Source organism: Streptomyces sp. NPDC088400, from assembly GCF_044753355.1.
Classification (GTDB): domain Bacteria; phylum Actinomycetota; class Actinomycetes; order Streptomycetales; family Streptomycetaceae; genus Streptomyces.
Window position 1 is genome coordinate 1 of record NZ_JBIVMZ010000010.1, and the last position, 57,671, is coordinate 57,671.

At 70.7% G+C, this 57,671-nt stretch carries 49 protein-coding genes and 1 pseudogene (1 of these 50 running past the window's edge); 37 read left to right on the forward strand and 13 right to left on the reverse strand.

Translation table 11 applies throughout. The annotated features are described in order from the left end of the window. On the forward strand, window positions 1–1,824 hold a 1,824-nt coding region (gene dnaE, locus ACIQD6_RS24150), incomplete at its 5' end, for a DNA polymerase III subunit alpha (protein ID WP_401885601.1). Window positions 1,825–1,919: 95 nt separating this feature from the next. Here the strand turns inward: dnaE and ACIQD6_RS24155 are convergent. After that, window positions 1,920–2,105, reverse strand: a complete 186-nt coding sequence (locus ACIQD6_RS24155) for a hypothetical protein (RefSeq protein ID WP_401885604.1) — start codon at window positions 2,103–2,105, stop codon at window positions 1,920–1,922. A gap of 241 nt (window positions 2,106–2,346) precedes the next feature. Here ACIQD6_RS24155 and ACIQD6_RS24160 point away from each other — a divergent pair, with 241 nt between their 5' ends. From ACIQD6_RS24160 to ACIQD6_RS24175, 4 genes are all read left to right on the forward strand, one after another. Beyond that, on the forward strand, window positions 2,347–3,714 hold the full coding sequence (locus tag ACIQD6_RS24160; protein WP_401885606.1) for an NYN domain-containing protein: 1,368 nt from the start codon (window positions 2,347–2,349) through the stop codon (window positions 3,712–3,714). A gap of 470 nt (window positions 3,715–4,184) precedes the next feature. After that, the gene (locus tag ACIQD6_RS24165) at window positions 4,185–5,156 is read left to right on the forward strand and encodes an ABC transporter ATP-binding protein (RefSeq protein WP_401886163.1); all 972 of its coding nucleotides are present in this window, start codon (window positions 4,185–4,187) and stop codon (window positions 5,154–5,156) included. Window positions 5,157–5,322: 166 nt separating this feature from the next. Next, complete coding sequence (locus ACIQD6_RS24170) at window positions 5,323–6,159, forward strand: ABC transporter permease (RefSeq protein WP_401885609.1); 837 nt, start codon at window positions 5,323–5,325, stop codon at window positions 6,157–6,159. Between the two features lie 34 nt (window positions 6,160–6,193). After that, window positions 6,194–6,862 carry a DUF2567 domain-containing protein gene (locus tag ACIQD6_RS24175; RefSeq protein WP_401885610.1) on the forward strand — a complete coding sequence of 223 codons (669 nt, stop codon included), beginning with the start codon at window positions 6,194–6,196 and terminating at the stop codon, window positions 6,860–6,862. A 15-nt stretch (window positions 6,863–6,877) separates the two neighbouring features. Here ACIQD6_RS24175 and ybaK read toward each other — a convergent pair whose 3' ends face one another. From ybaK to ACIQD6_RS24195, 4 genes are all read right to left on the reverse strand, one after another. After that, entirely contained in the window at window positions 6,878–7,378 is a 501-nt protein-coding gene (gene ybaK / locus ACIQD6_RS24180) for a Cys-tRNA(Pro) deacylase (protein WP_401885612.1), read from the reverse strand. 29 nt (window positions 7,379–7,407) lie between these two features. Next, entirely contained in the window at window positions 7,408–8,148 is a 741-nt protein-coding gene (locus tag ACIQD6_RS24185) for an LON peptidase substrate-binding domain-containing protein (protein ID WP_401885615.1), read from the reverse strand. A 5-nt stretch (window positions 8,149–8,153) separates the two neighbouring features. Next, entirely contained in the window at window positions 8,154–9,182 is a 1,029-nt protein-coding gene (locus ACIQD6_RS24190; RefSeq protein ID WP_401885617.1) for a hypothetical protein, read from the reverse strand. Between the two features lie 386 nt (window positions 9,183–9,568). Beyond that, entirely contained in the window at window positions 9,569–11,113 is a 1,545-nt protein-coding gene (locus ACIQD6_RS24195) for an oxidoreductase (protein WP_401886165.1), read from the reverse strand. Window positions 11,114–11,382: 269 nt separating this feature from the next. On the opposite strand from ACIQD6_RS24195, the gene hisD reads away from it, so the two are divergent. From hisD to ACIQD6_RS24245, 10 genes are all read left to right on the forward strand, one after another. Further along, window positions 11,383–12,705 carry a histidinol dehydrogenase gene (gene hisD / locus ACIQD6_RS24200; RefSeq protein ID WP_401885620.1) on the forward strand — a complete coding sequence of 441 codons (1,323 nt, stop codon included), beginning with the start codon at window positions 11,383–11,385 and terminating at the stop codon, window positions 12,703–12,705. 35 nt (window positions 12,706–12,740) lie between these two features. Continuing rightward, window positions 12,741–13,850 (forward strand): histidinol-phosphate transaminase, encoded by a 1,110-nt coding sequence (locus ACIQD6_RS24205; protein WP_401886168.1) that lies wholly within the window; start codon window positions 12,741–12,743, stop codon window positions 13,848–13,850. Continuing rightward, on the forward strand, window positions 13,847–14,440 hold the full coding sequence (gene hisB, locus ACIQD6_RS24210) for an imidazoleglycerol-phosphate dehydratase HisB (RefSeq protein ID WP_401885623.1): 594 nt from the start codon (window positions 13,847–13,849) through the stop codon (window positions 14,438–14,440). The genes ACIQD6_RS24205 and hisB overlap by 4 nt, the downstream gene beginning before the upstream one ends. Continuing rightward, complete coding sequence (locus tag ACIQD6_RS24215; protein WP_401885626.1) at window positions 14,437–14,604, forward strand: hypothetical protein; 168 nt, start codon at window positions 14,437–14,439, stop codon at window positions 14,602–14,604. The genes hisB and ACIQD6_RS24215 overlap by 4 nt, the downstream gene beginning before the upstream one ends. After that, a complete protein-coding gene (gene hisH / locus ACIQD6_RS24220; RefSeq protein ID WP_401885627.1) occupies window positions 14,601–15,245 on the forward strand; it encodes an imidazole glycerol phosphate synthase subunit HisH in 645 nt (214 codons plus the stop codon). Before ACIQD6_RS24215 ends, hisH begins: the two co-directional genes overlap by 4 nt. Next, window positions 15,245–16,006: a bifunctional 1-(5-phosphoribosyl)-5-((5-phosphoribosylamino)methylideneamino)imidazole-4-carboxamide isomerase/phosphoribosylanthranilate isomerase PriA gene (priA, locus tag ACIQD6_RS24225; RefSeq protein ID WP_401885629.1), complete on the forward strand. Its 762-nt coding sequence runs from the start codon at window positions 15,245–15,247 to the stop codon at window positions 16,004–16,006. The genes hisH and priA overlap by 1 nt, the downstream gene beginning before the upstream one ends. After that, window positions 16,003–16,452, forward strand: coding sequence for a RidA family protein (locus ACIQD6_RS24230; RefSeq protein WP_401885632.1), 450 nt, complete (start codon window positions 16,003–16,005; stop codon window positions 16,450–16,452). The genes priA and ACIQD6_RS24230 overlap by 4 nt, the downstream gene beginning before the upstream one ends. After that, the gene (hisF, locus tag ACIQD6_RS24235) at window positions 16,449–17,216 is read left to right on the forward strand and encodes an imidazole glycerol phosphate synthase subunit HisF (protein ID WP_401885634.1); all 768 of its coding nucleotides are present in this window, start codon (window positions 16,449–16,451) and stop codon (window positions 17,214–17,216) included. Before ACIQD6_RS24230 ends, hisF begins: the two co-directional genes overlap by 4 nt. Before the next feature lie 357 nt (window positions 17,217–17,573). Continuing rightward, window positions 17,574–18,551 carry an alpha/beta hydrolase gene (locus ACIQD6_RS24240; protein ID WP_401885636.1) on the forward strand — a complete coding sequence of 326 codons (978 nt, stop codon included), beginning with the start codon at window positions 17,574–17,576 and terminating at the stop codon, window positions 18,549–18,551. A gap of 221 nt (window positions 18,552–18,772) precedes the next feature. After that, window positions 18,773–21,643, forward strand: coding sequence for a LuxR C-terminal-related transcriptional regulator (locus ACIQD6_RS24245; RefSeq protein ID WP_401885637.1), 2,871 nt, complete (start codon window positions 18,773–18,775; stop codon window positions 21,641–21,643). A gap of 54 nt (window positions 21,644–21,697) precedes the next feature. Here ACIQD6_RS24245 and ACIQD6_RS24250 read toward each other — a convergent pair whose 3' ends face one another. Further along, window positions 21,698–22,333 carry a TIGR03085 family metal-binding protein gene (locus tag ACIQD6_RS24250; protein ID WP_401885638.1) on the reverse strand — a complete coding sequence of 212 codons (636 nt, stop codon included), beginning with the start codon at window positions 22,331–22,333 and terminating at the stop codon, window positions 21,698–21,700. Between the two features lie 84 nt (window positions 22,334–22,417). On the opposite strand from ACIQD6_RS24250, the gene hisI reads away from it, so the two are divergent. The 11 genes and pseudogenes from hisI to lgt form a co-directional block, all read left to right on the forward strand. Then, window positions 22,418–22,783, forward strand: a complete 366-nt coding sequence (gene hisI / locus ACIQD6_RS24255; RefSeq protein ID WP_401885640.1) for a phosphoribosyl-AMP cyclohydrolase — start codon at window positions 22,418–22,420, stop codon at window positions 22,781–22,783. Between the two features lie 75 nt (window positions 22,784–22,858). Beyond that, on the forward strand, window positions 22,859–24,346 hold the full coding sequence (locus ACIQD6_RS24260) for an anthranilate synthase component I (protein ID WP_401885643.1): 1,488 nt from the start codon (window positions 22,859–22,861) through the stop codon (window positions 24,344–24,346). Between the two features lie 117 nt (window positions 24,347–24,463). Beyond that, window positions 24,464–25,156, forward strand: coding sequence for a TIGR02234 family membrane protein (locus ACIQD6_RS24265; RefSeq protein WP_401885644.1), 693 nt, complete (start codon window positions 24,464–24,466; stop codon window positions 25,154–25,156). A gap of 173 nt (window positions 25,157–25,329) precedes the next feature. Continuing rightward, window positions 25,330–25,641: an HGxxPAAW family protein gene (locus ACIQD6_RS24270; protein ID WP_401885647.1), complete on the forward strand. Its 312-nt coding sequence runs from the start codon at window positions 25,330–25,332 to the stop codon at window positions 25,639–25,641. Between the two features lie 131 nt (window positions 25,642–25,772). Continuing rightward, window positions 25,773–26,294, forward strand: coding sequence for a DUF2752 domain-containing protein (locus ACIQD6_RS24275; protein ID WP_401886169.1), 522 nt, complete (start codon window positions 25,773–25,775; stop codon window positions 26,292–26,294). 181 nt (window positions 26,295–26,475) lie between these two features. Continuing rightward, entirely contained in the window at window positions 26,476–27,285 is an 810-nt protein-coding gene (trpC, locus tag ACIQD6_RS24280; RefSeq protein WP_401885650.1) for an indole-3-glycerol phosphate synthase TrpC, read from the forward strand. An 8-nt stretch (window positions 27,286–27,293) separates the two neighbouring features. Beyond that, window positions 27,294–27,497 (forward strand): tryptophan biosynthesis modulator TrpM, encoded by a 204-nt coding sequence (gene trpM, locus ACIQD6_RS24285; protein ID WP_401885653.1) that lies wholly within the window; start codon window positions 27,294–27,296, stop codon window positions 27,495–27,497. 471 nt (window positions 27,498–27,968) lie between these two features. Then, complete coding sequence (gene trpB / locus ACIQD6_RS24290; protein WP_401885654.1) at window positions 27,969–29,204, forward strand: tryptophan synthase subunit beta; 1,236 nt, start codon at window positions 27,969–27,971, stop codon at window positions 29,202–29,204. After that, window positions 29,201–30,013 (forward strand): tryptophan synthase subunit alpha, encoded by an 813-nt coding sequence (trpA, locus tag ACIQD6_RS24295; RefSeq protein WP_401885656.1) that lies wholly within the window; start codon window positions 29,201–29,203, stop codon window positions 30,011–30,013. The genes trpB and trpA overlap by 4 nt, the downstream gene beginning before the upstream one ends. A 111-nt stretch (window positions 30,014–30,124) precedes the next feature. Further along, window positions 30,125–31,006, forward strand: coding sequence for a DsbA family protein (locus ACIQD6_RS24300; RefSeq protein ID WP_401885659.1), 882 nt, complete (start codon window positions 30,125–30,127; stop codon window positions 31,004–31,006). A 69-nt stretch (window positions 31,007–31,075) separates the two neighbouring features. Continuing rightward, window positions 31,076–31,886, forward strand: a pseudogene (gene lgt / locus ACIQD6_RS24305) (prolipoprotein diacylglyceryl transferase); the annotation flags it as partial. 378 nt (window positions 31,887–32,264) lie between these two features. On the opposite strand, the gene ACIQD6_RS24310 reads toward lgt, so the two are convergent. The 7 genes from ACIQD6_RS24310 to ACIQD6_RS24340 all read right to left on the reverse strand — a co-directional run bounded on the left by ACIQD6_RS24310 (window position 32,265) and on the right by ACIQD6_RS24340 (window position 40,609). Beyond that, window positions 32,265–33,059 (reverse strand): HpcH/HpaI aldolase/citrate lyase family protein, encoded by a 795-nt coding sequence (locus tag ACIQD6_RS24310; protein WP_401885661.1) that lies wholly within the window; start codon window positions 33,057–33,059, stop codon window positions 32,265–32,267. Further along, the gene (locus ACIQD6_RS24315) at window positions 33,056–34,282 is read right to left on the reverse strand and encodes a CaiB/BaiF CoA transferase family protein (protein WP_401885663.1); all 1,227 of its coding nucleotides are present in this window, start codon (window positions 34,280–34,282) and stop codon (window positions 33,056–33,058) included. Before ACIQD6_RS24315 ends, ACIQD6_RS24310 begins: the two co-directional genes overlap by 4 nt. Continuing rightward, window positions 34,279–35,163, reverse strand: a complete 885-nt coding sequence (gene rbsK, locus ACIQD6_RS24320; protein ID WP_401885664.1) for a ribokinase — start codon at window positions 35,161–35,163, stop codon at window positions 34,279–34,281. Before rbsK ends, ACIQD6_RS24315 begins: the two co-directional genes overlap by 4 nt. Continuing rightward, on the reverse strand, window positions 35,160–36,620 hold the full coding sequence (locus tag ACIQD6_RS24325) for an ADP-ribosylglycohydrolase family protein (protein ID WP_401885665.1): 1,461 nt from the start codon (window positions 36,618–36,620) through the stop codon (window positions 35,160–35,162). Before ACIQD6_RS24325 ends, rbsK begins: the two co-directional genes overlap by 4 nt. Next, a complete protein-coding gene (locus ACIQD6_RS24330; RefSeq protein WP_401886172.1) occupies window positions 36,617–37,876 on the reverse strand; it encodes an ADP-ribosylglycohydrolase family protein in 1,260 nt (419 codons plus the stop codon). Before ACIQD6_RS24330 ends, ACIQD6_RS24325 begins: the two co-directional genes overlap by 4 nt. Then, the gene (locus ACIQD6_RS24335) at window positions 37,788–39,392 is read right to left on the reverse strand and encodes an ADP-ribosylglycohydrolase family protein (protein ID WP_401886175.1); all 1,605 of its coding nucleotides are present in this window, start codon (window positions 39,390–39,392) and stop codon (window positions 37,788–37,790) included. The genes ACIQD6_RS24330 and ACIQD6_RS24335 overlap by 89 nt, the downstream gene beginning before the upstream one ends. A 191-nt stretch (window positions 39,393–39,583) precedes the next feature. Next, complete coding sequence (locus ACIQD6_RS24340) at window positions 39,584–40,609, reverse strand: ADP-ribosylglycohydrolase family protein (RefSeq protein WP_401885667.1); 1,026 nt, start codon at window positions 40,607–40,609, stop codon at window positions 39,584–39,586. A 320-nt stretch (window positions 40,610–40,929) separates the two neighbouring features. Here ACIQD6_RS24340 and ACIQD6_RS24345 point away from each other — a divergent pair, with 320 nt between their 5' ends. The 11 genes from ACIQD6_RS24345 to pabB all read left to right on the forward strand — a co-directional run. Then, complete coding sequence (locus ACIQD6_RS24345) at window positions 40,930–41,658, forward strand: VIT1/CCC1 transporter family protein (protein ID WP_401885669.1); 729 nt, start codon at window positions 40,930–40,932, stop codon at window positions 41,656–41,658. Window positions 41,659–42,147: 489 nt separating this feature from the next. Continuing rightward, entirely contained in the window at window positions 42,148–46,746 is a 4,599-nt protein-coding gene (gltB, locus tag ACIQD6_RS24350; RefSeq protein WP_401885672.1) for a glutamate synthase large subunit, read from the forward strand. Continuing rightward, on the forward strand, window positions 46,739–48,199 hold the full coding sequence (locus ACIQD6_RS24355; RefSeq protein ID WP_401885673.1) for a glutamate synthase subunit beta: 1,461 nt from the start codon (window positions 46,739–46,741) through the stop codon (window positions 48,197–48,199). Before gltB ends, ACIQD6_RS24355 begins: the two co-directional genes overlap by 8 nt. 277 nt (window positions 48,200–48,476) lie before the next feature. After that, on the forward strand, window positions 48,477–49,235 hold the full coding sequence (locus tag ACIQD6_RS24360) for a vWA domain-containing protein (protein ID WP_401885676.1): 759 nt from the start codon (window positions 48,477–48,479) through the stop codon (window positions 49,233–49,235). An 865-nt stretch (window positions 49,236–50,100) separates the two neighbouring features. Then, window positions 50,101–51,201: a polyprenyl synthetase family protein gene (locus ACIQD6_RS24365; protein WP_401885678.1), complete on the forward strand. Its 1,101-nt coding sequence runs from the start codon at window positions 50,101–50,103 to the stop codon at window positions 51,199–51,201. Window positions 51,202–51,247: 46 nt separating this feature from the next. After that, window positions 51,248–52,126, forward strand: a complete 879-nt coding sequence (locus tag ACIQD6_RS24370) for an SAM-dependent methyltransferase (protein WP_401885680.1) — start codon at window positions 51,248–51,250, stop codon at window positions 52,124–52,126. Window positions 52,127–52,487: 361 nt separating this feature from the next. Beyond that, the gene (locus ACIQD6_RS24375) at window positions 52,488–53,657 is read left to right on the forward strand and encodes a cytochrome P450 (RefSeq protein WP_401885682.1); all 1,170 of its coding nucleotides are present in this window, start codon (window positions 52,488–52,490) and stop codon (window positions 53,655–53,657) included. A 98-nt stretch (window positions 53,658–53,755) separates the two neighbouring features. Then, window positions 53,756–54,583 (forward strand): 4-hydroxybenzoate octaprenyltransferase, encoded by an 828-nt coding sequence (locus tag ACIQD6_RS24380; RefSeq protein ID WP_401885684.1) that lies wholly within the window; start codon window positions 53,756–53,758, stop codon window positions 54,581–54,583. Between the two features lie 73 nt (window positions 54,584–54,656). Continuing rightward, complete coding sequence (locus ACIQD6_RS24385) at window positions 54,657–55,499, forward strand: arylamine N-acetyltransferase (RefSeq protein ID WP_401885685.1); 843 nt, start codon at window positions 54,657–54,659, stop codon at window positions 55,497–55,499. Window positions 55,500–55,553: 54 nt separating this feature from the next. Beyond that, window positions 55,554–56,561 (forward strand): diiron oxygenase, encoded by a 1,008-nt coding sequence (locus tag ACIQD6_RS24390; protein ID WP_401885688.1) that lies wholly within the window; start codon window positions 55,554–55,556, stop codon window positions 56,559–56,561. A 120-nt stretch (window positions 56,562–56,681) separates the two neighbouring features. Further along, window positions 56,682–57,671, forward strand: partial view of an aminodeoxychorismate synthase component I gene (gene pabB / locus ACIQD6_RS24395; protein ID WP_401885690.1) — the start only. The gene runs 1,152 nt beyond the window's last position; 990 of the gene's 2,142 nt are visible here — the first part of the coding sequence; the start codon lies at window positions 56,682–56,684; the stop codon falls past the right edge of the window.

A 57,671-nucleotide genomic window follows, 5' to 3' on the forward strand; every position in this document is an offset into this window, starting at 1 on the left:
TGTGAGTCGCTCGGCCTGCTGAAGATGGACTTCCTGGGCCTGCGGAACCTGACCATCATGGACGACGCCGTCAAGATGGTGAAGGCCAACAAGGGCAAAGACCTCGACCTGCTGACCATCCCGCTGGACGACCCCAAGACGTACGAACTGCTCTGCCGGGGCGACACGCTCGGCGTCTTCCAGTTCGACGGCGGGCCCATGCGGTCGCTGCTGCGGCTGATGAAGCCCGACAACTTCGAGGACATTTCCGCCGTCTCGGCCCTGTACCGGCCGGGCCCGATGGGCATGAACTCGCATACGAACTACGCGCTGCGCAAGAACGGCCAGCAGGAGATCACGCCGATCCACCCGGAGCTGGAGGAGCCCCTCAAGGAGGTCCTCGGCCTCACCCACGGCCTGATCGTGTACCAGGAGCAGGTGCAGAAGGCCGCCCAGATCATCGCCGGGTACTCCCTGGGCGAGGCCGACATCCTGCGCCGCGTGATGGGCAAGAAGAAGGCCGACGAGCTGGAGAAGAACTTCGTCCTCTTCCACGCCGGCGCCAAGAAGAACGACTACTCCGACGAGGCGATCAAGGCCCTGTGGGACGTGCTGGTCCCCTTCGCCGGATACGCGTTCAACAAGGCGCACTCCTCCGCGTACGGACTGGTCACCTACTGGACCGCGTACCTGAAGGCGAACTACCCCGCCGAGTACATGGCGGCGCTGCTCACCTCGGTGAAGGACGACAAGGACAAGTCGGCGGTCTATCTGAACGAGTGCCGACGGATGGCGATCAAGGTGCTGCCGCCGAGTGTGAACGAGTCGCAGCCGAACTTCGCGGCGCAGGGTGACGATGTGATCCTGTTCGGTCTGACGGCGGTGCGCAACGTCGGGCAGAACGTGGTGGATTCGATCATCCGGTGCCGTAAGGCGAAGGGGAAGTACGCCACGTTCCCGGACTTCCTCGACAAGGTCGAGGCGGTCGTCTGCAACAAGCGGACGGTCGAGTCGCTGATCAAGGCCGGTGCCTTCGACGAGATGGGCCACACCCGCAAGGGGCTGGTCGCCCACCACGAGCCGATGATCGACAACGTGGTGCAGGTCAAGCGCAAGGAGGCCGAGGGGCAGTTCGACCTCTTCGGCGGCGGTGACGACGAGACCAGCGAGCCCGGCTTCGGGCTCGACATCGAATTCTCCGACATCGAGTGGGACAAGTCGTATCTGCTCGCGCAGGAGCGCGAGATGCTCGGCCTGTACGTGTCCGACCACCCCCTCTTCGGTATCGAGCACGTCCTCTCCGACAAGTCGGACGCCGCGATCTCACAGCTCACCGGCGGCGAGCACGGAGACGGCGCGGTCGTGACCATCGGCGGCATCATCTCCGGCCTCCAGCGCAAGATGACCAAGCAGGGCAACGCCTGGGCGATCGCGACGGTCGAGGACCTGGCCGGTTCGATCGAGTGCATGTTCTTCCCCGCCACCTACCAGCTGGTCTCGACCCAGCTGGTCGAGGACACCGTGGTCTTCGTCAAGGGCCGCCTCGACAAGCGCGAGGACATCCCCCGGCTGGTCGCCATGGAACTCGCCGTCCCGGACCTGTCGTCCGCCGGGACGAACGCGCCCGTCACCATCACCATCCCCACGGTGAAGGTCACCCCGCCGATGATCAGCAGGCTCGGCGAGATCCTCAGCCACCACCGGGGCAACTCGGAGGTCCGGATCAAGCTCCAGGGCGCCAGGAAGACCACGGTGCTCCGGCTCGACCGGCACCGGGTCCAGCCCGACCCGGCGCTCTTCGGGGACCTGAAGGTCCTGCTCGGGCCGGCCTGCCTGGCCGGCTGAGTCCTGGGCGTCGTATCGCCTGCATGTGTCTGAGGGGCACGCCCGGTTACGGGCGTGCCCCTCATTCGTGTGTGCAGATTCGTGTGTGCGGGCCGTCAGTTGTGGCCGAAGCGCTTCTGGCGGCCCTTCTGGGCTACGTCCGACGGCGTTATGTGCGACAGCTTCTCCTCTGTCGAAGCGTCCTGGGACGAGGACGAGGACTTCGACTGCTCGGACTCGTGCTCCGCGGCCGGCCGGTTGTGCTGCTTACCACCACGATCTCGGTTCTTGTTCTTAGCCATGGTGTGCCTCCTGCGGGAATGTGGGGGCCAGGGCCGCGTTCAGCCTCACATAGGCTAGGAAAAGGCGCATTTTGGATCATTGCCGTGTGTAGTGGGCCCTTGTCAACGGGTCACCCCGAGATACGCCACGCCGATGATCGAGTTCCGGACGTTAAGCCTCTCGCTGTCGGGCAGACTCGAAGGAAACCCGCAGTAACTCCCGATCTCCCCTGTCCCGCTACCCCGAGGTTCCCGAAAGAGGGTGGAACACGTGGACCGCTGCGTCGTCCTGGTGGACGCCGGTTACCTGCTGGGCGCCGCCGCGAGTCTCCTCGCCGGAGAACCGGCCCGTTCCCGCATCACCGTCGACCACGCCGCCCTCATTCAGGGCCTGCGCGAAGGGGCCGAGGCCGATACGGAACAGCCGCTGCTCCGTATCTACTGGTTCGACGGAGCCCCCGACCGGGTCCCGCAGCCCGAGCACAGACGCCTGCGGGTGATGCCCCGTGTGACCGTCCGGCTCGGCGCCCTCACCCGCAGCGACGGGCGCTGGGCGCAGAAAGGCGTTGACGCGGCGATGCACGCAGAGCTGACCGAACTGGCCAGAAATCGCGCCTGCTCGGATGTGGTGCTGGTGACCGGCGACGGCGATCTGCTGCCCGGCCTGATGTCCGCCAAGGAACACGGCGTCGCCGTACACCTCTGGGCCGTCCAGGCCGCGGACGGCGACTACAACCAGTCCGAGGACCTGGTCGCCGAGGCCGACGAACGGCGCGTGCTCGACCGGACCTGGATCACCAAGGCCGTACGCCCGAAGGACCTTGGCGGCGTCTGCGCGCCCTCACCCGCGCCGCGCCCCGAGATCGCGGCGATCCTCTCCGCGCCACTGCCCGAATCGGCGCTCGCCGCGTCGGCGGAGCGGGCGGCCGAGGCGGAGGCGGCGGCGGGTGGTGCGGGTACGGCGGCCGGGGCGGGTGCGGGCGCGGGTGCGGCCGGCGGGGTCGGCGCGGTGGGCCCGGTGGGCCCGGTTGGTGTCGCGCACGGGCGGAACGGGGTGGCGGTACCGTCCACCGAGCACGGCTCCGATCCCCACGCCGGTTCCCCAGGCGCCAGGAGCGTCCCCACCCCCAAGGACCTGGCGAGCCTGCGCGGTCCGGGTGCCACCGCCCCGTCGGCCGCCCCGCCGCAGGGCCCGCATCCGGCGGGCGCGACGCTCCGCTGGTCCTCCGACAAGGGATGGGTCGAGCGGCCCGGCGCCGGTACGGCGGGCGAGCCCCCGGAGACGGCGTCCCTGCCGACGCTGGCCCAGCTCACCAGCGCCGAGCAGCGGTGGGCGGACCGCGAGGAGGACATCACGACGGTGGGGGGCGACCCCTTCGAGGTGGGGCAGGTCTTCGCCCGGCGCTGGATGGAACGGCTGCCGGAGGCGAACCATGTGCAGAAGCTGTCCGTGATGTATCCGCGGGTGCCGCACCGGATCGACGGTGAACTGCTGCGGTACGCGGCGCGGTTCGGGCTGCTGGCGCACAAGGACGACCAGATCGACGAGCACGACCGGTATGCGATTCGGGCCGGGTTCTGGCGGGAGATCGATGTTCGGGCGGCGGCGGATCAGGCGCCGTCGGTGTAGGTGGGGTGCGGTGTCGCCGTCCGGCGGGGGATGCGGGTGCGGGGCGGGTTTGTGGTGGGTGCGGGGGCCGGGGCCTCCGGAGGCGCATGTCCGGACTGCATGATTTACGCCGCGTGCGGGTTTCGTGGTCGGGTGCGGGCCGGTGTGCGGCACAAATCACGCTCTACGTCCGGACACGTCACCTCCTGCGCCCCCGTCCCCCTCCCGCCGGTCCTCGTCTGCGGGCCGCGGTCGGTTTCTGCCTGCGTCTCTGGTGTTGGGGTGCCTGGACGTTGGGGTGGTGTCGTCGCCGGCGAGTGAGCCGAAGGGGCGCGCCGCTGTCGTGAGGGAGAGCGCGCGCAGGTTTGTGAGGTACGAGCGAACCGAGCACGGTCGACCGTCGACAGGGGCTGAAAGCGCCCCGGAGGCGAACCGAGCCCCCAAAAAACAGGCCGCTCCGGCACAACGTATGGTCATTGTTCGTGAGTACGGTGTGCGTGGTGCGCGATTTGGTCAAGACGTACCCCGCCGCGCGCGGTAGGCGTGGGGTTCCCGCGACGCCCGCGGTGCGTGCCACCGATGGGATTTCTCTTGAGGTCCGGCGTGGTGAGATCTTCGGTCTGCTCGGGCCCAACGGGGCGGGCAAGTCCACGCTCGTACGGCAGCTGACCGGGTTGATGCGGCCTGATTCCGGCAGTGTTGAGGTTCTCGGGCACGATCTGGTGCGCCATCCCGAGCGGGCTTCCCGGCTTGTCGGTTACCTCGGTCAGGAATCGTCCGCGCTGGACGAGTTGACCGTGTCGCTCGCCGCGGAGACCACCGGCCGGTTGCGGGGGCTCGCGTTGCGGGAGGCGCGGGTGGAGCGGGATGTGGTGCTGGGGGAGCTGGGGCTCACCGAGATCGCCGGGCGTCCGCTCAAGAAGTTGTCCGGTGGGCAGCGGCGGCTGGCCTGTGTCGCCGCCGCGCTGGTCGGGGAGCGGTCCGTACTGATTCTCGACGAGCCGACCACCGGTATGGATCCCGTCGCGCGGCGTGCGGTGTGGGCCGCGGTGGACCGGCGGCGGGCCGAGCACGGGGCGACCGTGCTGCTCGTCACCCACAACGTCATCGAGGCGGAGACGGTGCTCGACCGGGTCGCCGTGCTGGAGCGTGGCAAGGTCATCGCCTGTGACACCCCGGCGGGTCTGAAGGAACAGGTCGCGGGAGAGGTCAGGGTCGAGCTCGTGTGGCGTGAGCGTGCGCCGCTCGATGTTCCCGAGGTCGCGGCTCTGCGCGGTTCCGCCGAGGAGTCGGGGCGCCGCTGGGTGCTGCGGCTCGCTCCGGACGAGGCGCGTGCGGCGGTCGCCGCGGTGACCGGAGGCGCGGCGTTCGCGGCGCTGGACGATTTCACGCTGGCGACGCCGAGCCTGGAGGACGTGTATCTGGCGCTCGGCGGGCGGGCGAAGGGGCTGGTGAAGGCATGAGGGCCGGTACGGTCACGTGCGGGCGGACGCGTGCGGTGTCGCCTTCTCGTCACGGGCTCCTGGATGCCGTGACAGGGTGGGGCCCCGCGGCGGTCGGTTTTTCCCGCCGTGACGCGGACCGTATCCGTCTGTCCGTACCGCACGTACCGAACAGGAGCAGCGTCAGGTGAGCATCGTGCCTGCGGAGGCCGTGTCCGGGAAAATCCGGCCGGCAGCAGACATCCCCGCCCAGGCGGGGCGCGGCAGGCCCGCGCCTCTCGCGCCCCGGGCGCGGTTGTTTCCCTCGCTCGCCGCCGTCTACCGCGCGCAGCTGTCGCGGGCCCGGGTCGCCCGGATTCCGCTGCTCTTCGTGGCGACGTTCCAGTCCGTCGGGATCATGATCCTGATGCGGGGCGTGGTGGACGGGGGCGACGAGGCGCGGGCGGTGGTCGCCGGGTCGACCGTGCTCGTCGTCGCGTTCGTGGCGCTCAATCTCCTCGCCCAGTACTTCGGCCAGATGCGGGCGAGCGGCGGCCTGGACCACTACGCGACGCTGCCCGTGCCGCCCGCCGCCGTGGTGCTCGGCGCGGCCGGGGCGTACGCCTCCTTCACGGTGCCCGGCACCGCGGTCACGGCTGTGACCGGCAGCATCCTCTTCCAGCTGCCCCTGACCCATCTCTGGGTGCTGGTGGCGGTCATTCCGCTGTCGGGTGCGGCCCTCGCCGGTCTCGGCGCGGCGCTCGGGCTGCTCGCGCCCCGCCAGGAACTGGCGACCCTGCTGGGCCAGCTGGGAATGACCGCGGCGCTGCTGCTGGGTGTACTGCCAGCGGACAGGCTGCCGGGGCCGATCACGTACGCACGGGATCTGCTGCCGTCCACGTACGGTGTCGAGGCGCTCGCCCGTACGTTCGACGCGCATCCCGACTGGACGGCCGTCGCCCTCGACCTCGCGGTCTGCGCGGCCGTCGGCGTCTTCTCGCTGGCCGTCGCGACCTGGGCGTACCGGCGGGCCGCGGTCCGATGAGGCATGCGGGGGCCGGGCCTGGCACGATGGCGGAGTGACCGCACCTCTGACACCGCCTCACCAGCCGCCGCACGACGACCCGTGGCAGAAGCCGCCGGGCGGAGCCTCGCCCTGTCCGGGGGCTGAGGAGGCGCAGGACGGGCCCGATATGAAGACCGAGGTGCGGCAGGCCGCCGTGGTACTGGTCGCGGTCGCGGTGCCGGGCCTGCTGCTCGGGCTGCTGTGGCTGTGGCTGGCGCCGCGTGTCCCCCTGATTTCCGACAGTACGGCGGTCTACCTCAAGGACACGGAGGGCGAGGAGGCGATCGCCTCCGACGGTACGTTCATCCTGCTGGCGCTCGCCTTCGGCGTGATCAGTGGCGCGCTGGTCTTCCTGGCCCGCAGGCACGGCGGCATCCCGCTGGTGGCGGGCCTGGCGATGGGCGGGCTGCTGGGCTCGGTGCTCGCCTGGAGGTTCGGCGTGTACCTCGGCCCCACGTCGGACGTGGTGGCGCACGCGAAGGCGGCCGGCAAGGGGGTCACCTTCGACGCGCCGCTCGAACTGAACGCGAAGGGCGGACTGCTGGCGTGGCCCGTCGCGGCGATGGTGGTCCACCTCGCCCTGACGGCGCTGTTCGGTCCGCGTGATCCGGAACCGGAGGAGGACTGGGGACCGGTGCCGCCGTCGGCGCACGACGGTCCGGCGCAGGACGGCCCGTCGTAGTCGTTCCGGGACGCCCTAAACGCGGCCGATGGGTGCCAGTACCGCCGTGGTGAGCGCTGTCAGGTCCGTCGGGGACAGCTCGACCTCCAGGCCCCGGCGGCCCGCCGAGACGCAGATCGTCGCGTGCCCGTCCGCCGAGCTGTCCAGGACCGTACGCAGCCGCTTGCGCTGGCCGAGCGGGGAGATCCCGCCGCGTACATAGCCCGTCGTCCGCTCAGCGGCCGCCGGGTCCGCCATCACCGCCCGTTTGCCGCCTACTGCCGCCGCGAGGGCCTTGAGATCCAGCGAACCGGCCACCGGGACGACGGCCACGGTCAGTTCGCCGTCGACCTCCGCGACCAGCGTCTTGAAGACCCGGTCGGGAGAGACGCCCAGTGCCTCGGCCGCCTCCTCTCCGTAGGAGGGCGAGGCCGGGTCGTGCTCGTACGCGTGCAGGGTGTACGCCGTGCCCGCCGCCGTCAGCGCGACCGTCGCCGGGGTGCCTCCGGACTGCTGTTTCTTGGACTTCTTCGCCAACGCGGTTCTTTTCTTGGTGAGTTGGGGCGTCAGTTGGGGCTTGTCGGCGCCTTGGTCAGATCCGTGGCGGGCAGCGACGGGAGATGGCGGATCACCGCCGTCTCGGACCGCAGCAGCTTCAGCTCCTCGCGCAGCCGCGCCGCGACGTCCGGGGCCTCCAGCAGCCGCTGCTTCGACGGGTTGTCCAGTACGGCGGCGGCGGCGACCAGATACGACACCACCGAGGGCTCGTCCGGCAGTTCGTCGCTCGCGGACAGCGAGCGCTCGCGTGCCCCGGCCAGTCGCTTCTGGTAGCTGCGGAACGCCCGCAGTACGCCCTCGGCGAGCGCGCCCGAGCCTTCCCCGGTCTCCTCCGGCAGCTCTTCCACCTCCGCCGTCAGATACGGGCCGCTCGCGTCGACCGACAGCAGCCGGACACGGGTCGTGCCGGTGGCCATCACCTCGAAGCTGCCGTCCGGGCGTTCGTGGATCGTCGCCGCGTCCGCGACACAGCCCACCGAGTTGAAGGCGGTCAGGGGTTCGGGGCCGAAGCCGGCGGTGGGCCCCGGCTCGGGCGCGGCCGTACCGTCCGGCATTCCGGGTGCGCTCGGCGCGACTTCGTGTCCGTCGCGGATGGCGACCACGGCGAAGCGGCGCGGCTCGGACTCGTCGGTCTTGAGCAACTCACGCATCATCGCGCGATAGCGCTCCTCGAAGACGTTCAGGGGCAGGACGAGGCCCGGGAACAGAACCGCGTTCAGCGGGAAGAGAGGGAGGCGTGCGGTGGTCACAACGGTCAAGCGTAATGGCCATGGGCCCCTCTCCGGGCGGCCCGGTTGCTTAAAGGCATTGTCGAGGCCACCTGGATCTTGACGCCATCCCGTGTTTCCAGGAACCGGCCGAGCGGATCGTCGGTGAAACAAGTCCACGGGAAGGAGGTCGCGTACGGCCCGATCAGCCGGAACTGCTCCAGCGCCGCGTCCCAGCGGCCCCGCTCCACCAGGACGTACGTCAGCAGATTGCGGATCTCGGCCGGCCAGGGATCGCCCGCCTCGTACCCGGCGGACACCTCGATCGCGAGATCCGCCGCCGCGTCGATCCGGTCGGCCTGTGCGGAGGTGGGCTCACCGCTCAGCAGCTGGGTGAAGGCCGCCCGCACCGGCAATGCCCGGACGAGCGAACCCGGCAGCGTGTCGTGCGCCGCCTGTTCGGCGAAGTCGAAGCACTCGCGGTGCGAGCCGTACCACTCGGCCGACAGGTACTGGAGCGCCGAGACATGGCAGCCGTAGTGGTGCGGGGAGCGGCGCACGGCCTGCTCCCACAGCGACTCGAAGGCGGTGTGCGGGACATGCGTACCGCGCGCGTGGTCGAGCGCGACGCGCCACGGCACCGGATCGCGCGGGTCGCCGTCGGCCGCCGCGTCGATCAGCGGACCGGTCTCGCGGAGCCGCTCGGCCCGCGCCGGCGACTCCCAGGCCCTGCGGACAGCCAGCTCGGCCCGGACGAGAAGCGCGTCGGGATCGCGGGGCGCGGCGCGCAGCCAGGCCGCCAGCCACGCGTCACGGCCGTGGGCGAAGGCCGCCAGCCGGGCCACATAGCGGTCGCGGTTCTCCCACTCGGCGGACTCCCGTGTGATCGCGAGCAGCTTCGCCGCGGGCTCGTACTCGCCGACAGCGGCGGCCACCAGGGCGGGGGCGAGCCGCTCGTCGGGGGCGTCGAGCAGCACCGCGTCGTCCGGGGGCAGCCCGACGGCCAGCTGCGGGGTGTGCCGGATCATGCGCGCGGTGCTGATCAGGGCGCGGAGCAAGGACATCGTGCGGACCATTGAAAACCGCAGGTGACGGAGGCGCCAGGGGGCGGCTGTCAAGCTTTGGTATCGGAACGAAGGTTGTCTCCGGCCAGGTCAAGAAACGGCAAAGAAGTATGGCCGACGTGGCCCGCAGGCGGGGAGCCGGCGGGAGGGGGTCGGGGTCGCAGGAGGTGACGTGTCCGGACGTAGAGCGTGATGTGTGCCGCTTGCGAACCCGCACCCGAAAAGCACACCCGCACGCGGCGTACGGGGGTCCGGGGGTGTCCCCCGGAAAAGCACAGCATGCAGTCCGGACATGCGCCTCCGGAGACCCCGTCCCCCGCACCCACCACAAACCCGCCCCGCACCCGCATCCCCCGCCGGACGGCGCACCGCACCCGCACCCCGCCGGACGGCGACCGTCAGCTGCGCCGCAAGAGGCGGCTCGCGCCCGCCGCCACCGTTGTCGCCAGGATCCAGCCCAGCAGTACCAGCGCCGCCCCCAGCCACTGCCACCCGCCCTGGAGCCGCCAGTACCCGTCCTGGCCCAGGTTGATCACCGGTACCAGCAGGTCCAGGGCGTAGAGCGCCGGGTTCCACTCCGGGTGTTCGGCGGCTTTCATGGCCGGTGGGGCGTGGCGGGTGAAGGCGATCGTGCCGGCTCCCCAGAGGATCGCCATCCACAGCGCCGCACGGCCGGGGCGGTAGCCGTACGCGACCGTCCAGTCCTGGAGGTAGCCCCAGAGCTTCGCGGCCAGGGGCATGGTCGCGCGGCGGCGTCGCTGCTTGGCCAGCAGGACCTCGCGCGCGTCCGCGTCCTCGCCGCTGTTGCGCAGCACCTGGGCGAGGCGTTCGTACGGCTCGGGGGAGTACTCCGGGGTCGCCGCCTCCACCCATTCCAGCCGCCTGAGCAGCGGGAAGTGGCCGAACGGGACGAGGTTCTCGTACACGAAGCCACCCATGGCGAGGCCGCCGGGCCCCGGCCAGCTGGTCGACATGTCGACCAGGGTGATGATCTTCGCGCCGCTCAGGACGACCCGGCCCTCCTCGACGCGTTCGCACTTGAACCGCAGCTCGGGGGTGGCGATCCGGCGCAGGGACAGCTCTTCCTCGGGGGACAGGAAGAAACGTGCCTGCTCCAGGTCGATCGCGTCACCGAACCGGCCGTCGTCCAGCCGTACCCCGCCGCGGCACTCGAATCGCTGTAATCGCGTGCCGCGGACCGGTGTGGTGACCCGCCCGGTGCCGTGCGGGGGAGTGGCCCCGGCGGTGTCGGTCTCGTCGCTCACCCAGGCGCTCGCCAGGTAGAGCGAGCGCTCCACGGTCAGCTGCGGGGCGTTGAGCGCGCGGCGTTCCCGCGCGCCACGCAGCCGGCTGCCGCGCATGCTCAGGGACACTCCGACCTTGGCGCCGCGCAGGCTGACCTCGCCGTGGGTCTCGATCTGGTCGGCCTGGAGGTCCTGGGCGACACACATGCCGTCGGCGGTGATCGCCCGGCCGAGCCGGTCGGGGCGTACATCGATCTGGCTGATCAGCAGATCGGTGCCGATCTGTGCGTCGGTGAGCCGGATGCCCCGCTCGACCCGGCAGCGTGGGAGGTGCAGATCGCCCTCGGTCTGCAGCCTGGCGGCCTCCAGCCGCGGTATCGCGCAGCCGGCCATGCGCAGGGTGGTGAAGCGTGACTCGGGCAGCACCACCTCGTTCTCGAAGCGGCAGTGGTTCAGCTCGACGTACGGGGCGACCGTGCCGCCCGCGAGGTTGAGCGTGCCGGTGATCTGCACTCCGCGGAGCTTGAGCGCCGCGACGCGGCCCGGCAGGGCGGCCGGTCCGCTGAGCAGGAGCAGGGCGATCACCCGGGCGCGGACGCTGCGTTCCGTGCCCCAGGGGTGTGGCGAGAAAGGATCGTCGAGCAGTGGGTCCGAAGTGCTCAGGTCGTATGTGCTGCCGTTGCGGAACGATTGCCACATGCCGAGTTCCGCCGCGCTGAGCCAGTCGGGAGATTCGTCGTTCTGCGGCTCGGTCACTGCCGCGCCTCCGCTTCCCCGTGTGCGTACAGATGGTCCGAACAACTGATGACAGGTAGTGGTCTGTGCACGTGATGACAGTTGGTTGTCACAAGCGTTGTTCCCGCTGGGTGACGTACTGAACGCTAGTCGTGAAGCCCAGGTTCCGGAACATGTATCAGCCAGTGATACACGGGACCGGGCGTCTGATCCGGTCTGCGAGAATTGACCCCGTGATCTCACGAATCGATCTGCGCGGCGACACCCTCCCCGAGGGTGCGGCCCTGCGTGACCTGCTGCCCCGAGCCGAGTTCGATGTGGAAGCCGCCCTGGAGAAGGTGCGGCCCATCTGCGAGGACGTGCGTCATCGGGGCACCGCGGCGCTGATCGAGTACGCGGAGCGGTTCGACGGGGTGAAGCTGGAGCGGGTACGGGTGCCCGTGGCCGCCCTCGCCGAGGCGCTGGAGGGGCTCGACCCCGCTGTACGGGCCGCCCTGGAGGAGTCGATCCGGCGGGCCAGGCTGGTGCACCGCGCTCAGCGGCGCACCTCGCACACCACCCAGGTCGTGCCCGGTGGCTCGGTCACCGAGAAGTGGGTGCCGGTCGAGCGCGTGGGGCTCTACGCGCCGGGCGGCCGGTCCGTCTACCCGTCGTCCGTGATCATGAATGTGGTGCCGGCCCAGGAGGCGGGCGTCGAGTCGATCGCCCTGGCCTCTCCGGCGCAGCGTGAGTTCGACGGGCTGCCGCACCCGACGATCCTGGCCGCGTGCGCGCTGCTCGGGATCGACGAGGTGTACGCGGCGGGTGGCGCCACGGCCGTCGCGATGTTCGCGTACGGGACCGACGAGTGCGCGCCCGTGAACATGGTCACCGGTCCCGGCAACGTCTGGGTCGCCGCAGCCAAGCGTTACTTCACCGGCCGGATCGGTATCGACGCCGAGGCCGGACCCACCGAGATCGCGGTCCTCGCGGACTCGACCGCCGACCCCGTGCATGTCGCCGCCGACCTGATCAGCCAGGCCGAGCACGACCCGCTCGCCGCGGCCGTCCTGGTCACCGACTCGGCCGAGCTGGCCGACTCGGTGGAGAAGGAGCTGGCACCCCAGGTCGCCGCGACCAAGCACATCGAGGACCGGGTCCGCCCGGCGCTGGCCGGCCGGCAGTCCGCCGTCGTGCTGGTCGACTCCGTCGAGGACGGCCTGCGGGTCGTCGACGCGTACGGCGCCGAGCACCTGGAGATCCAGACCGCCGACGCCGCCGCGCTGGCCGCGCGGGTCCGCAATGCGGGCGCGATCTTCGTCGGCCCGTACGCGCCCGTCTCGCTCGGCGACTACTGCGCGGGCTCCAACCACGTGCTGCCGACCGGCGGCTGCGCCTGCCACTCCTCGGGGCTGTCCGTCCAGTCCTTCCTGCGCGGCATCCACATCGTGGACTACACGAAGGACGCGCTGGCCGAGGTCACCCATCACGTGGTGACGCTGGCCGAGGCGGAGGATCTGCCCGCGCACGGCGCGGCGCTCAAGGCGCGGTTCGAGTGGAAGGTGCCCGGCAAGTGAGTCCGACCGAAGGCGTCACGTCCTCATCCTTCGGGATCGATTTCGGGATCGACGACCTGCCCGTACGGGACGAGCTGCGCGGCAAGTCCCCGTACGGCGCCCCCCAGCTGGACGTCCCCGTGCAGCTCAACACCAACGAGAACCCCTACCCGCTGCCCGAGCCGCTGGTCGAGCGGATCGCCGAGCGCGTCCGCGACGCCGCCCGGAGCCTCAACCGGTACCCGGACCGGGACGCGGTCGAGCTGCGCACCGAGCTGGCCGCGTACCTGTCCCGTACCGGGGAACACCCGCTGACCGCGGCGAACGTCTGGGCCGCCAACGGCTCCAACGAGGTTATCCAGCAGTTGCTCCAGACCTTCGGCGGCCCCGGCCGTACGGCGATCGGTTTCGAGCCCTCGTACTCGATGCACGGCCTCATCGCGCGCGGCACCGGCACCGGCTGGCTCTCCGGGCCGCGCAACGAGGACTTCACCATCGATGTGGACGCCGCGCGGAAGGCCGTCGCCGAGCACCGGCCCGATGTCGTCTTCATCACCTCGCCCAACAACCCGACGGGCACGGCGGTCGAAGCCGACACGGTCCTCGCGCTGTACGAGGCCGCCCAGGCGGCCAAGCCGTCCCTGGTCGTGGTGGACGAGGCGTACGTCGAATTCAGCCACCGCCCCTCCCTGCTGCCGCTCCTCGAAGGCCGGCCGCACCTTGTCGTGTCCCGCACGATGTCCAAGGCCTTCGGCGCCGCCGGACTGCGCCTCGGCTACCTCGCCGCGCACCCCGCCGTGGTCGACGCCGTCCAGCTGGTGCGCCTGCCGTACCACCTGTCGGCCGTCACCCAGGCCACCGCGCTGGCCGCGCTGGAACACACCGATACGCTGTTGGGGTACGTCGAGACGCTCAAGGCCGAGCGGGACCGCCTGGTCGGTGCGTTGCGCGAGATCGGTTACGAGGTCACCGACTCGGACGCGAACTTCGTACAGTTCGGCCGCTTCGAGGATTCCCACGCGGCCTGGCAGCGGATCCTCGACCGGGGTGTCCTCATCCGCGACAACGGCGTGCCGGGCTGGCTGCGGGTCACCGCCGGCACCCCGCCCGAGAACGACGCGTTCCTCGACGCGGTACGTGATCTCAAGAAGGAGCAGAGCGCATGAGCCGCATCGGCCGCGTGGAACGCAGTACGAAGGAGACCTCCGTCGTCGTCGAGATCGATCTCGACGGCAGCGGCAAGGTCGATGTGTCGACCGGGGTCGGTTTCTACGACCACATGCTCGACCAGCTGGGCCGGCACGGCCTGTTCGACCTCACGGTGAAGACCGAGGGCGATCTGCACATCGACTCGCACCACACCATCGAGGACACCGCCCTCGCCCTCGGCGCCGCGTTCAGGCAGGCGCTCGGCGACAAGGTCGGCATCTACCGCTTCGGCAACTGCACGGTGCCGCTCGACGAGTCGCTGGCACAGGTGACGGTGGACCTCTCCGGGCGTCCGTACCTGATCCACACCGAGCCCGAGAAGATGGCGCCGATGATCGGCGAGTACGACACGACGATGACCCGGCACATCCTGGAGTCCTTCGTCGCCCAGGCCCAGATCGCGCTGCACGTCCACGTCCCGTACGGGCGCAACGCGCACCACATCGTGGAGTGCCAGTTCAAGGCCCTCGCCCGCGCTCTGCGGTACGCGTCGGAGCGTGACCCGCGCGCGGCCGGAATCCTTCCTTCGACCAAGGGCGCTCTGTGACCGGTCTGTCCACCATTTTGATCGTTGTCGGTCTGTTTCTGGCCGGAGGCGTGTACTCCTTCTCCAAGCAGAAGCTGCCCACGGGCGTGATCGTGCTGCTGGGCCTGTGCTCCGTGCTGTGTCTGGTCGCCGGCGGCCTGCGTATCCAAGGGATCTGGGAATGAGCAAGAGCACCAAGAGCGTCGTGGTGTTCGACTACGGATTCGGCAATGTCCGGTCCGCCGAACGCGCCCTCGCCCGCGCCGGCGCGGAGGTCGAGATCACCCGCGACTTCGACCGCGCCATGAACGCCGACGGGCTCCTCGTGCCCGGCGTCGGCGCCTTCTCCGCCTGCATGAAGGGGCTCACCGCCGCCCGCGGTGACTGGATCGTCGGCCGCAGGCTCGCCGGCGGACGCCCCGTCATGGGGATCTGCGTCGGGATGCAGATCCTCTTCGAGCGCGGCATCGAGCACGGCGTGGAGACCGACGGCCTCGACGAGTGGCCCGGCACGGTCGGCCCGCTCCAGGCCCCGATCGTCCCGCACATGGGGTGGAACACGGTCGAGGCGCCGTCGGACAGCCGGCTGTTCGCCGGGCTCGGCCCCGAGGAGCGCTTCTACTTCGTGCACTCGTACGCCGTGCACGACTGGAGCCTGGAAGTCACCAACGCCAAGATCCGTGCCCCCAGGGTCACCTGGTCCACCCACGGCGAGCCGTTCGTCTCGGCCGTGGAGAACGGGGCACTGTGGGCCACCCAGTTCCACCCCGAGAAGTCCGGCGACGCCGGCGCCCAGCTGCTGACCAACTGGATCGGAACCCTCTGATGTCTCCTCAGTCTCCTGAGTCCACCGCGTCTCTTGAGCCGAAGCTCGAACTCCTTCCGGCCGTCGATGTCCGCGACGGCCAGGCCGTCCGGCTCGTCCATGGCGAGTCCGGTTCGGAGACCTCGTACGGCTCCCCCCTGGAAGCCGCGCTCTCCTGGCAGCGCTCCGGCGCCGAGTGGCTGCACCTGGTCGACCTCGACGCGGCGTTCGGCACCGGCGACAACCGAGCGCTGATCGCCGAGGTCGCCGCCGCCATGGACATCAAGGTCGAGCTGTCCGGCGGCATTCGCGACGACGCCTCGCTCGCCGCCGCCCTCGCCACCGGCTGCACCCGGGTCAACCTCGGCACCGCCGCGCTGGAGACCCCCGAGTGGGTCGCCAAGATCATCGCCGAGCACGGCGACCGGATCGCGGTCGGCCTCGACGTACGCGGCACGACCCTCCGGGGCCGCGGCTGGACCCGCGACGGCGGCGACCTGTACGAGACCCTGGCCCGCCTCGACACCGAGGGCTGCGCGCGCTACGTCGTCACCGACATCGCCAAGGACGGCACCCTCCAGGGGCCCAACCTGGAACTGCTGAAGAACGTCTGCGCCGCCACCGACAAGCCGGTCGTCGCCTCCGGCGGTGTCTCCTCGCTGGACGACCTGCGCGCGATCGCCACGCTGGTGCCCGCGGGAGTCGAGGGCGCGATCGTCGGCAAGGCGCTCTACGCCAAGGCGTTCACCCTGGAAGAGGCGCTCGCGGCGGTGAACGGATGAGCGACGGCACGGGCACGGACGGCGTTCAGGCCGGCACCGGCGTCGTACCGGCCGGGACGGTACGGAAGCTCTCGTCCGGCGGCCCGTGGGAGGAGGCCATCGGCTACTCCCGCGCGGTGGAGCTTCCGAACGGCCTTGTCCTGGTGGCGGGCTGCACATCGGTCGTCGACGGCAGGATCTCCTCCGGCGGCCCGTACGAGCAGGCCAGGACCGCCTTCGGAGTCGCCGTCAAGGCGCTGGAGGAACTGGGCCTCGGAGCCGAACACGTGGTGCGCACGCGCATGTACATCACCCATGTGAGGGATGCCGAGGACGTGGGCCGCGCCCACAAGGAACTGTTCGACGCCGTACGACCGGTCTCCTCGATGATCGTCGTCTCCGGCTTCATCGACCCGAGCCTGGTCGTCGAGGTCGAGGTCGAGGCCTACCGCGGAGGTGCCGGATGACGCTCGCGGTACGGGTGATCCCCTGCCTGGACGTCGACAACGGCCGGGTCGTCAAGGGCGTCAACTTCCAGAACCTGCGGGACGCCGGCGACCCGGTCGAGATGGCCCGCCTGTACGACGCGGAGGGCGCCGACGAGCTGACGTTCCTCGACATCACCGCGTCGTCCGGCGACCGCGAGACGACGTACGACGTGGTGCGCCGCACCGCCGAGCAGGTCTTCATCCCGCTCACGGTCGGCGGGGGCGTCCGTACCCCCGAGGACGTCGACAAACTGCTGCGGGCCGGCGCCGACAAGGTCGGGGTCAACACGGCGGCCATCGCGCGGCCCGACCTCATCCGGGAGATCGCCGAGCGCTTCGGGCGCCAGGTGCTGGTCCTGTCGGTGGACGCGCGGCGGACCACGTCCGCGTCCGGGGCGGTGTCGTTCGAGGTCACCACGCACGGCGGACGCAAGGGCACGGGCATCGACGCCGTCGAATGGGCCCACCGGGCCACCGAGTTGGGCGCCGGGGAGATCCTGCTGAACTCGATGGACGCCGACGGTACGAAGGACGGCTACGACACGGAGATGATCGCGGCCGTCCGCAAGCATGTCTCCGTGCCCGTCATCGCGTCCGGGGGCGCGGGCCGGCTGGCGGACTTCCCGCCGGCCATCGCGGCGGGCGCCGACGCCGTACTGGCCGCTTCCGTCTTCCACTTCGGTGATCTGCGGATCTCGGAGGTCAAGGGCACGCTGCGGGAGGCGGGGCATCCGGTGCGCTGACGCCGGGGTGGTGAGGTCCCGTGGGCTGAAGCGGGGTTGGGCTGAGTCCGGTGCGCCGACGCCGGGTGGGTCGGGCCCGGTGTGCAGGCGCCGGGCATCGAGCAGCAGCGCATCGAGCTGCAGTGCGTCGAGCTGCGGTGCGTCGAGTAGCAGTGTTGATTTCGGTCATCAGCCCTGACTATGGGCCGCGTTGACGTCCACTCGTGACGAGGTCGGTTCATCAAGACCGGTGAACTTGCCGATGCTTCCGTGCGAGTTGCACCGCGACAGTGGCGACCGCCAGTGAAATGGCGGTCCCACTCCGGTGCACCCCCCACGGCCTCCGGTGTGGCTCCGCCACGACCGAGAGGACCCCCCATGGTGCGACCGCACTCTCAGGCGCGAGTTCCCCGCCGTACCGCCGACCGCTCGCGTCGCGCCCGGAGCCTGTGGGCGGCCTCGGTCACGACCGTCGGTCTGTTCGCCGCGCTGATCCCCGGTGTTTCGGGCGCCCAGGCAACGACCGCGACGGCCGCCGCCACCGAGACCACGACCGCCACGGTCGCCGCCAATCCGTACGAGCGTGGTCCCGCGCCGACTGTGGCCGGCATCGAGGCCGTCAGCGGCCACTACGCCGTCTCGAAGATCACCGTCTCCTCGGCGAGCGTCACCGGCTTCGGCGGTGGCACGGTCTACTACCCGACCTCCACCGCGGACGGCACCTTCGGGGCCGTGGCGATCTCTCCCGGCTTCACCGCCACCCAGTCCAGCGTCGCCTGGCTCGGACCGAGGCTGGCCTCCCAGGGCTTTGTCGTCTTCACCATCGACACGAACACCACTCTCGACGCGCCCGACAGCCGGGGCCGTCAACTCCTCGCCGCCCTGGACTATCTGACGCAGCGTTCGACGGTCAGCGGCCGGATCGACAGCGCGCGCCTCGGCGTCATGGGGCACTCGATGGGCGGTGGCGGCTCGCTGGAGGCGGCCAAGAGCCGTACGTCACTGAAGGCGGCCATCCCGCTGACCGGCTGGAACCTGGACAGCACCTGGCCCGAGGTCCGTACACCGACCCTGGTGGTCGGGGCGGACGGCGATTCCGTCGCCCCCGTCGCCTCGTTCTCCGAGCCGTTCTACCAGTCGCTGCCCAGCACGCTCGACAAGGCGTATCTGGAGCTCAACAACGCCAGCCACTCCACGCCGACCTCGCCGAACACCACCGTCGCGAAGTACAGCGTGTCCTGGCTGAAGCGGTTCATCGACAGCGACACCCGCTACGAACAGTTCCTCTGCCCGGTCCCCGCGCCGAGCGCGACGATCGAGGAATACCGCGGCAACTGCCCGCACACTGCCTCCTGACTCAACTAGCCTGTCTGGTAAGCGAGTTGCCGGTGGTGCAATGCGGTCGCCGCCGGCAACTCCGCTGTGTCCCGGTGCCGTACACAACCGGGCCGGGCGGCTGTCGGCCCACCTCTGCCACACCTCTGCCCACACCCCTGCCCCCGCCCTTGCCGCGTCGGCCGATCCGGTGTTGGACGCGAGTCTTCCAGGGTTGTTTACGCAGCAGTAACGTGACGGGCGTGACCCCATCGACGACCGTGCACCGCCCCCAACGGCTGTACGGACGAAGCGGTGAACTCGCCGTCCTGGACGCCATGGTGAACCGACTGGCCGCCGGGACCGGCGGCACGCTCGTACTGACCGCGCCGCCGGGACTCGGCCGAAGCGCGCTGGTACGCCACACTCTCGACCGTCACGGCGGCGGACCGGTCCTGCACACCACGGCGGCCCCGGCCGAACGGCTGCTGCCGTACAGCGGGGTGCACGCGCTGCTCTGCTCGGCGCGGTTCCCGCTGCCCGTACCGCCCGCCGACGTCCTGCGCTCGGGGATCGCGCCCGTCGTCCTGTTCGACCTGCTGGCCGGTCTCGGCGCCCGTCGCCCGCTGCTGGTCTGTGTCGACGACGCCCACGCCTGGGACCCCGACTCGCGTACCGCACTGGCCTTCGCGGTACGCCGGCTCGCCGCCGGAGCCCGCGTCGCCGTCCTGCTCACCGTCGCGGACCACCGGGACGGCGCGGAGGCCTTCGCCGGACTCCCCGCGCTACGGCTCGCACCGCTCGACGCCGCCGCTTCGGCCGGGCTGCTCGACCGATTGACGGGCAGCCTGATCGACGCTGCCGTACGGGAGGAGCTACGGCACGAGGGCGTCGGCAACCCCCGGCTGCTCACGGCGCTCGTCGCACGCCTCACAGACAGCCAATTGACGGGGCGTCACCCACTGCCACGGCCGCCGACCGGTGGCGAGGACCTGCTCGACGCCTACGCCGCCCCACTCGCGGCGCTGTCCGACGACACCCGCACACTGCTGCTCCTCGCCGCCGCGGCCGAGGAGCACGAGCCCGAAGGGGCGGGCGCCGACGCGGTCCTGCTGCTGCGCGCGGGCCGGGCGGCCGGAATCGACCTCGGCCCGCTCGCTCCGGCCGAGGCGGCCGGGGTGGTGCGCAGCGGGGCCGGCCGCGTCCACTTCACGCATCCGCTCGTACGCCGGGCGGTGCTGCGACGGTCACCTCCGGCGCGCCGGCGCGCGGTGCACCGACTGCTGGCCGCCGCGCTCGACGCACCGCACGAGAGCCTGCCCCGGCTGATCCAGCGGGCCTGCGCGGCGGACGGCTGCGATCCGGCGCTGGCCGGGGAACTGGCGGCCGCCGCCGTCCCGCCGCGCCCCCACGCCGACCGCGCCGCCGCCCTGACCCGGGCCGCCGGACTCTCCGCGGACGAATCCCTGCGCGCAGCCCGTTTCGCCGCCGCCGCCGAACTCGCCTGGCTCGCCGGGGAACCGGGCCGGGCGCGCGTCCTGCTGGCCCGGGTACGCGCCGTACCCGCGCCCGGCCGGGCCCATTACGTACGGGGCCTGCTCGCCCTGCGCGACGGGCCGGTCGCGGACGCGCGGGAGGCCCTGCTCACGGCTGCGTCGCTGCTCGCCCCGTACGACGAGAGCCGTACGGTGAGCGCCCTGCTGGGCGCGGCGGAGGCGGCCTGGGCCATGGGCGACGCGCCGGCCTGTCTCGACGCGATGCGGCGGATCCCGGTGAGCCGGAGCGATCCGGCGCTGGAGCGGTACCGGGCGGGCATCTGCGCCGTACTCGACGGCCGTCCGGAGACGGGCCGGGCGCTGCTGCGGGGCTGCGCGGAGCACGCGGGAGCTGATACCGGCTCCGGTTCTCCCGGATTCGGTTCCGCCGGGGAGGCGCTCCGTAGCGCCGGGATCAGCGCCCGTACCGGCACTCGCCCCGGCCCCGGTGATCCGGCCCGGCTCCTGCGGGCCGGGATCGCCGCGCTCGTCCTCGGCGAGGTGGACACCGCGTGCCGGGCGGGCGCCAGGGCGCTGGCCGCCGTCCGCGCACGCGGCCCGGACGCGCTGCTGCCCCAGGCCCTGGAACACCTCGCGTACGGCGAACTCCGTGCCGGCCGGCACGCGAGCGCCCGCGCCCACGCCCGCGAGGGGCTGGCCGCCGCCGGCCGCCTGGGCCAGCGCAACGCCGCCGCCCATCTGCACGCGATCCTCGCCCTCGCCGCGTCCGTCGAGGGCGACGCCCGGACCTGCGCCGAACACGCCGACGCGGCTCTGGCGGACGCGGGGCCGCACGGACTCACCCAGGCGGCCACGCTCGCCGGGTGGGCGGTCGGCCGTGCCGAACTGGCCGACGGCCGATCCGCCCAGGCCGCCGCGCGGCTCGCCCCGCTGGTCCGCCCCGGGCCCCGGCGCGGCCACTTCGCCGCCCTCATGCCGGCCGTCCCGTGCTTCGTGGAGGCGGCGGTGCTGGCGGGCCGGGGCGCCGAGGCGTACGCGGTGGTCGAGGAGTTCGCGGCCTGGACCGCACGGACCGCCGACCCTCAGACACCCGCCCAACTGGCCCGCTGCCGAGCCCTGTTGGCCCCACCCGCCGAGGTGGCGGCCCGTTACGAGGAGGCGCTCGCCCATCACGAGCGCGCGGGCGGCGACTTCGAGCGGGCCCGTACCCAACTGCTGTACGGGCACTGGCTCCGAAGGCGGCGCAGAACCCGCGAGGCGCGCGGCCCGTTGCGGGACGCCCTGGTCGGCTTCGAACGCTCCGGCGCCCGCCTCTGGTCCGGGCGGGTACGGGGCGAACTGCGCGCCGCGGGCGAGGCGGTGCCCGGAGAGCGCGGGGCGGCCTCGCCAGGACCGCTGGTCCTGCTCACCCCCCAGCAGCAGCGCATCGCCCGGTGCGTGGCGGAGGGCGCGACCAACCGGGAGGTGGCGCTACGGCTCTCGCTGAGCACCCGCACCGTCGATCACCATCTGCGGAACGTCTTCGCGACGCTGGGGGTGCGCTCACGCACGGAGCTGGCGCGGCTGCTGGACCCGCGGTTGCTGGACCGGGAGGACAGGGGCGCGGGGGACCGTTACGGCCTGAGCCGCGACCTCTGACCTGCGACGACCACCGGCCGACGATTGCCGGCCAGTGGTCGCGGGGGCAGCCGTCTACGCGAGGCCCAGCTTCGTCTCCCGCACCCGCTCGATCGCCTCCTTGTCCCCCTCCAGCTGTACATCCGCCACGCTCTGCCGTCCGAACGCGAAGAGAATCAGCTCACCAGGCTCCCCGGTGACCGTCACCACCGGCGTACCGCGGTGGGCCACCGCCGTCTGGCCGTCCGGGCGGCGCAGCACCAGGCCCACCGGCGACTTCCGCCCCATCATCCGGCCGCCCTTCTCCAGCCGTGCCCACAGCGTGTCCGAGAAGACACGGTCCAGCTCCCGGGGCGTCCAGTCCGGCTGGGCCCGCCGGACGTCCTCGGTGTGGACGTAGAACTCGACGGTGTTCGCCACCTCGTCGAGCTGCTTGATGCCGTACGGGGACATCCGGGGCGGTCCCGTACGGATCAGCTGGATCAGCTCCTCGTACGGCTTCGCGAGGTACTCGGCGGTCACCCGCTCCAGCCGGTTCCTGAGCGCGGCCAGCAGCATGCCGCCGGCCGCGTCCGGGCGGCGCTCGCGCACCACCACATGGGCCGCGAGGTCGCGGGTCAGCCAGCCTTCGCAGAGCGTCGGCGCATCGGGGCCCGTCGCCTCCAACAGGTCGGCGAGCAGAAGTCGTTCACGCTTGGCATGGGTCGACATGTGCGCAAGCGTACGGCGGCCCGGCCCCGTCCGCCCAGTGGACATCCCACACGGGCCGCCGCGCGGACGCGGCACAATGGCCGTATGAGCAGCACGACCGCGGGCACCGGCGGACTCGATCCCGCCATCGCCGACCGCCTCAAGCGCAGCGCCGACGGGCTCGTCCCGGCGATCGCCCAGCAGTACGACACCGGTGAGGTGCTGATGCTCGGCTGGATGGATGACGAGGCCCTGCACCGCACCCTGACCACCGGCCGCGGCACCTACTGGTCCCGCAGCCGCCAGGAGTACTGGGTCAAGGGCGACACCTCGGGCCATGTCCAGCACGTCAAGTCCGTGGCCCTGGACTGCGACGGCGACACCGTCCTCGTCCAGGTCGACCAGGTCGGCGCCGCCTGCCACACCGGCGCGCGCACCTGCTTCGAGGCCGACGTACTACCGCTCGGGTGAGCGGGCCGCACAAGCCCGACGACGAGTGATGAGCAACGAGTGACGAGTGCCGAGCAACGAGTAGGGTCAGCGCCCATGGATCTCGAGACCTTCCGCAAGCTGGCGGTGGACCGCCGTGTCATCCCCGTCAGCAGGCGGCTCCTCGCGGACGGCGACACCCCGGTCGGCCTGTACCGCAAGCTCGCCGCCGAGCGCCCCGGCACGTTCCTCCTGGAGTCCGCGGAGAACGGGCGCTCCTGGTCCCGCTACTCCTTCATCGGCGTACGGTCGGCCGCCACGCTCACCGAACGCGACGGCCGCACCCACTGGCTCGGCACCCCGCCCGTCGGCGTCCCCGTCGACGGCGACCCGCTGGCCGCCCTGCGCGCCACCGTCGAGACCCTGCACACCCCCCGCGACCTGTCCTCCGGCATGCCGCCCTTCACCGGCGGCATGGTCGGCTACCTCGGATACGACATCGTCCGGCGGCTGGAGAAGATCGGTGACCACGCGCGGGACGATCTGCGCATCCCCGAGCTGACCATGCTGCTCACCTCGGACCTCGCCGTACTCGACCACTGGGACGGCACGGTCCTGCTGATCGCCAACGCGATCAACCACAACGACCTCGACACCGGGGTGGACGACGCGTACGCGGACGCCGTCGCCCGCCTCGACGCCATGGCCGCCGACCTCGCCGAGCCGGTCCACACCGCGCCCACCTCGCTGCCCGCCTCCGAGGTGCCGGAGTACACGGAGCGCTGGGGCGGCGCCGCCTACCAGGACGTCGTCGAGGACATCAAGGAGCGGATCAGGGCGGGCGAGGCCTTCCAGGTCGTGCCCTCGCAGCGCTTCGAGACCCCCGTCACCGCGAGCGCGCTGGACGTCTACCGGGTGCTGCGGGCCACCAACCCGAGCCCGTACATGTACCTCTTCCGCTTCGACGGTTTCGATGTCGTCGGCTCCAGCCCGGAGGCGCTGGTCAAGGTCGAGGACGGGCACGCGATGGTGCACCCCATCGCCGGTACCCGGCCGCGCGGCGCGACCCCGCAGGAGGACCAGGCCCTCGCCGACGAGCTCCTCGCCGACCCCAAGGAGCGCGCCGAGCATCTGATGCTGGTCGACCTCGGCCGCAACGACCTGGGGCGGGTCTGCGAGCCCGGCAGCGTCGAGGTCGTGGACTTCATGTCCGTCGAGCGGTACTCGCACGTCATGCACATCGTGTCCACGGTCACCGGACAGGTCGGCGAGGGCCGCAGCGCCTTCGACGTGCTGACCGCCTGCTTCCCGGCGGGCACCCTCTCCGGGGCGCCGAAGCCGCGCGCCATGCAGATCATCGACGAGCTGGAGCCCACCCGGCGCGGGCTGTACGGCGGCTGCGTCGGCTACCTCGACTTCGCGGGGGACTCCGACACCGCCATCGCCATCCGCACGGCGCTGCTGCGCGACGGTACGGCGTACGTCCAGGCGGGAGCGGGCGTCGTCGCCGACTCCGACCCGGTCTCCGAGGACACCGAGTGCCGCAACAAGGCGGCCGCGGTGCTCCGCGCCGTACACACGGCGAACCGGCTGAACGGCGGCTGATCTCCCGTTCGCAGGGCTGATCCACGGTTTCCGGGCTGCCGCCGCGAACACCCTGCCGAAGAGACGGCCCGGATCCCGGACCCCCGGGCCCCGGGTCGCGCGGGGCGGTGAGGGATAGTGGGGTGCGTGAGTGCCGTACCCGTATCCCAGCCCCGTACCGCCACCCCGGCGACCGACGCCCCGAGCAGCCGCCGCAGCCTCGCTGTGGCGCTGTTGCTCGGCGCCGTCGGCGCGGCGGTCGTGCTGATCGCCTCCGGCCAGGTCTGGGCCGAGGGCAGCGCGGCCGTCGGGGGCGGTTCCGTACCGCTCGACGCCGACGGCCGTGATGTCACCGGCGTTCCCGCCGCCCTCGCCGTGGTCGGCCTCGCGGCGCTCGTCGCCGTCTTCGCCGTCCGCAGGGCGGGGCGGCTGCTCGTCTCCGTACTGCTCACGCTCAGCGGCGCGGGCGCGACCGCCGCCGCGTTCCTCGGGGCGTCGGACAGCACGGCCCTGGACGAGAAGGCCGCCAAGACCACCGGCGACACCGCCGCCACCATCGACGCGCTGAGCCACACCGGGTGGCCGTACGTGACCGCCGCCGGCAGCGTGCTGATCCTGCTCGCCGGGCTGCTCGCGCTCCGGTACGGGAGGCAGTGGCCCGCGATGTCCGGCCGGTACGAGCGCGACGGCGCCGCCGCGTCCGGTGACTCCGGGGAGCACGGCGGGGTACGGGCGCGCGCCGCCCGCCGGGCACCCGTCGTGGACCCGGACCGTCCCGAGGACGTGTGGAAGGCGCTGGACCGGGGCGAGGACCCGACGCGCGACGGCTGACCGGAGGGGCGGGGCGCGTGGAGTGACCGCCGGGTGACCGAGGGCCGCACGGACCCGGCGGCTACCCCGACCCCCCGGATCTGTGCCGTACGCCCATGCGGGACAATGTCGGTTGAGCGTCCGACTCACACAGCGCTCGAATCACGCAGCGCTACAGCAACGAGGAGCAACTCATGGCGGGCAGCAGCCACGGACACACCCCGGCGGCCTGGACCGGTGTCACCATCTCCTTCATCGGCTTCTGCATCTCGGGAGTCTGCATGGTGGCGGCGAACTCGCTCGGGTTCTGGGGCGGCCTGGTCATCGCCGTGCTCGGCGGTGTCGTCGGCATGGTGATGAAGGCCGCCGGTCTCGGCATGCCCAAGGAGTCCGAGGAGATCGCGCGCGCCAGGGCCGAGATCGGGAGGGCCAAGTCCCAGGGTGAGTCCGGGACCGCGGAGGTCCACGCGCAGTCCAAGGCCCAGACGCAGACCCAGGCCGTCTGAGACTCCGGGACCGTCCGACCGGGCCGGCCGCCCCGCACGGGCACCAGCAGCCGGCCGAGGGCAGTCCGGCGAGAGCTCCGGACCGGGCTGCGTCGTCCGGCAGGAGCAGTGACAATCACCGGGTGGACGCCATGACAATCCCCGCCGCGCCCGATCCGGGTGCGGGTCCGACGAGTTCCGCGGACTCCATGCGCCCGGTCGGTCCGGTGGGCCCCGCCGGTCCCGTCGGCCCCGGGCGGCCCGTCCCGCCACCGGCCTCGCTCGCCCGCCGGCTCCTCCCGCCGCTCGCCACCCTCGCCGGGGTCGCCGCCGCCTTCACGTACGTGGGGCTGGTCGACCCGAACGAAACCGGCCACTACCCCGTCTGCCCGCTGTACGGCCTCACCGGCCTCTACTGCCCAGCCTGCGGCGGTCTGCGCAGCGCCCACGCCGTCGCGCACGGCGACCTGGCCGGAGCCCTCGGGGCCAACGCGCCGGCCGTCGTCGGATACGCGGTCTTCGCCGTGCTGTGGACGGTCTGGATCGTGCGGGCCGGGAAGGGGCTCCCCGTACGGATCGGCCTCAGGCCCGTCTGGTGGTGGGCGCTCGGCGGAGTGATCCTGGCTTTCACGGTGATCAGAAATCTGCCCTTCGGCTCGTCGCTCGCACCGTGAAGCACCTGGTGGTGGCATGCTCGCTCAACCGGATGCAGGTCCTTCGGCCACTTCCGGATAGCATCGATATGGCTGATCCTGGTCCAACGGCCGACGTGATCACCATCCGTACGTGATACGGCCCGCGTCCGACAGGACCGGGGCCGCATCGACATCACCGTCCCGGAAGGGGGCCCCTCGCGTGAGTGTGCTCGACGAGATCATCGAAGGCGTCCGCGCCGACCTCGCAGAGCGGCAGGCGCGTGTCGGCCTCGACGAGCTCAAGCAGCGCGCGGGCAGGGCACCCCAGGCCAAGGACGGTGTCGCCGCGCTGGGCGCCGAGGGCGTCCAGGTGATCTGCGAGGTCAAGCGCTCCAGCCCGTCGAAGGGCGCGCTCGCCGCGATCGCCGATCCGGCCGGGCTCGCCGCCGACTACGAGGCGGGCGGCGCCGCCGCCATCTCCGTACTGACGGAGGAGCGGCGGTTCGGCGGTTCGCTCGCCGACCTGGAGGCCGTACGGGCCAAGGTCGACATCCCGGTCCTGCGCAAGGACTTCATCGTCACCTCGTACCAGCTGTGGGAGGCGCGCGCCTACGGCGCCGACCTGGTGCTGCTGATCGTCGCCGCGCTGGAGCAGCCGGCGCTGGTCTCGCTGATCGAGCGGGCCGAGTCGATCGGGCTCACCCCGATCGTCGAGGTGCACGACGAGGACGAAGTCGAGCGGGCCGTCGACGCCGGAGCGAAGATCATCGGTGTGAACGCGCGCGACCTGAAGACCCTGAAGGTCGACCGGGCCACGTTCGAGCGCGTGGCGCCCGAGATCCCGGCCGGCATCGTGAAGATCGCCGAGTCCGGGGTGCGCGGGCCGCACGACCTGATCGCCTATGCCAACGCCGGGGCCGACGCGGTGCTCGTCGGCGAGTCGCTGGTCACCGGGCGCGACCCGAAGTCCGCGGTGGCCGACCTCGTCGCGGCGGGCGCCCACCCGGCGCTGCGCCACGGGCGGGACTGACCCCCACCATGTCCACAGCCGTCGTTCTCCGTGTGCCGGGCGCCCGGCACTGCCCGGGCGGGGTGCCGGCGCGCGTGCCGCACGCTCCGCTGGCGCGGGGGTGCCGGCCGCGTGGCTGCCGGGCACCGGCCCGGCGGGTGCACGGGCGGCGGGTGCGGTACGTGATCGGGGACGAGCCCGGTCAGGTCAACGGAATGCGATGGCGCGCGTAACCGCGTCGTAGGTGTTTTTTCGCGGTGCCCGCGCGGTGCCGTTCCCGGACAGACACACGGGGGCGGTTCCGGTGCGTGGCGCCCCGCGAGGACACGCCCGCGTGACCCGGTTCCCGGACCGCTCAGCGGTGATCGGTACGCGGCCTCTCCGCGTGGTCACCGTCCTTCGGCGCTCCCTGTCCGGAGACTGGTCACCTTAGGAGCGCACTGAAGACCTATGCCGGGCTCCCGGCGCCCCGCACGCCCATCTGCCGCGTTGGCCGAATCCCCGGACAGGACACCACTGTCCGGGCATCCGTCCGCCTCGCAGCTGGACGCACGGGACGCCGCTCGCTGATCCGGCCAAGACCTTCAGCACACTCCAGGCCCGCCCTCCCGCGTCCGTGGCACGGCCGCAGGGCGTCGCCGGCGGCGCAACAGCCCGTTCCTGTCCGTTGGTTTCCCTTGGTTTTCTTGAGGAGTCGTTCTTCGATGTCCGAGTTTTTCATTCCTGACCCCGAGGGTCTCGTCCCCGGCGCCACGGGGTACTTCGGCGCCTACGGCGGCAAGTTCATCCCCGAGGCGCTCGTCGCCGCGGTCGACGAGGTCGCCGTCGAGTACGAGAAGGCCAAGTCCGATCCGGAGTTCTCCGCCGAGCTGGACGACCTCCTGGTCAACTACACCGGCCGGCCCAGCTCGCTGACCGAGGTCCCGCGGTTCGCCGAACACGCCGGTGGCGCCCGGGTGTTCCTCAAGAGGGAAGACCTGAACCACACCGGATCGCACAAGATCAACAATGTGCTGGGTCAGGCGCTGCTGACGAAGCGGATGGGCAAGACCCGCGTCATCGCCGAGACCGGCGCCGGCCAGCACGGGGTCGCCACCGCCACGGCGTGCGCGCTGTTCGGGCTCGAATGCACCATCTACATGGGCGAGATCGACACCGAGCGCCAGGCCCTCAACGTGGCCCGGATGCGCATGCTCGGCGCCGAGGTCATCGCCGTGAAGTCCGGCAGCCGGACGCTGAAGGACGCCATCAACGAGGCGTTCCGCGACTGGGTCGCCAATGTGGACCGTACGCACTACCTGTTCGGGACCGTCGCAGGACCGCACCCCTTCCCGGCGATGGTGCGGGACTTCCACCGGGTCATCGGCGTCGAGGCCAGGCGGCAGATCCTGGAGCGCGCCGGGCGGCTGCCCGACGCGGCCGTCGCGTGTGTCGGGGGCGGGTCCAACGCGATCGGGCTCTTCCACGCGTTCATCCCCGACGAGGGCGTACGGCTGGTGGGCTGCGAGCCCGCCGGACACGGGATCGAGAGCGGTGAGCACGCGGCCACCCTGACCGCCGGCGAGCCCGGGATCCTGCACGGATCGCGGTCCTACGTGCTCCAGGACGAGGAAGGCCAGATCACCGAGCCGTACTCGATCTCGGCGGGCCTGGACTACCCGGGCATCGGCCCCGAGCACGCGTACCTCAAGGACAGCGGGCGCGGCGAGTACCGGGCGGTCACCGACGACGCCGCGATGCAGGCGCTGCTGCTGCTCTCCCGTACCGAGGGCATCATCCCGGCCATCGAGAGCGCGCACGCGCTGGCCGGGACGCTGGAGCTGGGGCAGGAGCTCGGTGAGGACGGGCTGATCGTCGTCAATCTCTCCGGGCGCGGCGACAAGGACATGGACACGGCCGCCCGCTACTTCGGGCTGTACGACGGCGAGGGCACGAAGTGAGCGGGAACATTCAGCTGCTGAGCGACACCCTGGCCGCCGCGAAGGCGGAGAACCGGGCCGCGCTGATCGCCTATCTGCCGGCCGGATTTCCCACCGTGGACGGGGGGATCGAGGCCGTGAAGGCCGTCTTCGACGGTGGCGCGGACATCGTCGAGGTCGGGCTGCCGCACAGCGACCCGGTGCTCGACGGGCCCGTCATCCAGAGCGCCGACGACATCGCGCTGCGGGGCGGGGTGAAGATCGCCGACGTGATGCGTACGGTCCGCGAGGCGCACGAGGCAACCGGCAAGCCCGTCCTGGTGATGACGTACTGGAACCCGATCGACCGGTACGGCATCGAGCGCTTCACCACCGAACTGGCGGAGGCGGGCGGCGCCGGGTGCATCCTGCCCGACCTGCCCGTCGAGGAGTCCGTGGAGTGGCGCGAGCACGCCGAGAAGAACGGTCTGGCGACGGTCTTCGTGGTGGCTCCGAGCAGCAGGGACGAACGGCTGGCGAAGATCACGGCGGCGGGCAGCGGCTTCGTCTACGCGGCCTCGCTGATGGGCGTCACGGGTACCCGTACGTCGGTGGGCCTGGAAGCCCAGGAACTGGTGCGCCGCACGCGCGCCACCACCGAGCTGCCGGTCTGCGTCGGGCTCGGCGTGTCCAACGCCGAGCAGGCGGCCGAGGTCGCCGGATTCTCCGACGGCGTGATCGTCGGCTCGGCCTTCGTGAAGCGGATGCTGGAGGCGCCCGACGCCGCGGCGGGAGTCGCCGCCGTGCGCGCGCTGGCGGGTGAGCTGGCCGAAGGCGTTCGCAAGCGCTGACGGGTGAGCCGGCCGGGCGCGTTCGCAAGCGCTGACGGGTCGGCTCACACGTATGGGTGGACCTGGGACCGGGGAGGTGCGTACGCGCCTCCCCGGTTCGTTGCTGTGGGCGTGAGCGAGAAGAACCGTGAGGTAAACAGGAGCGCGAGAGAGCGGCTCCAGCAGGAACGTGAAGCGGACAAGGTCCGCGACAAGCGCAGGCGCACCCTGGTCGTGTCGGCCGCGGTGGCCGGTGTCCTCGGCCTGGTCGGCGTCGTCGGCCTGGTCGCGGCGAACGTCGGCAAGGACAAGGGCGGCGCCGCGGGCGCGGCGGGGCCGGCGAGCGCGCCGTCGGGGGGGAGCGGCAAGGACGGCCTGGCGATCACCGTGGGAGCGAAGGACGCGCCGTCCACGCTCGCGGTGTGGGAGGACTTCCGCTGCCCGGCCTGCGCCCAGTTCGAGAACGCCTACCGGAGCACGATCCACCAGCTGGAGAAGGCAGGGGCGCTCAAGGTCGAGTACCACCTCGCCACGCTCATCGACGGCAACATGGGCGGCAGCGGCTCCCTGCGCGCCGCCAATGCGGCGGCCTGCGCCCAGGACGCCGGAAAGTTCGCCCCGTACCACGACGTGCTGTACGCGAACCAGCCGGCGGAGACCGATGACGCCTTCGCCAAGAACAGCCATCTCCTGATGCTGGCGGGCAAGGTCGACGGGCTGGAGTCGGCGCCCGGTTTCCGTGGCTGTGTGGACGACGGCACGCACGACGACTGGGTGAACAGGTCCGCCGAGGCCTTCCGGACGGGCGGATTCTCCGGGACGCCGACCGTGCGGCTCAACGGCGAGGCGGTCTTCCCGAAGAAGGGCAGCGAGAACATCACGCCCGGCAACCTGAAAAAGTGGGTAGCCGAGGCCAACAAGAGCGGGAAGACGGCGACGGCCACGCCCTCGGACGGCTCCGTTCCGGCCTCGGAGCCCGCTCCGGGGACGCCCGGGGGGACGCCTCCGGCCTGATCCCGACAGGGAGAAGTTGCCGGGTGGGTTGCGGTGGGTCCCGCCCGGCAATGTAGCGTCGGTGCTGCCATGGACCTTGCCTACATTCCCAGCCCGGCTACCGGAGTGCTCCATCTTGGACCGCTCCCGCTGCGCGGCTACGCGTTCTGCATCATCATCGGTGTCTTCGTCGCTGTCTGGTTCGGCGGCAAGCGCTGGGTCGCCCGGGGCGGCAATGTCGGCACAGTGGCCGACATCGCGGTCTGGGCCGTGCCCTTCGGCCTTGTCGGCGGGCGTCTCTACCATGTGATCACCGACTACCAGCTGTACTTCAGCGAGGGTGAGAACTGGGTCGACGCCTTCAAGATCTGGCAGGGCGGCCTCGGTATCTGGGGCGCGATCGCGCTGGGCGCGGTCGGCGCCTGGATCGGCTGCCGCCGCCGCGGAATCCCGCTCCCGGCGTACGCGGACGCCATCGCACCCGGGATCGCTCTCGCCCAGGCCATCGGCCGCTGGGGCAACTGGTTCAACCAGGAGCTGTACGGCAGGCCGACGGACCTGCCCTGGGCGCTGAAGATCAGCGCGGGGCCGAACCGGGAGGCCGGTCTCTACCACCCGACGTTCCTGTACGAGTCGCTGTGGTGCGTGGGCGTCGCGCTGCTGGTCGTCTGGGCCGACCGCCGCTTCAAGCTGGGACACGGCCGTGTGTTCGCGCTCTATGTCGCGGCGTACTGCGTGGGCCGGGCCTGGATCGAGTACATGCGGGTCGACGAGGCGCACCACATCCTGGGCCTGCGGCTGAACGTCTGGACGGCGGCGCTGGTCTTCCTGCTGGCGGTCACGTACCTCATCATCTCGGCGCGGGTACGCCCCGGGCGCGAGGAGATCGTGGAGCCGGAGCTGGGGTCGGACGCGGCCGACACGTCCAAGGGCACGTCCAAGGACACCTCCAAGGACGAGGACACCGACACCGCTGCGGACAAGGGCACGGCTGAGGCCGCGAAGCCGGACGCGGAAACAAAGCCGGATTCGGGGTCGGAGTCCGGATCGGACTCGGCGGAGAAGCCGAAGGACGCGGACAAGACCGCCAAGCCCGGCCCGGCCGATGGCGTTGCGGCGGGCGCCGAGGCGACCGAGAAGAGCTGACGGGTACGGAGCGTGACGGGTGCGGAGCGCGTACCCACCGCCTCAACGATCGCCGGACGGGCCGAGGGCCTGTCCGGCGATCGGCATATGAGGAGCGGTCGGAAGCGGGACGAACTCGGTGTCCCGCCCCGGCCTACCCCCGGGCGGCCAGTGTGAGCGTGCGCCGTGCCGCCGCGACGATCGCCGCGTCCACGAACCGGCCGTCCGCCAGTGCCAGTGCCCCCTCGTCCCCGTTGGCCGCCTCGATGACCTCCTCGGCCTCCTCGACCTCCCGCGGAGTGGGCCGGTACGCCCGCTCGATGACCGGGAGCTGCCGCGGGTGGATCGCCGCCCGGCCCAGCAGGCCCAGCGCGCGGCCGTGGACACAGGACGCGGCCAGCCCGTCCAGGTCCCGGATGTCGGGGAACACCGACTGCGCCGGTGGCGCCAGGCCCGCCGCGCGGGCCGCGACCACGACCCGGCTGCGCGCCCAGTCGAGGCCGGAGTCGTGCCGTACGCCCAGGTCGGCGCGGAGATCCGCCTCGCCCAGGGCGATGCCACGGACCGCGTGGTGGGCGGTGGCGATGGTGTGGGCGTGTTCCACGGCGAGGGCCGATTCGAGCAGGGCGTACAGCGCGATGTCGGGGGCGCGCACCGCGACGCGGTGGATGTCGGACGCGTGGGTGACCTTCGCCAGCCGGAGTCCGGACAGCCCCGGCAGGGCGGCCAGCGCGGCGACGTCCCGCTCGTCCGCGACCCGTACATGGACCGGGACCGGATGCGGCGCGGCCAGGAACTCGGTGGTGGCGGCGCGCGCGTACTCCTTGCGGTCCGGCGCCACCGCGTCCTCCAGGTCCACGATCACCACATCCGCGCCGCACGACAGCGCCTTCGTCATGACCTCCGGGCGGTCGCCGGGGACGTACAGCCAGGTCAGAGGCGTGTTCACAGGGCGCCGTCCTCGCGGAGCGCGGAGATCTCGGACGTGCAGAGACCCAGCTCGGCCAGGACCGTACCGGTGTCCGCGCCGTGGGGACGGCCCGCCCAGCGGATGGCGCCCGGGGTCTCCGAGAGACGGAAGAGGACGTTCTGCATTCTGAGCGGGCCCAGCTCGGGGTCGGGGACCTCGGTGACGGTGTCCAGCGCCCGGAACTGCGGGTCCGCCATCACGTCACGGATGTCGTAGACCGGCGCGATCGCCGCCTCGGCCTTCTCGAACGCGGCCATGGCCTCGTCGCGGGTGTGGCGGGCCATCCAGTCCCCGACCGCCTCGTCCAGGACGTCCGCGTGCTCCGCGCGGCCGCTGCCGGTGGCGAACCACGGTTCGCCGGTCAGTTCGGGGCGGCCCACCAGCAGCATCACGCGCTCGGCGATCGACTGGGCGGAGGTGGAGACCGCCAGCCAGGAGCCGTCGGCGGTGCGGTACGTGTTGCGGGGCGCGTTGTTGCGGGAGCGGTTGCCCGTACGGGGCTGGACGTAGCCGAGCTGGTCGTACCAGAGCGGCTGCGGGCCGAGGACGGTCAGGATCGGCTCGATGATCGCCAGGTCGACCACCTGGCCCCGCCCCGTCGCGGCCCGCCCGTGCAGGGCGGTCATCACCGCGTACGCCGTGGCCAGCGCGGCGATCGAGTCGGCCAGGCCGAAGGGCGGCAGCGTGGGCGGCCCGTCGGGTTCGCCCGTGACGGCCGCGAAACCGCTCATCGCCTCGGCGAGCGTGCCGAATCCCGGACGGTGGGCGTACGGTCCGAACTGGCCGAAGCCGGTGACCCGGGCCAGGACGAGCCGGGGGTTGGCGGCGGAGAGCTCGTCCCAGCCGAGGCCCCAGCGCTCCAGGGTGCCGGGCCGGAAGTTCTCGATGATCACATCGGTTTCGGCGGCGAGCCGCAGAAGCAGGTCCCGGCCGCCCGGTGCGGACAGATCGAGGGTGATGGTGCGCTTGTTGCGGCCGAGCAGCTTCCACCACAGGCCCACCCCGTCCTTGGACGGGCCGTGTCCGCGCGACGGGTCGGGGCGGGTGGGGTGCTCGACCTTGATCACATCGGCGCCGAAGTCCCCGAGCAGGGTGGCGGCCAGCGGGCCCGCGAAGAGCGTCGCCAGGTCGAGGACGCGCAGGCCGGACAGGGGCGGGGCCGAGTGGGGGGAATCGGTGTGGGTGGGAGCCTGCGCGGTCATGTGGCCTCGATCTCGCTGCGGTACGGCATGGAGGTGGACGCCCCGTGGCGCTGGACGCAGAGCGCGGCTGCCGCCGAGGCCCAGCGCATGGCCTCGGGCATCGGGCGGCCCTCGCCGAGCGCGACGACGAGAGCGCCCACGAAGGTGTCGCCCGCGCCGGTGGTGTCCACGGCGGTGACCTGTGGCGCGGGCACGGTGACGGGATCCGCGTCCCGGGCCGCGTACAGACTGCCCTTGGCGCCGAGGGTGATCACGACCTCGGGGACCTGCCGCAGCAGGGCCTGAGCCGCCGCGTGCGGGTCGGCGACTCCGCTGATGACGGCCGCCTCGTGCTCGTTGGGGACCAGCAGATCGATGGTGGCGAGCAGCCCGGGAGGCAGCGGCTGGGCGGGTGCCGGGGTGAGGACGGTCCGTACGGAATGGCGGTGGGCCGCAGCCGCCCCGGACAGGACGGCGCTCAGGGGGAGTTCGAGCTGGAGGAGCAGGGTTCCGGCGGTGGCGATGAGGGTCTCGTCGCCGGGTCCGAGTTCGGTGACGGTGCCGTTCGCGCCGGGGATCACGACGATCGCGTTGCCGCCCTCGTCGTCGACGACGACATGGGCGGTGCCCGAGGGCCCCTCGACGGTACGCAGGAGATCGGTGTCGACCCCGGACGCTTCGAGCGTGTGCCGGAGCCGTTCGCCGAACTCGTCGGCGCCGACCGCGCCGATCATCGCCACCTCACCGCCCGCGTGGGCGGCGGCGACGGCCTGGTTGGCGCCCTTGCCGCCGGGGACCGTACGGAACTCACGCCCCATGACGGTCTCCCCGAGTCCGGGGGCGCGCGCGGCATACGTGACCAGGTCCATGTTGGTGCTGCCGAGCACCACGATGCCGGTCATGGGAGGGGCGTCTCCCTGGAGGTGAGTGTCCGGGCCATGGCCGGGGCCGACGGCGGGGGCAGGGTGGCGATCCGGGTCAGCTCGGCGAGCACGTCGAAGCCGACGCCGTCGAAACCGCCCACGGACGTGGCGAGCCGGTTCTTCAGCGGGGACGTCCAGTGCTCGGACAGCCGGGCCGGATGGCCGGCCAGCAGCCCGGCCACCGAACCGGCCGTCGCGCCGTTCGAGTCGGTGTCCCAACCGCCCGACACAGCACGGCAGATGGAGCCGTCGAAGTCACCGTAGGCATGTGTGAGGGCGGCGGCGACCAGCGCCGCGTTGGGCACGGCGTGCACCCAGTGGTAGTGGCCGAGAGCGGAGTGGAGCACGTCCACCACCGACTCGAAGTCCTCGTGAGCGCGGGCGGACTCGATGCCGAGACGCACGGCCTCGGCGAGCCGGGACCGTGGCGGTACGACGGCGAGGCCGGCCCGCAGGCAGGCGTGTACGTCCGTGTACTCCGTGTGCTCCGCGTTCCGGCCCGCCGCCGCGATGGTGGCCGCGACGAACATCGCGCCGTACACCCCGTTGGCGGTGTGGGTGAGTGTCGCGTCCCGGTGCGCCTGCGCGGCGGCGGCGCCGGGGTCGCCGGGATGCGTCCACCCGTGTACGTCCGCCCGGATCATCGCCCCGATCCACTCGCGGAACGGGTTACGGAACCGGGCGGTGTCCGGCGGCTCGATCCCGCAGAGCAGGTTGCGGTACGCGACGCGCTCCGCCGTGAACGTACGGCCGGCGGGCAGTTCGTCCAGCCAGAGCCGGGCCACCTGGGCGGTGGTGAAGTCCCGGCCGTGGCGCTGGAGAAGGAGCAGATTGAGTAGGGGGTAGTTGAGGTCGTCGTCCTCGGGCATCCCGTCGATGTTCTCGGCGAGCGAGGTCGGGGCGGAACGCCGGTTCCACGGATACGCGGCGGCCAGTTCGGCGGGCAGTCCCTCGGCGGTGAACCAGGTGTGCAGCGGCCAGTTGCCGGTGGCGCGGGCGAGGGCCCGGATGCCCTGGAGGGGAATCCTCTCGACGGGTTTGCCGAGCAGACAGCCGGCGGCCCGGCCCAGCCACGCGGCGTGCAGCTGGGGGAGGGTGAGGACGGCCGGTGTGTCACGGGCGCGTGCCGGTGTGTCGGTCGGGCCGTCCGGCCAGGCCGGGCACGCGGCCTTGATGGCGGGCAGATCCGTCGGCTCCCACTGCGTCAACACCGACGGAATCACGGCCAGTTCGGTCAGCAGTTCCTCCGCCCGGTCGCGCAGTCGCGCGGGTGCCGGGCCCGGGGAGACGCCCGAGCGGGCCGGGGCCGGATGACCGCCCGCCGCGTACCAGCGGTGGGCGATCCGCGTCGCGTCGCGGCCGTCCTCCGCGGCCTGGCGCAGCTCATGGCCGATCAGGTCCTCGGGCTGTACCCAGGTGACACGGAGGCCGGTCATCGCGCGTCCGTGAGGTGACGAGCAGTCATGTGAGCAGACATCAGATGAGGTTCCGTCAGGTAGGTGAAGGCCGTTTCGTGGGCGCGGCGCCGTTCCGTGTCGCGGGTGAACACCTCGTACGCGACCTGCGTCAACTCCCGTGCGGGGGCGTGCAGATCGAGGCGACTCGCCTCGGCCACGCGGTCCGACCACTCCACGGGCACCGCGCTCTCGCCGCCCAGCGCCCCCGCGAGCGCGCCGCTCATCGTGGCGATCGAGTCGCAGTCCCGGCCGTAGTTGACCGAACCGAGCACCGTACGGCGGTAGTCACCCCCTCCGATCAGCAACATGCCCAGTGCGATGGGGAGTTCCTCGATCGCGTGCAGCCGGGAGGGGCGGCGGGCGCCCAGCGACGGGGACCGATAGGTCGGGCCGACCGTGTCGAAGGGCGCGATCGCGTCGCGCAGGCCACGCTGCGCGGACTCCGGCTCGCGGTGCCGGGCCGCGACGTCGCACACCGCCTCGATCGCGGCGCGCGTGCCGTCCTTCGCGAGGGCGAGACACGTTTCGACGACCGAGGCGGGCGTGGCGTCCGGGGTGCAGGCGGCCGCGACCGCCGCCGCGAACACTCCGGCCGCCTCCCGCCCGTACGAGGACTGGTGCGCGCCCGCCACATCGATCGCCTCGGCGTACGCGGCGGCCGGATGCGCCGCGTTGACCAGGCCGACCGGTGCCATGTACATCGCCGCACCGCAGTTGACGATGTTTCCGGTGCCCGCCTCGCGCGGGTCGACGTGTCCGTAGTGCAGCCGGGCGACCATCCACTTCTCGGCGAGGAAGATCCGCTGGAGGGGCAGCGCCTCGGCCTCCAGCTCAGGGATCCAGCGCGGCGTGGAGATCAGGTCGGGGACGAGATGATCCGCGACCGCGTAGGCGTCGAGGTGGTCGCGGACGGTTCCGTACACCCTGATCAGCGCATGCGTCATCAAGGTGTCGTCGGTGACGTGCCCGTCGCCCTTGTGGTACGGGGCGAGGGGGCGGGCGGTACGCCAGTCCTCGTTCCACGGCCCGACGACGCCGGACACCCGGCCGCCGTGCCGTTCCACGATCTGCTCGGCGGAGTACCCCTCGACCGGACCGCCGAGCGCGTCACCGACGGCCGCGCCGATCAGGCAGCCGGCGATCCGGTCAGCGAGTGTGAGCGCCGTCGTGGGAGCGGCCGAGGTCCGGGGACCGGCGGACGTGGGGGGCGGGTCCGAGGCCGGTGTCGGACCGATGGCCGGACCGGTCGAGGCCGGTGGCTGAGCCGGTGTCGGTGGCGTGCCGAGTGTCGTCATGTCGGAATTGTCCACCCGGAGCGGTCAGTTCCGTGGCTGTCAGCAGCCCGGCGAGTTCCACCAGATCCGTCCCGGCGAGCCGGGGGAGCGCACAGCCCGCCAGGGTGCGGCAGGCGTCCCGCCAGGCGGTGGGCACGGCGTCGCCACCGCCGAGCGCGCCGGTCAGCGCGCCGGCCAGGGCGGGCGCGGAGTCGGCGACCCGGGAGAGGCACGCGGCGGCGGGCACCGCCCCGGTGACGCTGCCCCGGGCCGCGAGGGCCAGGGCGAGGGCGACCGGGACGGTCTCGGCGGCGGCGATGCCGTAGCTGTAGACGTGGTCGACGATCTGATGCTCCAGCAGCGGTACGAGGGCGAACGCGCCGGCCGGTTCGTCGGTGAAGTCCCTGGCCAGCTTGAGGGCATGGCGGGCGTTGCGGCCGATCTCCGTGGCCGCGGGGAGCTGGGCGAGAGCGGCGTCCACGGCGGCCTCGGTGTCCGCGCCGCCGAGCGCGGTGGCGACGGCGGCGGCCATGGCGCGGGCGCCGTGCACCCCGTCGCCGTCCTGGGTGTACCGGGCGTCGAACTCGGCGAGTTCGGCGGCGGCCGACGGGTCGCCCGGGTGGACGACGGCGAGGACGACGGCCCGTACGCACCCCGCGTCGTCGAAGTAGTGCGGGTTGTCATGGCCGGTGGCGGGCGGGCGCAGCCCGGTGGCGAGATTGCCGAGCCCCGCGCGTACGGAGATCCGGGCCCGCAGGGGCAGGACGGCCGACTCGACCTCCGGTGCGCGTGCGGCGGCCGCGGCGATCTCGTCGGCGAGCGCGTTCCAGGCGAGGTCGACGGCCGCGCGCAGCCGGCGGTCGGCGGTGAGCCCGTGGAAGGGCTCGCCTGCGGCCGCGAGTACGGACTCGGCGGTGAAGGCGGCCCACTCGGCGTCGTCGGAGGGGCCGAGCTTGAGCGGCTCGGGCGGCTGGTTGAGCGCGATGGGGACAGGGAGGGTGGTGGTCGCGTTCTGTTCGGCGAAGGTGTCCAGCTCCCGGGTGAGCCGCCGGGTCCACTCGGGCATCCGCGCCGCCCGGTGCCGCGCGGCGGGCCACCCTGCGGCGTCCCCGGAGGCGAGCCCGAGGAGCAGTCCCTCGATACGGCGCAGGGGCTCGTGGGTGGGGACGTGGGTGGGGATGCCTTCGTCGGCCGACGCGCGGGGCGTGTCTGTGCCGGTGCCCACTCGGTACGGAACCCGCTGCCCGCCGCTCGCGGGGCGGCTCGCGCCCGTGCCGGGTGCGGGCAGTGTGCCGGCCGACGCCGGAGCCCGGGACGCACCGGCCGCCGCCGACGGGGACCGGGGGCCGGTGGTCGAGGTGCCAGAGGGGCGGGCAGGGGCGCCCGGGGTTTCGGAGATGCCAGGGGTGCCCGGGGTGCCCGGGGTGAAGAGGCCGGCCCGGGTGGGGGGCGTGCCCTCTCCACAGGGAGGCGGCACGGTGCTTTCGGGTACGGCGCGTACCGGTCCGGCCGCCCGGACCTGCGGTGCGTGTGCGGTGTGCGGTGTATGCGGTGTCAGTCGTGTGTCCACCGCATGTGGTGTCTGTGGTGTCTGTGGTGCCTGCTGTGTCTGCGGTGTGTTGTGTGACTGCGCTGCCTGGCGGGGCTCGTGGTCCCGTCCCGTGCTTGTCATGCCGTGGCCTCTTCGTCGTCCGGTGTGAGCAGGTCCGCGATGTCCAGGACGTGGTAGCCGCGCATCGACGGGAGGCAGCTGCCCCGTACCGGGCCGATGACCGAGGCCCAATCGGGAGGGATCGCCCCGACCCCCGACAGCGCCCCGGCCAGGGCGCCCGCGACCGCCGCGGTGGTGTCGGCGTCGCGGCCCATGTTGACCGCGGTCAGCACCGACGTACGGAAGTCACCGCGGGCCGCCGCGAAGGCGCCGAAGGCCAGGCCCACCGCCTCCGGGGCCAGGTCGGTCCAGGGGTAGCCGCCGATGACCACCGCCGAGCGGACCGCGCGTTCCATCGCGAGGGTGTCGCGGTGGTCGCGCTGCGCCGCCACGACCGCGCGCCTCAGCGAGCGCGAGGTCCAGGAGTCCATGGGGACGACGGAGAGCGCGGCGGCGATCACGGCGGCGGGTCCGGCGCCGCCCATCGCGGTGGCGACTCCGGCCGCCACCGCCCGGCCCCCGTAGATGCCCTCGCCGTCATGGCTGACCCGGCCGTCGACGGCGACCAGCCGCGCGGCCTCGCTCGGCCGGCCCGCCGCGAAGACACCGAAGGGGGCCGCCCGCATCGCGAGCCCGTCGCTCCAGGCGTGCCGGTGCTGGGCGGTGATCGGCGCGGCGAGGCCGCGCCGGAGGTTCTCCAGCGTGCCGCGTTCGCTGAAGCCCGCTCCCCGGAACGGGCCCTCGTCGAGGTCGGCGAGCCAGTGGTGCCAGGCCTTCTCGACATGCGCCACGGTCAGGGCCGAGCCGTGCCGGGCGAGCAGCAGACCGGAGAAGATGGCGTACTCGGTGTCGTCCGTGCCCGCCGGATTCTCGGCGACGAATCCCTCGATACGGCCCCAGCGGCGACGGATCTCGGAGGGCCGCATGTTCTCGGCGGGGGCGCCCAGCGCGTCGCCGACGGCGAGACCCAGCAGGGCGCCGCGCGCCCGGTCGCGGAGTACCGCGGTCGCGCCGGAGGCGGGGTCGCCGGCGATCAGCTCCATCGTGTGGCCCTTTCACGCGAGCCAGTTGTCGCTGCATCTGTGCCACGCGGGATGGCCGGGGAGTCCGGGAAACGTCGCTGTCACCCGGCTGACACGGGCAGCGGTCATCGGCTCACAGGCACCGAGCGCATCGGCTCCCAGCCACCGAGCGCATCGGCTCGCCAGGGCGACGGACACCTCCGCCGACGCCGGATCAGGCGAGGTAAGTACGGCCTTCCTTGCTGGCGGGAGCGTTTTTTCGTGCGTACTTTCGAAGTGTTGGTGAGGGCGGAACGGTCCGCCGACGGGCCCGGAACCACCGCCGCGGAAAGAGGAGAGACATGTCCATCATCGAGACCGACGCGACCCTGCACGAGGCGCACCGCGACAATCACACGCACCGCGATGTGAACGGCGGCTGGCTGCGTCCCGCGGTGTTCGGCGCGATGGACGGACTGGTCTCCAACCTGGCGCTGATGACCGGTGTCGCCGGTGGCGCCGTCTCCCAGCAGACCATCGTGATCACCGGGCTCGCGGGCCTCGCGGCCGGTGCCTTCTCGATGGCCGCCGGCGAATACACCTCGGTCGCCTCGCAGCGGGAGCTGGTTCAGGCCGAACTGGACGTGGAACGGCGGGAGTTGAGGAAGCACCCCGCCGACGAGATGGAAGAGCTGGCGGCCCTCTACGTATCACGTGGTGTGACGCCGGGGCTGGCCCGCGAGGTGGCCGAGCAGCTCTCGAAGGACCCCGAGCAGGCTCTGGAGATCCATGCGCGCGAGGAGCTCGGGATCGACCCCGACGACCTGCCGTCCCCGCTGGTCGCGGCGGTGTCGTCGTTCGGTTCGTTCGCCCTGGGCGCGCTGCTGCCCGTACTGCCGTACCTGCTCGGTGCCACCGATCTGTGGCCGGCGGTGCTGCTCGCGCTGATCGGGCTGTTCGGCTGCGGTGCGCTGGTGGCCCGGGTGACCGCGCGCAGTTGGTGGTACAGCGGGCTGCGGCAGCTGGTCCTCGGCGGTACGGCCGCGGCGCTGACCTACGGGCTCGGAGCGCTGTTCGGCGCGGCGGTCTGACAGGCACGGGCCGCGGAGGTCCGATGCGGCGGCGGTACGGAGGACGGAGGGTGGGGCGGTACGGAGACCGGCGCGGAAAGCCGTCGCGGAGGGCAGGTGCGGGGGCCGGGCCGGAAAGCCCTCCCGAAGCCTTGCGTCGAAGGGGCGAAGCGCCCACCCTGTGACATACGTCCTCGGGCGTACCGGCCGCCACGGTGGGAAACTGAGCGTGGTGCCCCGCACACAGCTGTTACCCGGCGGTTTCGAATCCGCAATCACCGGGCATGAGCCGTAGGCGCTGCTGGCAACGAAGCCCGCGCCGCCCCAGCCGACCGGACGACGATCTGTCCGTCTGCGCCCCCCATCAACCGCTACGAGCGGTGTCCACATGGTGGAATGTTGCATCCGCTTCCCGAGAAGCTTTCCATCATGTAACCTGCACGAAATTTCGCGGAGGGCCAACGTCGTCCCTCGGTAATCGCATATGCCACGACGACGACGGGAGAGCCGATGCGTTCCGACGCCTGGTCGCCCATGGATGGTCGCCCCGCCCCCCAGGGGATGTACGACCCCCGTAACGAGCACGACGCCTGTGGTGTCGGGTTCGTGGCCACCCTTACCGGTGTAGCCAGCCACGCACTGGTTGAGCAGGCGCTGACCGTACTGCGCAATCTCGAACACCGCGGTGCCACCGGCTCCGAGCCCGACTCCGGCGACGGCGCCGGAATCCTGCTCCAGGTCCCGGACGCCTTCCTCCGCGAAGTCGCCGGTTTCGACCTCCCCGAGGCCGGCGCGTACGCCGTCGGCATCGGCTTCCTGCCCGCCGACGACGCCACGGCCGCCGTCTCGCGCATCGAGACGATCGCCGCCGAAGAGGGCCTCACCGTCCTCGGCTGGCGCGAGGTCCCCGTCGCCCCCGAGCTGCTCGGTGCCACCGCCCGCTCGACGATGCCGGCCTTCCGCCAGCTGTTCGTCGCGGACGGCACGAGCACGGGCATCGCCCTCGACCGCAAGGCGTTCGTGCTGCGCAAGCGCGCCGAGCGTGAGGCCGGGGTGTACTTCCCCTCGCTCTCCGCCCGGACGATCGTCTACAAGGGCATGCTCACCACCGGCCAGCTGGAGCCGTTCTTCCCGGACCTCTCCGACCGGCGCTTCGCGACGGCCATCTCCCTGGTCCACTCGCGCTTCTCCACCAACACCTTCCCGAGCTGGCCGCTGGCCCACCCGTACCGTTTCGTCGCGCACAACGGCGAGATCAACACGGTCCAGGGCAACCGCAACTGGATGAAGGCCCGCGAGTCCCAGCTCGCCTCCGACGCCTTCGGCTCCCACAACAAGGCGGAGAGCGACAAGGCCAAGGGAGACAGCGACAAGCTGGACCGGATCTTCCCGGTCTGCACGCCCGACGCCTCCGACTCCGCGTCTTTCGACGAGGTCCTGGAGCTGATCCACCTCGGCGGCCGGTCGCTGCCGCACTCCGTGCTGATGATGGTCCCCGAGGCGTGGGAGAACCACGACTCGATGGACCCGGCCCGGCGCGCGTTCTACCAGTTCCACGCCACGATGATGGAGCCCTGGGACGGGCCCGCCTGTGTCACCTTCACCGACGGCACCCAGGTCGGCGCGGTCCTCGACCGCAACGGACTGCGCCCCGGCCGCTACTGGGTGACCGACGACGGACTCGTCGTCCTCTCCTCCGAGGTCGGCGTCCTCGACATCGACCCGGCCAAGGTCGTCCGCAAGGGCCGCCTCCAGCCCGGCCGGATGTTCCTCGTGGACACCGCCGAGCACCGCATCATCGAGGACGACGAGATCAAGGCGTCCCTCGCCGCCGAGCAGCCGTACCAGGAATGGCTGGAGGCCGGCGAGATCGAGCTGGAGGACCTCCCCGAGCGTGAGCACATCGTGCACACCCACGCCTCGGTCACCCGCCGCCAGCAGACCTTCGGCTACACCGAGGAAGAGCTGCGCGTCCTGCTCGCGCCCATGGCACGGGCCGGCGCCGAGCCCATCGGTTCCATGGGCACGGACTCGCCGATCGCCGCGCTCTCCTCCCGGCCCCGGCTGCTCTTCGACTACTTCACCCAGCTCTTCGCGCAGGTCACCAACCCGCCGCTGGACGCCATCCGCGAGGAGCTCGTCACCTCGCTGCGCTCCTCGCTCGGCTCGCAGGGCAACCTCCTGGAGCCGACCGCCGCGTCCTGCCGTACGGTCACGCTGCCCTTCCCGGTGATCGACAACGACGAGCTGGCCAAGCTCGTCCACATAAACGCGGACGGCGACATGCCGGGCATGAAGGCCGCGACGCTCTCCGGCCTCTACCGGGTCGGTGGTGGCGGTGACGCCCTGGCCGCCCGGATCGAGGAGATCTGCGCCGAGACCGATGCCGCCATCGAGAGCGGCGCCCGCCTCATCGTGCTCTCCGACCGGCACTCCGACGCCGAGCACGCCCCGATGCCCTCGCTGCTGCTCACCGCGGCCGTGCACCACCACCTCATCCGCACCAAGCAGCGCACCCAGGTGGGCCTGCTGGTCGAGGCCGGTGACGTACGCGAGGTGCACCATGTCGCGCTGCTCATCGGCTACGGCGCCGCCGCCGTCAACCCGTACCTCGCCATGGAGTCCGTCGAGGACCTCGTACGCGCCGGTACGTTCATCGAGGGCCTGGAGCCCGAGCAGGCGATCCGTAACCTGATCTACGCCCTCGGCAAGGGCGTCCTCAAGGTCATGTCCAAGATGGGCATCTCCACCGTCGCCTCCTACCGGGGCGCGCAGGTCTTCGAGGCCGTCGGCCTGGACCAGGCCTTCGTCGACAAGTACTTCAACGGCACCGCCACCAAGATCGGCGGCGCCGGTCTCGATGTCGTCGCCCAGGAGGTCGCCGCCCGGCACGCCAAGGGCTACCCCGCCTCCGGGATCTCCGCGAGCCACCGCAAGCTGGAGATCGGCGGCGAGTACCAGTGGCGCCGCGAGGGCGAACCGCACCTCTTCGACCCGGAGACCGTCTTCCGGCTCCAGCACGCCACGCGCTCGCGCCGCTACGACATCTTCAAGATGTACACGGACCGGGTGAACGAGCAGTCCGAGCGGCTGATGACGCTGCGCGGCCTGTTCAACTTCGCCGAGGGCCGCGAGCCGATCTCCATCGACGAGGTCGAACCGGCCTCCGAGATCGTCAAGCGCTTCTCCACCGGCGCCATGTCGTACGGCTCGATCTCCCGCGAGGCACACGAGACCCTCGCCGTCGCCATGAACCAGCTGGGCGGCAAGTCCAACACCGGTGAGGGCGGCGAGGACGCGGACCGGCTCTACGACCCGGCCCGCCGCTCCTCCATCAAGCAGGTCGCCTCCGGCCGCTTCGGCGTCACCAGCGAGTACCTGGTCAACGCGGACGACATCCAGATCAAGATGGCCCAGGGCGCCAAGCCCGGCGAGGGCGGCCAGCTGCCCGGCCACAAGGTCTACCCGTGGGTCGCCAAGACCCGGCACTCCACCCCCGGCGTCGGCCTGATCTCCCCGCCGCCGCACCACGACATCTACTCCATCGAGGATCTCGCCCAGCTGATCCACGACCTCAAGAACGCCAACCCGCAGGCCCGCATCCACGTGAAGCTGGTCTCCGAGGTCGGCGTCGGCACGGTCGCCGCGGGTGTCTCCAAGGCACACGCCGATGTCGTCCTGATCTCCGGACACGACGGCGGTACGGGCGCCTCGCCGCTCACCTCCCTCAAGCACGCGGGCGGTCCCTGGGAGCTGGGCCTCGCCGAGACCCAGCAGACGCTGCTGCTCAACGGCCTGCGCGACCGCATCGTCGTGCAGACCGACGGTCAGCTCAAGACCGGCCGTGACGTCGTCATCGCCGCGCTGCTCGGCGCCGAGGAGTTCGGTTTCGCGACCGCGCCCCTCGTCGTCTCCGGCTGCGTCATGATGCGCGTCTGCCACCTGGACACCTGCCCGGTCGGCATCGCCACCCAGAACCCGGTGCTGCGCGAGCGGTTCTCCGGCAAGGCCGAGTACATCGTCAACTTCTTCCAGTTCATCGCCGAAGAAGTCCGCGAGATCCTCGCCGAGCTGGGCTTCCGCAGCATCGAAGAGGCCGTGGGCCACGCCGAACTGCTCGACACCGAGCGGGCCGTGAACCACTGGAAGGCCCAGGGGCTCGACCTCAAGCCGCTCTTCCACGTGCCCGCGCTGCCCGAGAACGCCCCGCGCCACCGGACCACCGACCAGGACCACGGTCTGGAGAAGGCCCTCGACAACGAGCTGATCAAGCTCGCCGCCGACGCCCTGAACGCCGACAGCGCCGAGGCCGCCCAGCCCGTACGCGCCCAGGTCTCCATCCGGAACATCAACCGGACCGTGGGCACCATGCTCGGCAACGCGGTGACCAAGAAGTTCGGCGGTGCCGGTCTGCCCGACGACACCGTCGACATCACCTTCACCGGCTCCGCGGGCCAGTCCTTCGGCGCCTTCCTGCCGAACGGTGTGACCCTGCGCCTGGAGGGCGACGCCAACGACTACGTCGGCAAGGGCCTCTCCGGCGGCCGGGTCGTCGTCCGCCCGGACCGCGGCGCCGAGCACCTCGCCGAGTACTCCACCATCGCCGGCAACACCATCGGCTACGGCGCGACCGCCGGCGAACTGTTCCTGCGCGGCCGTACCGGCGAGCGCTTCTGCGTCCGCAACTCCGGCGCCACGGTCGTCTCCGAAGGCGTGGGCGACCACGGCTGCGAGTACATGACCGGTGGCCACGCCGTGGTCCTGGGCGAGACGGGACGCAACTTCGCGGCCGGTATGTCCGGCGGCATCGCGTACGTCATCGACCTCGACCCGGACAACGTCAACGCCGGGAACCTGGCGGCCGTCGAGCCCCTCGACCCCGCCGACAAGGAGTGGCTGCACGACGTGGTGCGCCGCCACCAGGAAGAGACGGGCTCCACCGTCGCGGAGAAGCTGCTCGCCGAGTGGGACACCGCGGTGGACCGCTTCAGCAGGATCATCCCGACCACGTACAAGGCAGTGCTCGCCGCCAAGGACGCCGCCGAGCTGGCCGGTCTCTCGGAGACCGAGACCACCGAGAAGATGATGGAGGCGGCGACCAATGGCTGACCCGAAGGGCTTCCTCACCACCGGGCGCGAGGTCGCCGAGACCCGCCCCGCCGAGGAGCGCGTCAAGGACTGGAACGAGGTCTACGTTCCGGGCTCGCTGCTCCCGATCATCAGCAAGCAGGCCGGCCGCTGCATGGACTGCGGCATCCCGTTCTGCCACAACGGCTGTCCGCTCGGAAACCTGATCCCCGAGTGGAACGACTACGCGTACCGCGAGGACTGGACGGCGGCGAGCGAGCGCCTGCACGCCACCAACAACTTCCCGGAGTTCACCGGACGCCTCTGCCCGGCGCCCTGTGAGTCCGCGTGCGTGCTCGCCATCAACCAGCCCGCCGTCACCATCAAGAACGTCGAAGTCTCCATCATCGACAAGGCGTGGGACAGCGGCGACGTCACCCCGCAGCCCCCGGAGCGGCTCTCCGGCAAGACCGTCGCCGTGATCGGCTCGGGCCCGGCCGGACTGGCCGCCGCCCAGCAGCTGACCCGGGCCGGCCACACCGTCGCGGTGTACGAGCGTGCCGACCGGATCGGTGGCCTGCTGCGGTACGGCATCCCCGAGTTCAAGATGGAGAAGGTGCACATCAACCGCCGTATCGAGCAGATGCGCGCGGAGGGCACCAAGTTCCGTACGGAGACCGAGATCGGCCGGGACGTCGACGCGGCGAAGCTGCGCAAGCGGTACGACGCGGTCGTCATCGCGGCCGGTGCCACCGTCTCGCGCGACCTGCCCGTCCCGGGCCGTGAGCTGAACGGTATCCACTTCGCGATGGAGTACCTGCCGCTGTCCAACAAGGTGCAGGAGGGCGACCTGACCGTCTCCCCGATCACCGCGGAGGGCAAGCACGTCGTGGTCATCGGCGGCGGCGACACCGGTGCGGACTGTGTCGGTACGGCCCACCGCCAGGGTGCCGCCTCGGTCACCCAGCTGGAGATCATGCCGAAGCCCGGCGAGGAGCGTGCCCCGCACCAGCCGTGGCCGACCTTCCCGATGCTCTACAAGGTCACCTCCGCGCACGAGGAGGGCGGTGAGCGGGTCTACTCCGTCAACACCACCCACTTCGAGGGCGACGAGGACGGCAACGTCCAGTTCCTGCACCTCGTCGAGGTGGAGTTCAAGGACGGCAAGCCGGCGCCGAAGCCCGGCACCGAGCGGAAGATCCCGGCCCAACTGGTCACGCTCGCGATGGGCTTCACCGGCACGGACCAGGCGAACGGCCTGGTCGAGCAGTTCGGCCTGGAGCTGGACGCGCGCGGCAACATCGCCCGTGACGGGGAGTTCGCGACCAACGTTCCCGGCGTGTACGTCGCCGGTGACGCGGGCCGTGGCCAGTCCCTGATCGTGTGGGCGATCGCCGAGGGCCGCTCGGCGGCGAGCGGTGTGGACCGCTTCCTGACCGGGGCCAGCGACCTGCCGTCGCCGATCCGGCCGACGGACCGCGCGCTGACCGCCTGACCGACCCGTCGCACAAGCACAAGCACAAGCACAACAACAGCTGTTCCTTTCACAAGGCTCCCGTACAACGGCGTACGGGCGGTGTCGGCCCGGGGAGCGTCTCCCGGGCCCTCCACAAGACGCGGCGTCTGCCCCCAGTCCCCGACCGGACCGACGGCAGGCGCCGTGGCGTGCGTTCGGCGGCCTTCGCGACAACCGCTGGCGAGCCGGGATCGGCGCGTCCCGATCGGTGGAAGAATCAGGGGACTTCAGCCCTGTCGACCGAAGAGGACCGAGCATGGTCACCGCCCCTGGTCCCGCTCCGTCGACCTCGGCAAGTCGGGCCGTCAGCCTGCGCAAGGTGGAGGAGACGGCGCCCGCGCTGGTCGGCCTCTACAGGAGCGCGCAGGTCTCGCTGAGGAAGAACGGGCTGAGCGGTGAGCGCGCGGCCGTCTATCTCGTCCTCGACCACTCGGGCTCGATGCGGGAGTACTACCGGGACGGCACCGTCCAGGCCCTCGCGGACCGGGTGCTCGGTCTCTCCGCGAACCTGGACGACGACGGGATCGTCCCGGTCGTCGTCTTCTCCACGGACGTCGACGCGCGGACGGACATCTCCCTCGCCGGTCACGAGGACCGTATCGCCGAGATCGTCGCCGGTCTGGGACACATGGGGAAGACCAGCTACCACCTGGCGATGGACGCCGTGATCGACCACTACCTGGACAGCGGCTCGACCGTCCCGGCCCTGGTCGTCTTCCAGACGGACGGTGGCCCGATCAGCAGGCCGGCGGCCGAGCGCTACCTCTGCAAAGCGGCCAGGCTGCCGCTGTTCTGGCAGTTCATCGGCTTCGGCGACCCGGACAGCCGCCAGTTCGACTTCCTCCGCAAGCTGGACGACCTCGCCGTCCCGGAGAAACGCGCCGTCGACAACGCCGGGTTCTTCCACGCGGGCCAGGACCCGCGCGAGGTCCCGGACGACACGTTGTACGACCGGCTGGTGGGCGAATTCCCGCAGTGGCTGGCGGCCGCGCGGGCGCAGGGCATCGTCCTGTAACGCGGGGACGCATCCCGCCAAGGCAGGCATGTGAGCCATTGTCGGACCAGCGGCCGATTCGCCTTGATCACGGCGATGTGGTGGGCATTCTCGCCCTCGAAAAGGAAGCGCGTGTGGGCGGCCTTGCGAAGTGCTGCTGAGATTGGCGAGTAATTCAAGCCAGACTCGCGCCCAGCGTAGCAACCTGACCTGCTCGTGCTTGGTCAGGTAAGCGAATCCGTGCGTCTTTTTCAGCCATTTATTTCGCCCCTCTGGAATCCATAATTCCGGTTAGGGGCTGTCCTGCGTGAAGAACGTCGTAGGCAGGAGCGCGGTGACCGCGGGCGGCGGCCACCGCGGCACCGGCCTGGCGTCCCGGCCCGCTTTGTGGGCGCCTTATTGCCCGTATTCGCCATTTTCGAAGACCGATTCGCGCCCGTTTCGGGGTGATGTGCCTGACGGGACAAAGGGTTACCCATGGCAACCAGGAGAATTCGGGATGGGGAATTACATGATGCTCAAACCGCCCAAGCCGGGGAAAAACTTGATCGTCGGCAGCTCGATCCCCCAGGAGAATTCGGGATGGGGAATTACATGACGCTCAAACCGCCCACGCTGGGGAAAACCTTGGTTTCGACGGCTCGATCACTACCGGGCTCACGGCATCGTTGACACGACTCGGGAGATCGCCCAGACTGGATTCCGTTACCGCCACTGGATCCCGGGTTATGTGAAATTCGGGAACAGCATTACCGCCGATCTGCGGTAATGCTGAGTGATCATGGGCTTTTGCATAAGCCTCCATGCATCGAGAACTTTACTGCCCTGCGAGCAGGAGGTGAAAAGGTGTGACGACGTATATGCAAAATGTTCAACACATTGATGAGTGTTCAGCGGTTCAATTCGCGAACGAGTTGTGCTTTACTCGCGCGGCTGGAGGAGAAGCGCGATGAGCGCAGATGTCACCTCGTCCACCGGGCTACAAGAACTCCTGTCGCCGAGGGTAGTGCGATCCACGGTATTGCCCTTTATTCAGCAGCAGGTTTCCGCGTTGGATCCGACCCACCTGGCCCGGATCTGCCGTTACCACCTCGGCTTCGCCGACGAGCATGGTGAGCCCAGCAGTGGAGGGGTCGGCAAACTGACCCGAGCCAGCCTCATGACGGCAGTGGCCGACGGAGTCGGCCTGCGGCCGGAGGATGTGCGGTCCCAGGCGGCAGCGGTGGAGTTGCTGCACAACGCGACTCTGCTCCACGACGACATCGCCGACGACGACGAACTGCGTCGCGGCCGCCCAGCAGCCTGGAAAGTATTCGGCACGAGTCTGGCCATACACGCCGGGAACGCGCTACAGGCTCTTGGGCTGAGAATGGTCGTGGACGATTCCGGCCCCGGCCACAACGAAATAGCCGGCTCGTTCACCGAGGCCCTCGCTCTGGTTCACGCGGGCCAGGCTCGCGAACTCAGCCTCCGGCCGGAGCCGGCCGGTATCGCGGTGTACGAGCACATGGTGATGGAGAAAGCTTCAGCACTGCTGGAGTGGTCACTGGGGACGCCGGCAATTCGGGCGGGCAGACCGGAGAAGGACGTGGCCGTCCTGCGTGAGGCGGGTCGGCACTTGGGCATCGCATTGCAGATCTCCAATGACGTCGAGGACATCTGGGGCGATCCCGCGCTGACCGGAAAGCCCATCCGGGGAGACATCAAGCGGCGCAACCTCACCTTCCCGGTGCTGGTCTCCTTGTCCGCCGACAACGCGGCCGGCGACCAACTGGGCCGGCTGTGGCAGGAAGACAACACCACGACGGACCACTTGCAGGCGTTGGCCGACCTCATCGACGAGGCCGGCGGCCGTCACACGGCCGAGCGGCTGTCCCGAGACCACCTGGACTCGGCTGTGGAGAACCTCGGACGAGCTGGACTGTCCCCCACCGCGACCGCCGAACTGACCATCTTGTTCGACCGCATCGTCAATCGCGCAGTATGACCAGCGCCGCCCGACAGGGGTGGCATGTGAATCGGAGATTAACTTCATGACCACTACTCACGACAACCCGGCATCCCCTGTCGTCCGCAGCGAATTCGAGCGCCGGGCGCAGGCCCACTATGAGACCAAGACCCAGGACCCGATCAACCTCCTGCTGGGCGAGGAGGACGGGCTGTACCACCATCACTACGGCGTCGGCCCCTTCGACAAATCCGTACTGGAGGTTCCCGCGCCCGACCGGGACGCGGCGATTCTCGCGGAAATGGCCCGGATAGAGAACGAGCAGGTCGAACTGGTCCTGCACGGGCTGGCCCCGCTCACGCCCGACGCGAGGGTGCTGGACGGCGGATCGGGTCGCGGCGGCACGTCCTTCCTCGTCAACCGGCGGTTCGGGTGCGAGGTGGTCGGTGTCAACTTCTGCGCCCACCACATCGAGTTCGCCGAGCGCCTCGCCAAGGAGAAGCACGGCGTCGACGACAAGGTCTCCTTCAAGTTCGCCAACATGTGCGACACCGGTCTGCCCACTGGATCGTTCGACGCCGTGTACACCAACGAGACCACCATGTACGTCAAGCCCGCGGAGGCCTTCGCGGAGTTCGCCCGGCTCCTGCGCCCGGGAGGCCGCTACGTCTGCGTCACCTGGTGCGCCAACGACGCCGTGTCGACCGACAGCGCGGCGGTGAAGGCCATCGACGAGCACTACGACTGCCACATCAACAACCGCAGCGAGTACTTCAAGGCACTCGCCGACAACCACCTCGTGCCCTCGCAGGTCTGGGACCTGACCGAAGAGGCCATCCCCCACTGGGAGCTGCGATCCGAGTGGGGTCTGGCCACCGGCGTGGAGCAGCCGTTCCTCGACGGGCACAGGAGCAACGAGCTCAACTACATCGTCGTGGTCGCCGAATACACACCGCCGGTCTAGGACGACCGTTGCTCCGCGGACAGGGGAGCAACGAACTCAAATCACCTGGCCGTTGTCGCCGAAGCCGCACACACCGCGCTCTGAACCAGTGTGCCGGGGGCGTACTCGCGGCACTTTCGCCCAATTCAGGACCCTGACGGCAACGGCCGGCTGCCGCACGCGCGCACGGCGGGTGCCCTCGAGATGATGCTCGGTGCTCGAGTGGCGCCCGCCGTTGCGGCGGTCACCGACCGGATCGTGGGTGCGGCGGTGGGACATTTCGACGAGACCGGGTTCCGTACCGCGGGGGCGACTGCCTGGTTGCACTCGGCGTCGACTCCGACGGAGGTTGTCACGGGCCATAAGGATGTGGAGATTTTCAGTGAACACCCCAGCTCAACTCCCCTTCGAGCAGACGCATCTGCTGCACGTCGCACCGGCGCTGCGCACGCTCCAGTCCCAGGGCACGGTCCATCGGGTCCGTACGGTCGACGGGGACGAAGCGTGGCTGGTCACCGGTCATGCCCAGGTGCGGCAGTTTTTGGACGATGACCGGCTCAGCCGCTCCAATCCCGATCCGGGCGCGGCTCGGGACAGCGGGTCCGCGTTCCTCGCCGGCCTGCTGGGCAGCTTCGCCACCGACCACGCCCGGATGCGGACGGTGCTGGAACCACACTTCGCACCCGAGCGCATGCTGGCGCTGCGAACCCACGTCGAAACACTGACCGAGCAACTGCTCGACGACTTGGCCGGGCAGACGTCACCGGTGGATCTGCGCCTGACGTTGGCACTGCCGCTTCCGATCCTGGTGATGTGCGAGTGGCTCGGTGTGCCCCATCAGGACAAGGACAAGTTCAGCAAGTGGACCCAGGACGCCGCCAATGTGCAGGACCCGGCCCGGTCGAAGCAGGGGCTGGGCGAGTTGTTCGGCTATTGCCAGCAGCTCGTGGCCGACAAGCGGAAAAATCCGGGCGATGACGCGATCTCCAGGCTGTGCGCGACCGAGGGCCTCAACGACAAGGAAGTCGTGGGGCTGACCGCGTTGCTGCTGTTCGGTGGTTACGAGACCACGGTGGCCCGAATCGGCACGGGTGCCTTGCTGTTGATGACCAACCCTGAGCAACGGCAGACACTGCTGGACGACCCGAGCCTCATCCCGGGCGCGGTGGAGGAAATCCTGCGGATGTCGATGCCGAACCCGCACAACGGTGGAATGCCCCGTTACGCGCTGACGGACCTGGAGATCGACGGAACCACCGTCCGAGCCGGAGACCTCCTGCTGCTGAACATCATCGCGGCCAACCACGACCAGACGGTCTTCACCGACCCCGAACGGGTCGATGTCACGCGCGAGACCGCGGGCAGCCTCACCTTCGGACACGGCATGCACTACTGCGTCGGCGCGCCGCTGGCCCGGATGCAGCTGCAGGTGGCGCTCGCCCGGCTCATCGAACGGTTCCCGACCATGCGTCCGGCTGTCGACGTGGAGAAGCTGAGGCTGCGTCACGACACACTGACCGGCGGGCTGGTCGAACTTCCGGTGACGTGGTGACCGGCGTCCCGGCGGCAGCAGGCCGCGAAAAATCACCGCGAATATCTGCACGCCTGGTCAAAAAGAGCCCTGAGCCACTCCGTGCCTATCTCATATTGATGCGACTGCACGCACCGACGGGTGTCGTGCTCTACCTCCTTCCAGGATTGTGGAGTTTCTCCCTCGCCACCGAGGGGCGGCCCGACCTGCTGGCGGTGGTGTATCTCGCCATCGCCGCGGTACTGGTGCGCGGCGCGAGCTGCGCGGTCAACGACGTCATCGACAAGGACATCGACGCCCAAGTCGCCCGCACGGCGTCACGTCCTGTCGTGGCGGGGACGATCAGCGTCGGGAACGCACTCCTCTTCGCCGCCGCACAGGCGGTGGCTTCACTGCTGATCCTGGCGTTGGTGAACAAGGAAACGGCCCTGGTCGTCGGGGCCTCGTACCCGTTGCTTGTCGTGTACCCCTACATGAAGCGCATCTTTCCGTGGCCCACGGCATGGCTGGCGTTGGTGATCAACGTGTACGCGCTGGCCGGCTGGACAGCGGTGACCGGGAGTATCGACTACCCGCCGAGTGTGTTCGGCATGTACGCGTGCGGGTTCTTCTGGACCCTGTTCCACGACACGGTCTACTCCCACCAGGACAAGGAGTACGACCGGAGTATCGGTGTCACGTCCTCTGCTCTGATGTTCGGCAATGCCAGCAAGGCGTGGCTGGGCATCTTCATCGCGCTGAGCGTCGGCGGCGCGTTGTGGGCCGGTGCCGAGGCGGGGACAGGCTGGGCCTTCTACGTACTCGTCGTGCTGGCGGGGCTCCTGTTGTCCTATCTGGTCGTACGCGTGGACCTGGACGTTCCGAAATCCTGCGGGGACACCTTCATCGTCAACCGCTACTTCGGCTGGATCATTCTCGCGGCGGCGATCGCCGGACAGTTCACCTGACGGACCTGATTCACGGCCGGCCGGCCGCAGCACCGGTATCCGAGCACGTCAACGATTGAAGGATGGGATACGGATGACAGATTCGATGTGGCAGGGAAATAGCGTCGACTTGGACGCTTACCTGTCTCGCGTGGGGTACGTGGCCGACGTGGCTCCGGATCTCGCTACGCTGCGGGGCCTGCACGCCGCCCACGTCGACGCCATCGCCTTCGAGAACATTGACGCGATACTCGGGCGGGCGGTGCCCCTGGATCTGGAAAGTGTCCAGGAGAAGATCGTGCGACGTGGCCGCGGCGGCTGGTGTATGGAACAGGTCGTCCTGGTGGCAGCCGTGCTGGACCGGATCGGGTTCACCTTCTCCGCGCTCTCGGCCAGATCCCGCATCCGTACCGGAAACAAATTCGGCCCCGCCGTCCATGTCGCTCTGTGCGTCGAGTTGGACGGCGAACGCTGGCTCTTCGATGTGAGTTTCGGCGGATACGGGCTGCATGAGCCGATCCGGATCGCCGAGGGCGCACGGGTGGATGGCGACTGGTCCTTCGACATGGTGCGGGAACCGAACGGTGAACACGTCCTGCGATTCCTGAGGGCCGAGGGACCCGCGGAGATCTACGGGTTCACCACCGACGCGCGCTATCCGGCGGACTTCGAGATCCTCAACCACTTCTGCCTGAGCCACCCTCGCTCACCGTTCAACCACCGGACGATCCTCCAGCGCACACAGCCCACCATGCGGACCGTCCTCATCGGCAACACGCTCACAGAAATTCGGCCCGGCGAGCCGGCGACTCACCGTGAACTCGACGAGGACGAGACGCTTTCCGCTCCCGAGAAGATCTTCGGGGTCACCTTGGAACCGGGCGACGTCCAGTCCCTCAAGACCATGGCCGGCACCGCGGGGGCCGGCCGGAACTGACCCGGACCGAGTGTCCGCCCGGCCTATTCATCGACAGTGGGGGAGGTCATAAGAATGATCAATCCAGAATTCGGGGCATTCTCCTTGGTGGAACGGCTGCGGTCGCTCCCGGAACACGATCCGAATGACGCAGTGGAGAACGCCATCCTCAGCAGGCTGGCCGACAACTGGAACCGGCGCGCTACGGTCAGGCGGCGGGAAGAAACTCTGGACGACGTGTTCGAGCAGGACAGGCCGGACTTCCCCGTAGCCCTGCTGCCTTTCCGGAATCACCCCACATATCTCGGTCTCGACGACGAGGTCAAGGCCAAGCTCCTCGCGTGGGGCTGGGTGGCGTTCAACAAGAACATCATGGACATCGAGCAGTACGTGGTCAACCCGGGGTTCAGTCTGATCGCCAGAGAAGCCTTCGACACGGGGCTGGACGAGTCCATGGCAATCTCGGTCACCCAAGCCATGGTTGATGAGCAATACCACACGCTGATGCACCTGAACGCCAGTGCCGTAACGCGTCGGCAACGCGGCTGGCGAATGCCCGATTCCGCACTTCCATTCGGATACAAAACGCGCCGGCACGCGCAACGGCTCTCCGCCGCCGAGACACCTGAGCATCAGGCTCTGGTCTCACTCGCCTTCACCACGGTTGCGGAGGTCTCGATAAACGCCCACCTGGACCTCATCGCCGAGGATCACGAGATCCAGCCCGTCAACCGCCTGACGGCCGTGCTGCACAACCGTGACGAATACTGTCACGCCTCCATCGCGAACACCGTCGTTCAGGAAGCGTGGAAGCGTTTCACCGCCGGACAACGCGGCTACTTCCTCGCCGCGTTGGCCGACGGGATGGAGGCGTTCGCCGCCCACGACTTCACGACCTGGGCAAGGATCATGGAACTGCTCGGAGTGGAGGGGGGCGGACAGATGCTGCAAGACATCCAGAACGCCTCCGGCAGTGGACGGCTCCTCCAGGACTTCAGCGGGCTGTGGCAACTGTGCCAAGAGCTGGATGTCGTCGACTCCGTCCCCTTCGACTGGTCGACGGTGGCGACCGACGCCCCCTGACGACCACCGAACACGCCGCACCTGATGTCCCCGTCAAGTAAGAGAAGCAGCGAGCCAATGGACCGGGAGGTGCCCGCACTCTCCTCTCTTCCGGCTCCGACAACCACCTGGTGCTAACCCATGCGCGTCCTGCTGATCGACAACTACGATTCCTACACCTACAACCTGTACCAGCTCCTAGCGAAGGTGTACGGCGTCCCGCCCGTCGTCGTACGGAACGACGTTGCGGAATGGGACCACCTCGATCTGAACGGTTTCGATGCCGCGGTCATCTCGCCGGGACCGGGGCACCCGGCCATCCCTCGCGACTTCGGCCGCTCCCGCGACGTCCTGGAGCACGCCGCGCTTCCGGTCCTGGGCGTGTGCCTCGGGCACCAGGGCATGGGACTCCTGGCGGACGCGCGGGTTGTCCCCGCCCCGCAGCCCCGGCACGGATACCTGTCCACGATCCAGCACAGCGGTGACGGACTCTTCGCCGGTATCCCGCAGGAGTTCACCGCCGTGCGCTACCACTCACTGAGCATCGCCGAACCCGTGCCCGCCCACCTCCGGATCACCGCGCGAGCCGAGGACGGAGTGGTCATGGGCCTGGCCCACCGGGATCGGCCCTGGTGGGGGGTGCAGTTCCACCCCGAGTCCATCTGCACGGAGCACGGTGCCCTCCTCATGGAGAACTTCCGTGACCTGGCATTCGCCTCGGGCTCACGCGAGGGCGGTGCCGGCATCCGGGGCCGCCACGTCGGCGCCGGTACCCAAGACCGCCAAGCCGGCACCGGCACCGAGGAGTTGACCGCGTCCGTCACACCGTCGGCTCCGCACCCGCGCCCCGTACAACTCCAGGCGCAGACCGGCATCCTGGACAGAGCGGTCGACGCCGAGGCCGCGTTCCTGGCCCTGTACGGCGCCGACGCACGCTCCTTCTGGCTGGACAGCTCGCACGTCGAACCGGGCCTGGCCCGCTTCTCCTTCTTCGGCTCCGCGGAAGAGCCCGGAACCGAGATGCTGACCTACCGTGTGGAAGACGAGCATGTCGTCGTGGACCCGGCGGGAGGTATTCCCCGTCCGGAAGACGGCACCATCTTCGACGCCCTCAACCGCCGCACCGGCCGC

Bases quoted from the DNA above. Each gene is read 5' to 3' on its own strand.
- trpB (WP_401885654.1), top strand. From the start codon at position 27,969: ATGTCCGAGTTTTTCATTCCTGACCCCGAGGGTCTCGTCCCCGGCGCC.
- ACIQD6_RS24385 (WP_401885685.1), top strand. From the start codon at position 54,657: ATGACAGATTCGATGTGGCAGGGAAATAGCGTCGACTTGGACGCTTAC.
- priA (WP_401885629.1), top strand. From the start codon at position 15,245: ATGTCTCCTCAGTCTCCTGAGTCCACCGCGTCTCTTGAGCCGAAGCTC.
- ACIQD6_RS24345 (WP_401885669.1), top strand. From the start codon at position 40,930: ATGTCCATCATCGAGACCGACGCGACCCTGCACGAGGCGCACCGCGAC.
- ACIQD6_RS24190 (WP_401885617.1), bottom strand. From the start codon at position 9,182: ATGGTCCGCACGATGTCCTTGCTCCGCGCCCTGATCAGCACCGCGCGC.
- ACIQD6_RS24250 (WP_401885638.1), bottom strand. From the start codon at position 22,333: ATGTCGACCCATGCCAAGCGTGAACGACTTCTGCTCGCCGACCTGTTG.
- ACIQD6_RS24240 (WP_401885636.1), top strand. From the start codon at position 17,574: ATGGTGCGACCGCACTCTCAGGCGCGAGTTCCCCGCCGTACCGCCGAC.
- ACIQD6_RS24380 (WP_401885684.1), top strand. From the start codon at position 53,756: ATGCGACTGCACGCACCGACGGGTGTCGTGCTCTACCTCCTTCCAGGA.
- ACIQD6_RS24270 (WP_401885647.1), top strand. From the start codon at position 25,330: ATGGCGGGCAGCAGCCACGGACACACCCCGGCGGCCTGGACCGGTGTC.
- ACIQD6_RS24155 (WP_401885604.1), bottom strand. From the start codon at position 2,105: ATGGCTAAGAACAAGAACCGAGATCGTGGTGGTAAGCAGCACAACCGG.
- ACIQD6_RS24390 (WP_401885688.1), top strand. From the start codon at position 55,554: ATGATCAATCCAGAATTCGGGGCATTCTCCTTGGTGGAACGGCTGCGG.
- ACIQD6_RS24355 (WP_401885673.1), top strand. From the start codon at position 46,739: ATGGCTGACCCGAAGGGCTTCCTCACCACCGGGCGCGAGGTCGCCGAG.
- ACIQD6_RS24370 (WP_401885680.1), top strand. From the start codon at position 51,248: ATGACCACTACTCACGACAACCCGGCATCCCCTGTCGTCCGCAGCGAA.
- trpM (WP_401885653.1), top strand. From the start codon at position 27,294: ATGTCCACAGCCGTCGTTCTCCGTGTGCCGGGCGCCCGGCACTGCCCG.
- ACIQD6_RS24325 (WP_401885665.1), bottom strand. From the start codon at position 36,620: ATGACCGGCCTCCGTGTCACCTGGGTACAGCCCGAGGACCTGATCGGC.
- ACIQD6_RS24260 (WP_401885643.1), top strand. From the start codon at position 22,859: ATGGATCTCGAGACCTTCCGCAAGCTGGCGGTGGACCGCCGTGTCATC.
- ACIQD6_RS24230 (WP_401885632.1), top strand. From the start codon at position 16,003: ATGAGCGACGGCACGGGCACGGACGGCGTTCAGGCCGGCACCGGCGTC.
- hisB (WP_401885623.1), top strand. From the start codon at position 13,847: ATGAGCCGCATCGGCCGCGTGGAACGCAGTACGAAGGAGACCTCCGTC.
- ACIQD6_RS24195 (WP_401886165.1), bottom strand. From the start codon at position 11,113: ATGTGGCAATCGTTCCGCAACGGCAGCACATACGACCTGAGCACTTCG.
- ACIQD6_RS24360 (WP_401885676.1), top strand. From the start codon at position 48,477: ATGGTCACCGCCCCTGGTCCCGCTCCGTCGACCTCGGCAAGTCGGGCC.
- rbsK (WP_401885664.1), bottom strand. From the start codon at position 35,163: ATGACCGGCATCGTGGTGCTCGGCAGCACCAACATGGACCTGGTCACG.
- hisI (WP_401885640.1), top strand. From the start codon at position 22,418: ATGAGCAGCACGACCGCGGGCACCGGCGGACTCGATCCCGCCATCGCC.
- ACIQD6_RS24340 (WP_401885667.1), bottom strand. From the start codon at position 40,609: ATGGAGCTGATCGCCGGCGACCCCGCCTCCGGCGCGACCGCGGTACTC.
- ACIQD6_RS24315 (WP_401885663.1), bottom strand. From the start codon at position 34,282: ATGACCGCGCAGGCTCCCACCCACACCGATTCCCCCCACTCGGCCCCG.
- hisF (WP_401885634.1), top strand. From the start codon at position 16,449: ATGACGCTCGCGGTACGGGTGATCCCCTGCCTGGACGTCGACAACGGC.
- gltB (WP_401885672.1), top strand. From the start codon at position 42,148: ATGCGTTCCGACGCCTGGTCGCCCATGGATGGTCGCCCCGCCCCCCAG.
- hisH (WP_401885627.1), top strand. From the start codon at position 14,601: ATGAGCAAGAGCACCAAGAGCGTCGTGGTGTTCGACTACGGATTCGGC.
- ACIQD6_RS24275 (WP_401886169.1), top strand. From the start codon at position 25,773: ATGACAATCCCCGCCGCGCCCGATCCGGGTGCGGGTCCGACGAGTTCC.